This window comes from Sphingomonas sp. 22R3R2A-7 (genome assembly GCF_036856055.1).
In the GTDB taxonomy this organism is placed as follows: domain Bacteria; phylum Pseudomonadota; class Alphaproteobacteria; order Sphingomonadales; family Sphingomonadaceae; genus Sphingomonas.
Window position 1 is genome coordinate 1,513,344 of sequence record NZ_JASPFR010000001.1, and the last position, 57,671, is coordinate 1,571,014.

39 protein-coding genes, 1 tRNA gene and 3 pseudogenes (2 of these 43 cut by a window edge) are annotated in these 57,671 nt (G+C 67.4%); 27 read left to right on the top strand and 16 right to left on the bottom strand.

Annotated elements, in window-relative coordinates; genetic code table 11:
• Together QP165_RS07335 and QP165_RS07340 are read left to right on the top strand one after the other, a co-directional pair.
• Positions 1-1,218, top strand: the 3' portion of a protein-coding gene (locus QP165_RS07335) for a glycoside hydrolase family 15 protein (protein ID WP_333994804.1). Its footprint begins 609 nt before the window's first position; only the last 1,218 of its 1,827 coding nucleotides appear in the window; the start codon falls outside the window, past its left edge; it ends in the stop codon at positions 1,216-1,218.
• Positions 1,215-2,604: pseudogene (locus QP165_RS07340) on the top strand (alpha,alpha-trehalose-phosphate synthase (UDP-forming)). Before QP165_RS07335 ends, QP165_RS07340 begins: the two are co-directional and overlap by 4 nt.
• Before the next feature lie 420 nt (positions 2,605-3,024).
• On the opposite strand, the gene QP165_RS07345 reads toward QP165_RS07340, so the two are convergent.
• Positions 3,025-4,110: a mechanosensitive ion channel family protein gene (locus QP165_RS07345; RefSeq protein WP_333994806.1), complete on the bottom strand. Its 1,086-nt coding sequence runs from the start codon at positions 4,108-4,110 to the stop codon at positions 3,025-3,027.
• A 263-nt stretch (positions 4,111-4,373) separates the two neighbouring features.
• Between QP165_RS07345 and QP165_RS07350 the strand changes: the two genes are divergently transcribed.
• The 14 genes and pseudogenes from QP165_RS07350 (at position 4,374) to QP165_RS07415 (ending at position 18,524) form a co-directional block, all read left to right on the top strand.
• Positions 4,374-6,032, top strand: a complete 1,659-nt coding sequence (locus tag QP165_RS07350; RefSeq protein WP_333994808.1) for an MFS transporter — start codon at positions 4,374-4,376, stop codon at positions 6,030-6,032.
• Positions 6,029-7,236 (top strand): annotated as a pseudogene (locus QP165_RS07355) (HlyD family secretion protein). The gene QP165_RS07350 and the pseudogene QP165_RS07355 overlap by 4 nt, the downstream one beginning before the upstream one ends.
• Positions 7,237-7,511: 275 nt before the next feature.
• Positions 7,512-8,897 carry an efflux transporter outer membrane subunit gene (locus QP165_RS07360; protein ID WP_333996971.1) on the top strand — a complete coding sequence of 462 codons (1,386 nt, stop codon included), beginning with the start codon at positions 7,512-7,514 and terminating at the stop codon, positions 8,895-8,897.
• A 90-nt stretch (positions 8,898-8,987) separates the two neighbouring features.
• On the top strand, positions 8,988-9,785 hold the full coding sequence (locus QP165_RS07365) for a phosphocholine cytidylyltransferase family protein (RefSeq protein ID WP_333994810.1): 798 nt from the start codon (positions 8,988-8,990) through the stop codon (positions 9,783-9,785).
• Positions 9,786-9,939: 154 nt separating this feature from the next.
• Positions 9,940-10,890 carry a hypothetical protein gene (locus QP165_RS07370; RefSeq protein WP_333994811.1) on the top strand — a complete coding sequence of 317 codons (951 nt, stop codon included), beginning with the start codon at positions 9,940-9,942 and terminating at the stop codon, positions 10,888-10,890.
• An 85-nt stretch (positions 10,891-10,975) separates the two neighbouring features.
• Positions 10,976-12,097, top strand: coding sequence for a CDP-alcohol phosphatidyltransferase family protein (locus QP165_RS07375; RefSeq protein ID WP_333994813.1), 1,122 nt, complete (start codon positions 10,976-10,978; stop codon positions 12,095-12,097).
• 82 nt (positions 12,098-12,179) lie between these two features.
• Positions 12,180-13,514 (top strand): lipopolysaccharide biosynthesis protein, encoded by a 1,335-nt coding sequence (locus tag QP165_RS07380; RefSeq protein WP_333994815.1) that lies wholly within the window; start codon positions 12,180-12,182, stop codon positions 13,512-13,514.
• Between the two features lie 109 nt (positions 13,515-13,623).
• Positions 13,624-14,088 carry a DUF2141 domain-containing protein gene (locus tag QP165_RS07385; RefSeq protein ID WP_082445763.1) on the top strand — a complete coding sequence of 155 codons (465 nt, stop codon included), beginning with the start codon at positions 13,624-13,626 and terminating at the stop codon, positions 14,086-14,088.
• A gap of 89 nt (positions 14,089-14,177) precedes the next feature.
• The gene (locus QP165_RS07390; RefSeq protein WP_333994816.1) at positions 14,178-15,215 is read left to right on the top strand and encodes a diacylglycerol/lipid kinase family protein; all 1,038 of its coding nucleotides are present in this window, start codon (positions 14,178-14,180) and stop codon (positions 15,213-15,215) included.
• The gene (locus tag QP165_RS07395; protein ID WP_333994818.1) at positions 15,212-16,114 is read left to right on the top strand and encodes a hypothetical protein; all 903 of its coding nucleotides are present in this window, start codon (positions 15,212-15,214) and stop codon (positions 16,112-16,114) included. Before QP165_RS07390 ends, QP165_RS07395 begins: the two co-directional genes overlap by 4 nt.
• Positions 16,111-16,908, top strand: a complete 798-nt coding sequence (locus QP165_RS07400) for an NTP transferase domain-containing protein (protein ID WP_333994821.1) — start codon at positions 16,111-16,113, stop codon at positions 16,906-16,908. The genes QP165_RS07395 and QP165_RS07400 overlap by 4 nt, the downstream gene beginning before the upstream one ends.
• A gap of 73 nt (positions 16,909-16,981) precedes the next feature.
• Positions 16,982-17,710 (top strand): 4-hydroxy-tetrahydrodipicolinate reductase, encoded by a 729-nt coding sequence (gene dapB / locus QP165_RS07405; RefSeq protein WP_333994822.1) that lies wholly within the window; start codon positions 16,982-16,984, stop codon positions 17,708-17,710.
• A gap of 2 nt (positions 17,711-17,712) precedes the next feature.
• Complete coding sequence (nth, locus tag QP165_RS07410) at positions 17,713-18,378, top strand: endonuclease III (protein ID WP_333994824.1); 666 nt, start codon at positions 17,713-17,715, stop codon at positions 18,376-18,378.
• A gap of 69 nt (positions 18,379-18,447) precedes the next feature.
• Positions 18,448-18,524, top strand: a tRNA-Arg gene (locus QP165_RS07415).
• A gap of 49 nt (positions 18,525-18,573) precedes the next feature.
• On the opposite strand, the gene QP165_RS07420 is transcribed toward QP165_RS07415, so the two are convergent.
• The 5 genes from QP165_RS07420 to QP165_RS07440 all read right to left on the bottom strand — a co-directional run bounded on the left by QP165_RS07420 (position 18,574) and on the right by QP165_RS07440 (position 22,041).
• Positions 18,574-19,254, bottom strand: coding sequence for a P2 family phage major capsid protein (locus tag QP165_RS07420; protein WP_333994826.1), 681 nt, complete (start codon positions 19,252-19,254; stop codon positions 18,574-18,576).
• Positions 19,255-19,363: 109 nt separating this feature from the next.
• Entirely contained in the window at positions 19,364-19,696 is a 333-nt protein-coding gene (locus tag QP165_RS07425; protein ID WP_333994829.1) for a P2 family phage major capsid protein, read from the bottom strand.
• Positions 19,697-19,752: 56 nt separating this feature from the next.
• Complete coding sequence (locus QP165_RS07430) at positions 19,753-20,277, bottom strand: GPO family capsid scaffolding protein (RefSeq protein WP_333996972.1); 525 nt, start codon at positions 20,275-20,277, stop codon at positions 19,753-19,755.
• Positions 20,171-20,563: a GPO family capsid scaffolding protein gene (locus QP165_RS07435; protein WP_333994831.1), complete on the bottom strand. Its 393-nt coding sequence runs from the start codon at positions 20,561-20,563 to the stop codon at positions 20,171-20,173. The genes QP165_RS07430 and QP165_RS07435 overlap by 107 nt, the downstream gene beginning before the upstream one ends.
• Before the next feature lie 191 nt (positions 20,564-20,754).
• Complete coding sequence (locus QP165_RS07440) at positions 20,755-22,041, bottom strand: hypothetical protein (RefSeq protein WP_333994834.1); 1,287 nt, start codon at positions 22,039-22,041, stop codon at positions 20,755-20,757.
• A gap of 287 nt (positions 22,042-22,328) precedes the next feature.
• Here QP165_RS07440 and QP165_RS07445 point away from each other — a divergent pair, with 287 nt between their 5' ends.
• Together QP165_RS07445 and QP165_RS07450 are read left to right on the top strand one after the other, a co-directional pair.
• Positions 22,329-24,134, top strand: a complete 1,806-nt coding sequence (locus QP165_RS07445) for a terminase large subunit domain-containing protein (RefSeq protein WP_333994837.1) — start codon at positions 22,329-22,331, stop codon at positions 24,132-24,134.
• A complete protein-coding gene (locus QP165_RS07450; RefSeq protein WP_333994839.1) occupies positions 24,134-24,664 on the top strand; it encodes a hypothetical protein in 531 nt (176 codons plus the stop codon). Before QP165_RS07445 ends, QP165_RS07450 begins: the two co-directional genes overlap by 1 nt.
• Before the next feature lie 381 nt (positions 24,665-25,045).
• On the opposite strand, the gene QP165_RS07455 is transcribed toward QP165_RS07450, so the two are convergent.
• From QP165_RS07455 to QP165_RS07475, 4 genes and pseudogenes are all read right to left on the bottom strand, one after another.
• Positions 25,046-25,375, bottom strand: coding sequence for a Y-family DNA polymerase (locus tag QP165_RS07455; RefSeq protein WP_333996973.1), 330 nt, complete (start codon positions 25,373-25,375; stop codon positions 25,046-25,048).
• Positions 25,376-25,529: 154 nt separating this feature from the next.
• Entirely contained in the window at positions 25,530-26,495 is a 966-nt protein-coding gene (locus QP165_RS07460; RefSeq protein ID WP_333994841.1) for a COG2958 family protein, read from the bottom strand.
• Between the two features lie 60 nt (positions 26,496-26,555).
• Positions 26,556-29,189, bottom strand: a complete 2,634-nt coding sequence (locus QP165_RS07465) for a class I SAM-dependent DNA methyltransferase (RefSeq protein WP_333994843.1) — start codon at positions 29,187-29,189, stop codon at positions 26,556-26,558.
• Positions 29,190-29,300: 111 nt separating this feature from the next.
• Positions 29,301-29,947 (bottom strand): annotated as a pseudogene (locus QP165_RS07475) (type IIL restriction-modification enzyme MmeI); the annotation flags it as partial.
• Between the two features lie 964 nt (positions 29,948-30,911).
• Here QP165_RS07475 and QP165_RS07480 point away from each other — a divergent pair.
• From QP165_RS07480 to QP165_RS07505, 6 genes are all read left to right on the top strand, one after another.
• Positions 30,912-31,310: a hypothetical protein gene (locus QP165_RS07480; RefSeq protein WP_333994846.1), complete on the top strand. Its 399-nt coding sequence runs from the start codon at positions 30,912-30,914 to the stop codon at positions 31,308-31,310.
• Between the two features lie 40 nt (positions 31,311-31,350).
• Positions 31,351-32,268, top strand: a complete 918-nt coding sequence (locus QP165_RS07485; RefSeq protein WP_333994848.1) for a hypothetical protein — start codon at positions 31,351-31,353, stop codon at positions 32,266-32,268.
• A complete protein-coding gene (locus tag QP165_RS07490; protein ID WP_333994850.1) occupies positions 32,265-36,023 on the top strand; it encodes a hypothetical protein in 3,759 nt (1,252 codons plus the stop codon). Before QP165_RS07485 ends, QP165_RS07490 begins: the two co-directional genes overlap by 4 nt.
• Before the next feature lie 42 nt (positions 36,024-36,065).
• Positions 36,066-46,592, top strand: coding sequence for a LysM domain-containing protein (locus QP165_RS07495; RefSeq protein WP_333994853.1), 10,527 nt, complete (start codon positions 36,066-36,068; stop codon positions 46,590-46,592).
• A gap of 56 nt (positions 46,593-46,648) precedes the next feature.
• Positions 46,649-46,891 (top strand): hypothetical protein, encoded by a 243-nt coding sequence (locus tag QP165_RS07500; RefSeq protein WP_056018863.1) that lies wholly within the window; start codon positions 46,649-46,651, stop codon positions 46,889-46,891.
• A gap of 313 nt (positions 46,892-47,204) precedes the next feature.
• The gene (locus tag QP165_RS07505; RefSeq protein ID WP_333994857.1) at positions 47,205-49,817 is read left to right on the top strand and encodes a glycoside hydrolase family 3 protein; all 2,613 of its coding nucleotides are present in this window, start codon (positions 47,205-47,207) and stop codon (positions 49,815-49,817) included.
• A gap of 66 nt (positions 49,818-49,883) precedes the next feature.
• Here the strand turns inward: QP165_RS07505 and QP165_RS07510 are convergent, their stop codons facing one another.
• Positions 49,884-51,095 (bottom strand): multidrug effflux MFS transporter, encoded by a 1,212-nt coding sequence (locus QP165_RS07510; RefSeq protein WP_333996974.1) that lies wholly within the window; start codon positions 51,093-51,095, stop codon positions 49,884-49,886.
• 208 nt (positions 51,096-51,303) lie between these two features.
• On the opposite strand from QP165_RS07510, the gene QP165_RS07515 reads away from it, so the two are divergent.
• Both QP165_RS07515 and QP165_RS07520 read left to right on the top strand, forming a co-directional pair.
• Entirely contained in the window at positions 51,304-52,344 is a 1,041-nt protein-coding gene (locus tag QP165_RS07515; protein WP_333994859.1) for a glycosyl hydrolase family 43, read from the top strand.
• The gene (locus QP165_RS07520) at positions 52,341-53,378 is read left to right on the top strand and encodes a glycoside hydrolase family 43 protein (RefSeq protein WP_443019270.1); all 1,038 of its coding nucleotides are present in this window, start codon (positions 52,341-52,343) and stop codon (positions 53,376-53,378) included. The genes QP165_RS07515 and QP165_RS07520 overlap by 4 nt, the downstream gene beginning before the upstream one ends.
• Before the next feature lie 21 nt (positions 53,379-53,399).
• Here QP165_RS07520 and QP165_RS07525 read toward each other — a convergent pair whose 3' ends face one another.
• Genes QP165_RS07525 through QP165_RS07540 form a run of 4 tightly spaced genes read right to left on the bottom strand, consistent with a single transcriptional unit; the run spans position 53,400 to position 55,873 of the window.
• Entirely contained in the window at positions 53,400-54,158 is a 759-nt protein-coding gene (locus QP165_RS07525) for a FadR/GntR family transcriptional regulator (RefSeq protein ID WP_056016818.1), read from the bottom strand.
• Positions 54,159-54,207: 49 nt separating this feature from the next.
• Entirely contained in the window at positions 54,208-54,843 is a 636-nt protein-coding gene (locus QP165_RS07530) for a 2-dehydro-3-deoxy-6-phosphogalactonate aldolase (RefSeq protein ID WP_333994862.1), read from the bottom strand.
• Complete coding sequence (locus QP165_RS07535) at positions 54,840-55,739, bottom strand: 2-dehydro-3-deoxygalactonokinase (RefSeq protein ID WP_333994865.1); 900 nt, start codon at positions 55,737-55,739, stop codon at positions 54,840-54,842. Before QP165_RS07535 ends, QP165_RS07530 begins: the two co-directional genes overlap by 4 nt.
• The gene (locus QP165_RS07540; RefSeq protein WP_333994866.1) at positions 55,736-55,873 is read right to left on the bottom strand and encodes a hypothetical protein; all 138 of its coding nucleotides are present in this window, start codon (positions 55,871-55,873) and stop codon (positions 55,736-55,738) included. The genes QP165_RS07535 and QP165_RS07540 overlap by 4 nt, the downstream gene beginning before the upstream one ends.
• 167 nt (positions 55,874-56,040) lie before the next feature.
• On the opposite strand from QP165_RS07540, the gene QP165_RS07545 reads away from it, so the two are divergent.
• Positions 56,041-57,636, top strand: coding sequence for a sodium/sugar symporter (locus QP165_RS07545; protein WP_443019271.1), 1,596 nt, complete (start codon positions 56,041-56,043; stop codon positions 57,634-57,636).
• A 19-nt stretch (positions 57,637-57,655) separates the two neighbouring features.
• On the opposite strand, the gene QP165_RS07550 is transcribed toward QP165_RS07545, so the two are convergent.
• On the bottom strand, positions 57,656-57,671 hold the 3' portion of the coding sequence (locus tag QP165_RS07550; protein WP_333994872.1) for a Gfo/Idh/MocA family protein. 908 nt of this gene lie beyond the right edge of the window; 16 of the gene's 924 nt are visible here — the last part of the coding sequence; the start codon falls outside the window, past its right edge — the gene reads right to left on this strand; the stop codon is at positions 57,656-57,658.

Below are 57,671 nucleotides of genomic sequence, written 5' to 3' on the forward strand. Positions count from 1 at the left end.
CTGCACGAAGCGGCCGAGGCGATGCTCGCGCGCACGCGGGACGAGTGGCGCCACTGGGTCCGCGGGCTCGCGACCCCGGTCGAATGGCAGGACGTCGTTATCCGCGCCGCGATCACGCTGAAACTGTGCCAGCACGAGGAGACCGGCGCGATCGTCGCCGCGCTCACCACCTCGATCCCCGAGCATGAGGGGTCGGAGCGCAACTGGGATTACCGCTACTGCTGGATCCGCGACGCCTATTACACGGTGCAGGCGCTCAACCGCCTAGGCGCGCTCGACGTGCTCGAGGGGTATCTCGAATATCTGCGCAACATCGTCGATGCGTCGAAGGGCGGGCATGTCCAGCCGCTCTACGGCGTCGGCGGCGAGGCGACTTTGGTCGAGCGCGTCGCGCCCGCGTTGCCGGGGTACCGCGGCATGGGGCCAGTGCGCGTCGGCAACCAGGCGTACGAGCAGATCCAGCACGACGCGTACGGCCAGATCATCCTGTCCGACGTTCAGGCGTTCTTCGACCAGCGGCTGTTCCGCATGTCGAGCGCGGAGGACTTCAAGAGCCTCGAGCTGGTCGGCGACCGCGCGTGGGAAACCTATGACAAGCCCGATGCGGGGCTGTGGGAGCTGCGCACGAAGGCGCATGTCCACACCTATTCCGCGGCGATGTGCTGGGCGGCGTGCGACCGGCTCGCCAATGCGGCGGGCGTGCTCGGGCTCGAGGATCGCCGGGCATTCTGGAACGCGCGCGCGGACACGATCCGCGCGACGATCGAGAAGGCGGCGTGGCGCGAGGATACGCAGCGTATCTCCGCGACGTTTGGCGGCGACGATCTCGACGCAAGCCTGATCCAGCTGCTCGACCTGCGGTTCTTCGCGCCCGACGATCCGCGCTTCCAGTCGACGCTCAAGGCGGTCGAGGAGGGTCTGCGGCGCGGCAGCCACATGCTGCGCTATGCGACCGAGGATGATTTCGGCCTTCCGCATACCGCGTTCAACGTCTGCACCTTCTGGTTGATCGAGGCGTTGCACGCGACCGGTCGCACGGCCGACGCGTGCGCGCTGTTCGCCGAGATGGTCGCGCGCCGCACGCCCGCGGGGCTGTTGTCCGAAGATATCGATCCCAACACCGGCGAGCTGTGGGGGAATTATCCGCAAACCTATTCGCTGGTGGGATTGATCAACTGCGCGGTCCTGCTCAGCAAGCCCTGGAGCGCCGTACGATGAGCCGCCTGGTCGTCATTTCCAATCGTGTCCAATCGGTCGATGCCCCCTCGGGCAACCAGGGCGGGCTCGCGGTCGCGCTGCTCGCGGCGCTGCGCGAGAAGGGCGGCGTGTGGTTCGGCTGGTCGGGCGAGACCACCGAGACCTTCACGGGGCATATCAATTTCCAGCAGGGCAAGGGCGTCACCACCGCGACGATCGACCTCGAGGAACAGGATTTCGACGAATATTACAACGGCTATGCGAACCGGACCTTGTGGCCGCTGTTCCATTACCGGATCGACCTGACCGAGTTCGAACGCGATTTCTCGAGCGGCTATGCACGCGTCAACACGCGGTTCGCGGAGACGGTGCTGCCGCTGATCGAACCCGACGATCTGGTCTGGGTGCATGATTATCATCACGTGCCGCTGGGGCGCGAGCTTCGCAAGCTGGGGGTCGAGAACAAGATCGGCTTCTTCCTCCACATCCCGTGGCCGCCGATGGCGATGCTGCTGTCGCTGCCGAGCCACCGCGCGCTCGTCGAATCGATGTTCGCGTACGACGTGGTCGGATTCCAGACTCAGGACTGGCTCGACAGCTTCCTGCATTACGTCACCAGCCAGCTCGACGGCGTCGTCGGCGAGGATGGCTGGGTGACGGTCGGCGACCGCACGATCAAGGCGATCACGACGCCGATCGGGATCGAGACCGCCGATTTCGAGAAGTCCGCGAGCAGCAACGCCGCGCGGCACGCCAAGGAGCGGATGTACATGTCCGCGACCGGGCGCAGCCTGATCGTCGGCGTCGACCGGCTCGATTATTCAAAGGGGCTGGCCGAGCGCTTCTCGGGCTATGAGCGCTTCCTCGCGTTGCACCCCGATCACCGCGGGCTGGTCTATATGCTCCAGATCGCGCCGCCCTCTCGCGAGAAGGTCGACACCTATCAGGAGATCCGCGCGAACCTCGATCTCGATGTCGGGGCGGATCAACGGCGAGTTTTCGGACATCGACTGGACGCCGATCCGCTACGTCAATCAGGGCTTCCCGCGCGACGTGCTGGCGGGGATCTACCGCGCGGCGCGGGTCGGGCTGGTGACGCCGCTTCGCGACGGGATGAACCTCGTCGCGAAGGAATATGTCGCGGCGCAGGATCCCGAGGATCCCGGCGTGCTGATCCTGTCGCAGTTCGCGGGGGCCGCCGCACAGCTGACCGACTCGGTGCTGGTCAATCCGTACAGCCCCGAGGAGATGGCCGACGCGATCGCGCGCGCGCTCAAGATGCCGCTCGCGGAACGCAAGGCGCGGTGGGAAAAGCTGATCGACAATGTCCGCCGCGAGGACGTGATGTGGTGGTGCGAACTGTTCATCACCGCGCTCGAGGATGCACCCGAGCACGCCGAGGCGTAACCCCACTTATACCCCTGCCTAACTCCGTCATCCCCGCGCAGGCGGGGATCCAGACTGGCTACCGCCCGCGAGCCCCCACCACGGCCAGCCAATATGGATCCCCGCCTGCGCGGGGATGACGGCGCAAGTTTAGGATGTCACCGAGCTGTAAGGTGTTCTCCCCAAAACCCGTCATCCTGACGAAAGTCAGGACCTAGGGCCACACAGTGCAGCACCCGTGACCCTGGACCCTGACTTCCGTCAGGGTGACGGACGGGAGGGGTACGGCGACCATGCACATTCGCCGTGGCGGATTATCAGTTGCCTCCACACACTGCCGTCATCCTGACGAAAGTCAGGATCCAGAGCCGCACAGCGCGGCGTTCGTGACCCTGGGCCCTGACTTTCGTCATGGTGACGGGTGCCCGCGCCGCCCCAGCGTCACGACCCGGTGCCCCGCACCGGATCCGGCGCCATCAGCAAACGGCCGCGCGGCATCGCTTCGGGCATCTCCTGCGCGATAAACGCCAGCATCGCCTCGCGCACGTCGCAGCGCAGGTCGAACGCAACCGACGCGTTCTTGGCGGTCATCAGCGCACGGAGCTCGACCGCGTCGGTCTTCACGTCGGTCACCTGGAGGTTGAAGAAGCGACCATCCCAGCGTGGATTGGCCTTGACCACCTCGGCGAGCTTCTCGCGCAGTCGCGGCACGTCGGTCGACGGATCGACATACCAGAACACCGACCCCATCAGCTGGCTCGTCTCGCGCGTCCAGTTCTGGAAACTCTGTTCGAGGAACTTCGAGACGGGAACGACGAGGCGGCGCTCGTCCCAGATCTTGATCACGACGAAGGTCAGGTTGATCTGCTCGACCCGCCCCCATTCGCCGTCGACGATCAGCACGTCGTCGAGCCGGATCGGCTCGGTGAACGCCATCTGCACGCCGGCGATCAGGTTCTTGAGCGCAGGCTGCGCCGCGGCACCGACGACGAGGCCGGCGATACCCGCGGATGCCATCAGCGTCACGCCGATCGAGCGGATGCCCGGCACGCTCAGCAGCATCAGGCAGACGCTGATGAAGATGATGAAGAACGTCCCGATCCGCCCGAGGATCGCCGCGCGCGTCCGCTTGCGCCTGGCGCGGAGATTGTCCTCGACGGTGATGTCCGAGCGGATCTCGATGACGTCCTGGAACGCACGCAGCGCGGCGACCGCGAGCCAGCCGAGCAGCGCGGGGACGAGGAAGCCGAGGATCTGCTTCCACAATTCCTCGATATCGTCGTCCATTGGCAGGATCCGCGCGACGAACGCGACGCTGACCGCGACGAACACCGCGCGCAGCGGCCGGCGAACGCGCGCGAGGACGAGCCCGTCGGTCTTGGCGGTCGACCGCCGCTGCGCATGGCCCGCGATCCGCATCGTCAGCCAGTGCGCGACCAGCGCGAACACGACCGCCGCCGACACGACGGCGACGCTTTCCAGCCAGACCCATTCGGGTGGTATGTGGAGCGATCTGAATATGCGCATCAAGGCGCAACGGTGCGGCTGCGGGGATGTTCCGCTGCGGTGCAGCATGGGGCGACGAGCGCGCTACCGCCATGGCCCCCACCCCGGCGAGGGCCGGGGCCCAATTGGGAGACCAATATGGCGACGCGCGGCCCGCCGTTATCGCCGTTTCCCAATTGGGCCCCGGCCTTCGCCGGGGTGGTGCTGTTTGCTCGGAAATCGCTCGCTCGTTACCCGCGTTCCCGGATGACGTCCTGCCCCGATCATGTCAGAAGACGGCCACCATGATAGCCCGCAGAATCAGACGCTTCCTGAGCGAGGAAGACTGGACGTTCGCGCCGCACGAGCTGCCCGTGCTGCCCGGGTCGCCGGGGTCGCCCGCGCATCCGCGGCACCGCCAGATCGCCTATGCGCTGATCGGCATCCTGCTCGGGCTGACGGTGGGGTTCGGCAACGCGCTGATCAGCGCCAACACCTATACGCTGCAGGGCGCGCTCGGGCTCGATCCGGCGGAGATCGCGTGGCTGCCGACGGTCTATGTGATGACCAACGTCAGCATCAACCTGCTGATGATCAAGTTCCGCGCGCAGTTCGGGCTGAGGCCGTTCGCGCTGATCTTCCTCACGCTCTACGTGCTCGTGACGCTCGCGCATCTGTTCGTCCACGGCTTTGCCACCGCGATCGCGGTGCGCGCGATCAGCGGGATGGCGGGTGCGGCGCTCAGCAGCCTGTGCCTCTATTACGTGATGCAGGCGCTGCCGGCGAAATGGCGGCTGAAGGCGGTGGTGCTGGGGATCGGCATCCCGCAATGCGCGACGCCGCTCGCGCGGCTGTTCTCGCCCGACCTTCTGGCGATGTCGCAGTGGCGGACGCTGTATCTGTTCGAGCTCGGGCTGGCGCTGCTGTCGCTCGCCGCGGTCGCCGCGCTCCGCCTGCCGCCGACGACGCGGAGCAAGGCGTTCGAGCCGCTCGACTTTCTCACCTTCGTGCTGTTCGCTAGCTCGACCGCGCTGTTCGCCGCGGTGCTCGGGCTCGGGCGGATCGTGTGGTGGACCAACGCGCCGTGGATCGGCTGGGCGCTGATCGCCGCGATCCCGTTGTTCCTCGCGGCGATCGCAATCGAGCACCACCGCGTCAACCCGCTGCTCAACACGCGCTGGCTGGGCAGCGCGGACATCGTCCGGTTCACCGTCGTGATCGTGATGGCGCGCATCGTGCTGTCCGAACAGACCTATGCCTCGGTCGGGCTGCTGACACTGCTCGGCCAGAACAACGACCAGCTGGTGCCGTTCTTCCTGATCATCTTCATCGCCTCCGTGGCAGGGGTGATCGCCAGCGCGGTCACGCTCGACGTCGAACGGCTCGGCCATCCGATCATGCTCGCGATCGGGCTGGTCGCGGTCGCCGCGTGGTTCGATTCCTACGCGACCAGCCTGACGCGCGCGCCGCAGATGTACGTGACGCAGGCGATCATCGGGTTCAGCGCGACCTATTTCCTCGGCCCCGCGCTGCTGTTCGGGATGACGCGTGCGCTCAAACAGGGCGCGGGCCACATCATCAGCTTCATCGCGCTGTTCGGGATCATCAATTCGCTCGGCGGGCTCGGCGGCACCGCGCTGCTCGGCAGCTATCAGGTGATTCGCGAGAAGGCGAACAGCGCCGCGCTCGTCCAGCAGATCTCGCCGACCGACCCGATCGTCGCGCAGCGGATCGCCGCGGGCGGCGCCGCGGTCAGCCGCGTGATCGTCGATCCGACGCTGCGCACCGCGGAAGGTACTGCGATTCTGTCCCAAACGACGACGCGCGAAGCAAACGTACTTGCGTATGACGACGTCTTCCGGTTGATCGCGGTGCTTGCCGCCGGGACATTCGGGTACCTCCTGTTCCTGCTCGTGCGGCGTGGACGACGCGAACGACGGGCGCGGCGTGAGGGAACGACATGAGCGATGCGCGCAGCCCGGTCGCGGAAGGACCGGCAACCGAAGCGAAACAGGCGGAGATGGACGCCGCGGCGGCCCAACCGGCGGCGCCAGCGCCCTCCCCGACCCCGACCCCCGCGGCGGCAAGCCCCGCGGTGCCGGTGGGATCGGGCTGGCGTCCGCAGCCCCCAGCGCGAAGGTGATCGTCGTGATCGTCGTGCTGGCGATCGCGGGGATCTGCGCGGTCCTCGCGGCGTGGCGGCTGCCGCCGTTCGCGACGAGCTATCAATCGACCGACAACGCCTATGTCCGCGGACGGACGACGGTGATCAGCCCGCAGGTGAGCGGCTATGTGACGCAGGTGCTCGTGCGCGATTTCGCCGACGTGAAGCAGGGCGATCCGCTGGTGAAGATCGACGACCGCATCTATCGCCAGCGGATCGACCAGGCGCAGGCGCAGGTCGATGCGCAGGCGGCGACGCTGTCGAACAGCCTCCAGACCGCGCGGAGCCGGCAGGCGAGCCTCGCCGCGCAGGACGCCGCGGTCGCCAACGCCGCCGCGCAGCTGATGCGCGCCGAGGCGGACATGGCGCGCGTCAACGACCTCGTGGTCGACGGATCGGTCTCGTTGCGCGAGCGCGACCAGACGCTGGCGGCGCTGCGCCAGGCGCAGGCACAGGTCCAGCAGGCCAAGGCCGCGCGCGAGATCGCCCGGCAGGACATCCGCACCGTCCAGGTCGGACGCGGCGGCCAGCAGGCGGGCGTGTCGGGCGCGGAAGCGGCGCGGCAGCTTGCGCGGATCGACCTCGCCAACACGGTCATCCGCGCGCCCGAGACGGGGCGGCTGAGCGAAGTCGGCGTGCGGCTCGGCCAATATGTGACCGCGGGGTCGCAGCTGATGTTCCTCGTGCCGCCGGAAACCTGGGTGATCGCCAATTTCAAGGAGGCGCAGACCGCGCGGATGGCGGTCGGCCAGCCCGCGTCGTTCACCGTCGACGGGCTCGCGAACGAACGGCTGACCGGGCATGTCGAACAGATCTCGCCCGCCGCGGGCTCCGAATTCGCGGTGCTCAAGGCGGACAATGCGACGGGCAACTTCACCAAGGTCCCGCAGCGGATCGCGGTGCGCATCCGCGTCGATCCGGGCCAGCCGCTGAGCGCGCGGTTGCGGCCGGGGATGTCGGTGCAGGCGCGCGTCGACACCGCGGGCGGACCGGGGCCGCGGTGATGCGGTCGAGACCCAGTGCCCCCCCGCCCCCTGTTCTCCCGCGAAGGCGGGAGCCCAGACTGGGTCCCCGCCTTCGCGGGGAAACATTTTGGGGGAGGATGGTACCCTGGCGAGAACCTCCCCCCGGCGCAGGCCGGGGCCCAATCGGGGGACGATCGTGACGACGCGCGGTCCGTCGTAACCGCGGCCTTCCCACTTGGGCCCCGGCCTTCGCCGGGGTGGTCCCAGGGGATGCGGATGGCGCGCGGCATGGGTGCGTGGCGAACAGTGCATGTGTGGCGGGCCGCCACCGCCCTCCCCCTCGCGCTGCTCGCCACCGCGTGCATCGGCCCCCGCCCCGAGGCGCCGGCAACGACCGCGGTTGTCCCGCCCCCGCGTGGCGGACCGCGCTCGGCGGGGGCGAACCGATCCGCGCGGACTGGTGGAGCGCGTTCGGCGATCCGGCGCTGTCGAGCCTGGTCTCGCGCGCGCTCGCCAACAGCCCCGATCTCGGCGCCGCCGCGGCGCGGATCGACGAGGCGCGCGCCGCCGCGCGGCTCGCACGCGCGCAGCAGACGCCGCTGGTCAGCGGATCGGCCCCCAGCACCACCGGGCAGACGGTCAGCCCGTTCGGGTTGCCGTCCGACGCGATCGGCGCGCAGCCCTCGGTCAGCATCAGCTATGATCTCGACCTGTTCGGCCGCCTTCGCCAGGCAAGCCGTGCCGCGCAGGCGCAGTTGCTCGCGACCGAGGCGGCACGCGACACGGTCAGGCTCGGTCTCGCGAGCAGCGTGGCGAGCGGCTACATCACGCTGCGCGCGCTCGACCAGCGACTCGCGGTCGCGCGCCAGACGCTCGCCGCGCGCGCCGAGGGGCTGCGGATCGCGCGCCGTCGCGCCGAGTCGGGCTATACCTCCAATCTCGAACTGCGGCAGGCGGAAGCGGAATATCACGCCACCGAACAGCTGGTCCCCGCCGCCGAGCTCGCGATCAGCCGGCAGGAAAACGTGCTCAGCCTGCTTGTCGGCGACGTCCCCGGCGCGATCCCGCGCGGCGTCACGCTCGACCAGCTTGCCGCCCCGGCGATCCCCGACGGTCTCCCCGCCGACCTGCTCCGCCGCCGCCCCGATCTCTATCAGGCCGAGCAGACTCTGGTGGCGACCGATCGCTCGCTCGACAGCGCGCGCGCGGCGATGTTGCCCAATCTCGCGCTGACCGGTTCGGCGGGCGTCGTGCTGTCGAGCGCGCTGGCCAATCCGATCGCCGTCTTCTCGATCGGTGCGAGCGTGCTCAGCCCGATCCTCGACGGCGGGCGGCTGGGGGCGCAGGCGGATGCCGCGACCGCGCGGCGCGACCAGGCCGCGTTCGCCTATCGCCGCACCGCGCTGCAGGCGTTCCGCGAGGTCGACGACAGCCTCGCGGGCGTCCGCCGTTCGGGCGAGCAGGCCACAGCGTTCGCGGGGCAGCGCGACGCGCTCGCAGGCGCGCTGCGCAACGCGTCCAACCGCTATCGTGCGGGCTATTCCGCCTATATTGACCAGCTCGACGCGCAGCGCGGGTTGCTGACCGCCGAATTGTCGCTGGTGCAGGCGCGCGCCGACCGGCTGACGGCGTATGTGACGCTGTACCAGGCGATGGGCGGCGGCTGGTCGCGCGCGGAGGCCGACCGCGTTCGACGCTGAACCGGCCCCGCGCGCGCGGGCAAGAAACTCGCGCCGGGTGGCACGGCGCATGCATTTTCCTGCCACACTTCGTGCGTAGAGCCATGCCCCATGAAGGCGATCATCCTTGCTGCCGGCCACGGATCACGGCTCCTGCCGCTGACGCTCACGACGCCCAAATGCCTCGTCGAGGTCGGGGGTCGAGCGATCCTCGATCATCAGCTCGACGCGGTCTCGGCGGCGGGGTTCGACGGCGCGGTGATCGTCGGCGGCTACCGGATCGACCAGATCGACGCGCATCTCGCCGGGCGTGACGGCGGGCGTGACGGCGGGCTGGCGACCACGCTCGTCTTCAACCCGTTCTGGTCGGTCGCGAACTCGATCGGCAGCGTGTGGGCGGCGTCCGCGTATCTCGATACGCCGTTCGCGCTCATGAACGGCGATACGCTGTTCGACGCGGCGATCCTGCGCGGCGCACGGGCGCGATCCGCCGCCGGCGTGACGCTGGTCGTCGAACCGCTCGAGGAGCCCGGGCTCGACGACATGCTCGTCGAGGCGGATGGCGAACGCGTGATCGCGGTCGGCAAGCATCTGGTCGGGCATCAGGCGACCGACCGGTCGCTCGGGTTGATCCTGTCGGCGGGAGGCACCGCCTATGCCGAGGCGCTGCGCGCGGTGATCGGCGAGCCCGACGGGCTGCACGCCTATCACCATGCGGTCGTCCGCCGCGTCGCCGAACGCAGCGGCGTCCGCGCGCTGCGCATCGCGCCCGACCTGCGCTGGCAGGAGATCGACCGGCCCGAGGACATCGCGCAGTGGCAGCGCGAGCATGCGGCCCCGACTCTGGACCCGACTCAAGCTGCAACCACGCCCCGCGACCGGTCCGCGGCGATCGACGCGTCCGCATGAACCGCAAGGTCGCGTTCCTGTTCCTCGGCGAGACGCTGCTGATCCCGCATCTCTATCCGATCGTCGAGGCGCTTGCGACGGCCGAGCCCGACCTGCCGATCGAGCTTTGGGTCAGCACGTCGATGCACGAGGCGTTGCTCGGGGGTGGAGCGAAATGCTGCCAGGTGTCCGGATCCGCCGCGCACCGGGGTTCCGGACGCTCGCCGGCTATGACGACGGGCGCAACCCGCCGGTCCCGGCCAAGCTCCCGACGCTGCTGCGGCTGCTCCCCCATCTGCTGCGGACGCCGGTCGTCGTGTGCGCCGAACAGACGAGCCTGTGGCTGCCCGCGATGGTCCCGCTGCGGACGCGGTTCATCGACACGTTCCACGGCGCGGGGTCGATGATGGCGCGCGGGCACTGGCGACGGCGTGCCGGCTGGCGCACGCTGGTCGCAGCGGAACGCGATCGTCAGGCACTGATCGCGGGCGGCGATGCGCCCGAACGCGTCGTCACCACGGGCTATGTCAAGGCCGCCTTCCGCCAGCGCACCCCCGCGACGCGGCTGTTCGCGGATACGAAGCCGGTGATCCTCTACACCCCGCACTGGCAGGCGCATCGCTCGTCCTGGTGGACCTGGGGCCCCGCGGTGGTCGAGCGGATCCGTGCCGATGGCCGCTACAACCTGATCTTCGCGCCGCACCAGCGCCTCGTCGAGCGCGCGCCCGAGCTGCGCGCGTTCGTGGCGGGGCTCGCCGGCGCGGCGGGTGTCCATGCCGACCTCGACAGCTTTGCGATGGTCGACGGCAGCTATACCGCCGCCGCCGACCTGTATCTCGGCGACACGTCGAGCCAGGTGGTCGAATATATGATGCGGCCGCGCCCCTGCGTGTTCCTCAACGCGCTGGGCGCGGCGTGGCGGTCGGACGCGTCCTACGCGATGTGGGAGGCGGGCGACGTGGTCGAGTCGCTCGACGCGCTGATCCCCGCGATCGACCGCGCGCCGATACGCCACGGCGACTATGAGGCGTTCCAGCGCGCGTTCGTGCAGACGGCGCTTGGCGACGTGTCGGGTCTGGCGCCGGCGCGCGCGGCGGCCATCGTCATCGAGGCGCTTCGCCGCTGACCGCGGCGCGGGGGCCGGACGCGACCGGCTGCGCCGCGAGCGCCGGGGGTCTCGCAATCCGCGCACAATCGGCTATCGGCAGCGCATGCAAGACACGCCAGCACTGACGCCCGTCGGCAGCAACCCGACCCTGTTATGGGGGATGACCAATGTCGAGCGGCTGCGCCGGATCGCGCGCGCGCAGGGGTTTGCCGATCACGCCGCCGCGGATCAGGACGGCCCCGCGATCCTCGCCAACATGGCGTTCGCGTTCGATCCGGTCTGGACCGCGCACCTCAAGACACGGCCGGGGACGGTCGTCACCCGCGCCGGCGTTCCCGTGCTCGCTTATGTCCGCGACCGCGCCGAGCGTGCGGATGTCGAGGCGGCGATGCGCGACGCGGTGCCGTTGCAGGGCACGGGGATGCTGAGCGTGATCGCCGCCGAAGCGGACGAGGGGATCCTCAACGAGGCGCTGCGCAAGCGCGAAAAGCCGTTCGCCGAACGGCTGACTCCCGAAGCGGTGCCCGCGATCGAGCGTGCGAGCTATGTCGGCGCGTACAAGGGCGTCACCGACCTGCTGACCAAATATCTGTGGCCCGAATGGGCGCTGGCGATCACGCGGGTCTGCGCGCGCGCGGGGATCACGCCGAACCAGGTCACCGCGATGGGATCATTGCTGTGCATCGTCGCGACGGTCGCGTTCTGGTATGGCTGGTTCTGGACGGGGCTCGCCACGGGCCTCGTCTTCATGGTGCTCGACACCGTCGACGGGAAGCTCGCGCGCTGCACGATCACCGCGTCGAAGCTCGGCAATGCGTGGGACCACGGCGTCGATCTCGTCCATCCGCCCTTCTGGTGGTGGGCCTGGGCGGCGGGCTGCGCGCCCTATGGCCGCGCACTCGACGACCGGACCTTCTGGATCGTGATCGGCACGATGCTGTTCGGCTATGTCGCGCAGCGGCTGATCGAAGGCGCGTTCATCGTCCGCTTCGGGATGCACATCCATGTCTGGGAACGCTTCGACAGCTGGTTCCGGCTGATCACCGCGCGGCGCAACCCCAACATGGTCATCCTGTTCGCCGGGCTCGTCGTGACGCGGCCCGACTGGGGGATCATCGGCGTCGCTGGCTGGACCGCGATCTCGCTGGTCGTCCATCTCGTCCGGCTGTTCCAGGCGATGGCGCGGCGCGCCAGCGGCGCGACGATCACGAGCTGGCTCGCCTGACGCGGCAGGCGGCCGGGTTGCCGCCTGTCCCGCAACACCGGCTTGCCGCCCCGCGCCGCGCGCTTTAGGGGCCGGAACGCGCATGACACAGGACACCGCACCCTCCCCGGCGCCCGCGGATATCCGCGGGATGCTCCGTTCCGCGGCGCGCAACCTGGGCTGGTTGCTGGCCAGCCGCAGCGTGCTGGCGATCCTGTCGCTCTTCTATCTCGGTTTTGCCACGCGCACGCTCGGCGTCGTCGATTTCGGCCGGTTCGCGCTGATCACCGGCGCGGTGCAGGCGCTGACGACCTTTGTCGGGTTCCAGACATGGCAGATCATCGTCCAGTACGGCGTCCACGCCGCGCATGAAGGCGACACGCCGCGGCTCGCCCGGCTGTTCCGGCTGGCGGCGCGGCTCGACTTGTCGAGCGCGATCGTCGGGGCGCTGCTGACGATCGGCATCCTGCAGATCTGGGCCGACGCGTTCAGCATCCCGCGCGACCTGATGCACTACACATTGGTGTTCGCGGTGATCCAGCTGGTGACGATCCGCTCGACGCCGCTCGGCATCCTCCGGTTGCGCGACAAATTCTCGCTTTCCGCGCTTGCCGACAGCATGACGCCGGTGATGCGGTTTATTGGCGCGGGTGCGGCGATGCTGTTCGACCCGACGATTCGCGGCTTCATGACCGCCTGGGCGGTGGCGGAGATCGTCACCGCCGCGACCTACTGGATCATGGTCTGGCGCAGCGGCGATTTCGCGCTGCTGATGCAGGGGCGAAGCCGGTGGAAGACACTGATCGCCGAGAATCCCGGCGTCGTCCGGTTTGCGCTGAGCACCAACGCCAGCGCGACGCTCGGGCTGTCGAGCAAGCAGATCCCGCTGCTGCTCGTCGGCGCGTCGATCGGCCCCGCCGCCGCGGGCGCGTTCCGGCTTGCCGCGCAGGTCGCGCAGGCGCTCGCGAAACTGTCGCAGCTGCTCTCGCGCGCGGCGTTTCCCGAGATCGTCCGCGCGGTGCGCACCGCCGCGCCCGAACGCCTCCGGCGCATCCTCGTCAAGACGATGCTCGCCAGTAGCGCGGCGGCGCTGGCGATCCTCGCGGTGGTCGCGCTGATCGGCGAACCGATGCTCAAGCTGGTCGGCGGCAAGTCGTTCGGCACCGCCTATCCGGTGCTGCTCTGGCTCGCCGCGGCGGGATGCTTCGATCTCGCGACGGTCAGCCTCGACACGGTGATGACCGCGGTCAACCGCGCGGGGACGGTGTTCGCGATCCGCGTCGTCGCGGTCGTCCTGCTGTTCATCGCGGCATTCGTGCTGATGCCGGTCTATGGATCGACCGGAGTCGCGATGGGGGTGATGATCGGATCGATCGCGGTCGCCATCCTGCTCGGCATCGCCGCCGCCCGCTTCACGCGGCCACGCGCGCGCGACTGACCCCTGCTGCCTACGACGGGCGGCGGATCGGCGGGTCGATAAAGCCCGTGTTCACACACTGCCCGGCATTGGCCACCAAATTGCCTTTATACACTTCCAGGGTCGAACGATGACGAAACTGCCCCTCATGGTCGGTCTGACCGCGGCTGCGCTGGCGGCGTCGGCCCCCGTTGCCGCCGCCGAGACCTGCGTCGGCAAACCCGGTCCCGGTCTTGCGAAGATGACGCTCGAGGCGACGACGCTGCACAATGCCGCGGGCGAGGTCGCGTTCACGGTCTATCCGGACGAAAAGTCGCGATTCCTCGCCAAGGGGGGCAAGCTGGTGCGCGCGCGCGTTCCCGCCAATCAGCCGCGCGCCTGTTTCTGGCTCAAGCCCGGCTATTACGCGATCGCGCAATATCACGACGAGAATGCCGACCATAATTTCAACCGCACGCTGTTCCTGCCCAAGGAAGGCTTCGGCTTTTCGAACGATGCGCCGACCTCGGTCGGGCTGCCGTCCTTCGCCTCGGCGCGCGTCCAGCTTCCCGCAGCGGGGACGACGCTGCGCATGACGATGCGGTATCGCCGCTGAACGGGTGGTGCGGCACCGGCGCCACCCGGCACTGGTCCGCCCCGACATAAAAGTGTAGCGATTATCCGCTGCGACAGGTAGCCAACAGTGTGAACGACGCCGTTTCCAGTTTTCAAGCCTTTGATGGCGTGCCGTTCACCCCGGTACGTCGCGACGCGACGTCCGATCTGGCCGCGCGCACCGCGGCGTCGGAGATCCGCACGGGGATCATCTGCAATCCCAAAAGCCATCGCAACCGCAGCAGCGTCGAGGCGACGCGGCCGTTCGTGTCGGGCACGGTGCTGGCGGTCACGCCGCGCACGCAGGCCGAACTCGCCGAGGTGCTGACCGATTTTGCGCGCCACGGCATCGAACTGCTCGTGATCGATGGCGGCGACGGGACGATCCGCGACGTCCTCACCGCCGCGGCGACGGTCTGGACGGGGACCCAGCCACGCGTCGCGATCGTCCCCTCGGGCAAGACGAACGCGCTCGCGCTCGACCTCGGCATCCCCGACGACTGGACGCTCGACAAGGCGCTCGCGGCGGCGCGCGTCGGCCATGTCGTGGTCCGCCGTCCGGTCGAGGTCGAGCACCGCGACACCGGCAGCACGCGGCGCGGGTTCCTGTTCGGCGCTGGCGCGTTCGTCGAGGCGACCGGGCTCGCCCAGCGCGCGCACCGTGCCGGTGCGTTCAAGGGATTCGCGGTCGGCGTCGCGCTCAGCTGGGCGATCGTCCAGACGCTGTTCGGGCGGTCCTCGGGGACGTGGCGTGTCGGCAACCGGATGCACGTCCGCTACGACGCGAGCGCGCGCGCGGGCGACCTGACCGATACCGACACCAACCGCTATATCCTGCTCGCGTCGACGCTGACGCGGATGCCGCTCGGCGTGCAGCCGTTCGGGCCGGCGCGCGACGGGCTGAAGACGCTTCTGGTCGACGCACCGCCACGCTGGCTCGCCGCCGCCGCGCCGTTGATCGTGGCCGGGTCGCCCGCCAAATGGCTCGATCGCGCGGGCTATCACCGGATCGACCCGGATTCGCTCGACGTGACGATGGACGCGGGCTTCATCCTCGATGGCGAGGTGTATCCCGGTGGCGCGCTGACGATCCGCCAGGCGGCGCCGATCAGCTTCGTCGTGCCGTGACCGATCTCGCCGACGTCGTCCGGCGCCAGCTCGCGGCGCCGACGATCGATGCCGTCCGCACCATTGCCACGCAGCTGGCGCAGACGCCCGACACCCTCGCGATCCTGTTCTACGGCTCGAACCTGCGGACCGGATCGACCGAGGGCGTGCTCGACTTCTACGTGCTGACCGCAGGACCGCGCGAGCGCGGGATCTGGCCGACGGTCAGCTACCGCGAGTTCGACCCGGCCGATGCGCCGAACGGCGAGCGGCTGCGCGCGAAGATCGCGACGATGCGGCTTTCGACCTTCGCCGACGCGGCGGCGGCAGCGACGCTGGACACGACGATCTGGACCCGGTTCGTCCAGCCCTCCGCGCTGGTCTGGTCGCGCGATCCGGCCGCGCGGGACAACGTCGCCGACGCGATCGCCGCCGCGGCGCGGTCCGCCGCGCGCTTCGCCGCCGCGCTGGGGCCGGAGGCGGCGCCCGCGCGCGACTATTGGCGTGCGCTGTTCCGCCAGACCTATGCCGCCGAATTCCGCGTCGAGGCACGCGGGCGCGAGGATCAGATCCTCGCGCATGATCCCGATCGCTATCACCAGCTGCTGCCGCTCGCCTGGCAGGCGGACGGGATCGCGTTCGTGCAGGACGGCGAACGCCTGCGCCCCGCGCTGCCCCCTGTTCAGCGACGTGCGCTGCTGCGCGCGTGGGGCGTGCGGCGCCGCGCGGGCAAGCCGATCAACATCGCGCGGCTGATCCGTGCGGCGTTCACCTTCGAGGGCGCCGCACGTTATGGCGCGTGGAAGATCGAGCGGCACACGAACGTGCCCGTGACGCTGTCGCCCTGGGCGGAGCGTCATCCGATCCTCGCCGCGCCGGGCGTGCTCTGGCGTGTGTGGCGGGCACGGCCCGCGCGATGAGCACCCCGCCTGCCGCCCAGCCTGCTACAGCGTTCAGCGCGCTGATCCTCGCCGGATCGCGCGGCGGCGCCGATCCGGTCGCGGACTATGCCGGGGTCGCGCACAAGGCGCTGATCGAGCTCGACGGCCGGACGCTGCTCGCGCGCGTCGCCGATGCGGTGCGCGCGGCGGGTGCGACTCAGATCGCGGTCTCCGCCTCCGACGACGTGGTGCGCGATCACGCACGCGCGCTCGGCCTCATCGTGCTCGATGCCGCAGCGGGCCCCAGTCTCAGCGTCGCACGCGGGATCGAGGCGCTGGGTACGCCGCTGCTCGTCACGACCGCCGATCATGCGCTGCTGCGCGCCGAATGGGTCACGCGGTTCCGCACCGACGTGCCACCGGGTGCCGACGTCGCGGTGCTGCTCGCCCGCCGTGACGTGGTCGAGGCCGCGGCACCGGGTACGCGTCGCACCTATCTGACCTTTGCCGATGGCGGCTGGTCGGGGTGCAACCTGTTCCAGTTCGCCACGCCGCGCGCGATCGCCGCGGTCGAACTGTGGCGGCGGGTCGAGGCCGATCGCAAGCGTCCCTGGCGGATCGTCCGGCGGCTCGGGATCGGGCTGCTGATCCGCTATGCGCTGGGCAGGCTGACGCTCGGCGAGGCGATCGCGCATCTCGGGCGCAAGGCCGGGCTCGATGCCGCCGCGATCCCCTGCCCCTACGGATTGGCCGCGGTCGATGTCGACAAGCCCGCCGACCTCGATCTGGTCCGCGCGATCGTCGCGGATCCGCGTTACCGCTCCCGGAATTGAAATCCGGCCTATTCGCGCCCCCCGCTTCGTGCCAAAGCGCGCGGATGCATAATCCTACACTCCGCACCCCCGCATGACCGCGATCGGCATCTATGGCAGCGCCGGCCGGATGGGCCGTGCGATCACCGACGCGATCGAGGCGGCGGGCGCGACGCTCGCCGGCGGCGTCGATGCAGGCGACGATCCCGCGCCGCTCGCCGCCGCCGCCGACGTCCTCGTCGACTTCTCCACCCCCTCGGCGGTCGAGGCGCACCTCGCCGCCGCGCGCGCGGCCGGCACGGGTATCGTCATCGGCACGACCGGCCTGTCGCCGCAGCACCAGTCGATGATCGACGCTGCCGCCGCGGACATCGCGATCCTGCAGACCGGCAACACCTCGCTCGGCGTCACGCTGCTCGGCATATTGGTGCGCGAGGCCGCGGCGCGGCTCGGTGCGGACTGGGACGTCGAGATCGTCGAGATGCATCACCGCCACAAGGTCGATGCGCCGTCGGGCACCGCGCTGCTGCTCGGCGATGCCGCGGCAAAGGGACGCGGCTCGTCGCTCGCGGAACTGCGCGTCGACAGCCGTGCGGGCCTCGTCGGCGCGCGGACCGAGGGCACGATCGGCTTTGCCTCGCTGCGCGGCGGATCGGTGATCGGCGACCATAGCGTCGTCTTTGCCGGCGAGGGCGAGCGGATCGAGCTCAACCACCGCGGCGACGACCGCAGCATCTTCGCACGCGGCGCGGTCCGCGCGGCGCTGTGGCTCGCCGACCAGCCCGCCGGGCGCTATCGGATGGGCGACGTGCTGGGTCTCTGACGATGAAGAAGGCCGATGTCGTCGACTTCTATGCGCGGCTCGCGGAGGCCGATCCGCATCCCGAGACCGAGCTCGAATTCGTCAATCCGTTCACGCTGGTCGTCGCGGTCGCGCTGTCCGCGCAGTCGACCGATATCGGCGTGAACAAGGCGACCCGCGCGCTGTTCCGCGAGGTCGACACGCCCGAGAAGATGATCGCGCTCGGGCTCGACGGGCTCAAGCCGTTCATCCGGACGATCGGGCTGTACAACACCAAGGCCAAGAACGTCATCGCGCTGTCGCAGATGCTCGTCGACGACCATGACGGCGTGGTTCCCGACGACCGCGCCGCGCTCGAGCGCCTGCCGGGCGTCGGTCGCAAGACCGCCAACGTCGTGCTCAACGTCGCGTTCGGCGCGGAGACGTTCGCGGTCGACACGCATATCTTCCGCGTCGGCAACCGCACCGGCCTTGCGCGCGGCAAGACCCCGCTCGCGGTCGAACTCAAGCTCGACAAGGCGACGCCGCAGCCGTTCCGCCTGCACGCGCATCACTGGCTGATCCTCCACGGCCGCTATGTCTGCAAGGCGCGCACCCCCGAATGCTGGCGCTGCATCGTCGCGGACCTGTGCGCGTACAAACCCAAGACCCCCGAGCCCGCACGCAAGCCCGCCGCACCGGCTCGCTGACGCCAACACGCGTCGCCCACCGAAAAGGTCTGGCGCACCCCGATCCGCTTTGCTAGGCGAGCGCTTCAGGCACCCGTAGCTCAGCTGGATAGAGCGCTGCCCTCCGAAGGCAGAGGCCACTGGTTCGAATCCAGTCGGGTGCACCAATATTTCATTTATTTTCACCTGATTTCAATGCCATGGTGGCATCCTTGGCTAGCCTTTCCGCAAGGTTAGCCAAAAGCTTGTCCGCGGCGGTGTACCGCGCGACCTCGCTGTCGGTCGTGTGACCGGTCCACGCCTTGATCTCCTGATTCGAGCAGCCAGCCTCGGCGAAGCGGCGCGCAGCCGCCTTGCGTAGTTCTCGATCTGGTCGCGCTTGGCGTTGTCCTCGATCTTGCGCCGCTCGGTGCCGATCTGTTCGTAGACCGACAGGTTGGCGAGCGTGGTGATGAGGATGGCGTTCTTCGGAAATTTCGGCACGCGCACCGCGCTGAGGCCACCGATCTTCTTGTCGGAGAGCAGCACGTCACGCGCGAGCTGTTCGATCGCGCGGTCGCCCGATGCGTTGACGATCGAGAAATACTTGTCGTTGACGAGCTCGCGCCCGACGATCGCGACGAGGTCGGTATCCTCGCGGTAATTCTCGTGCAGCAGCTCGATACTGGCGAACACCAGCGCGTCGATGTTGACGTAATCGACCTCGGTGCCGACCTCGCCTGCGCCGACATAGATCGCGCCGGCTGCGGTCACGACACCGTCCGCATCGCGCGTTTCCGCCTTCAGCTCGCCGCCCGCGGCATGCCGCTCGGGCGCGTCCTCGCGGATATGCTGGAGCCAGCCCTTGTTGACGTCCTGAAGCAGCGGATAGGCGACCGGATCGGTGTCCTTCGCCACGAACAGGCCGTTGAAGCCGATGGTGATGATGTCAACCGCCTTCGCTGACGATCGCGTCGCGCAGCAGCGTCTGGAAATTGGGCTGATGCGCCCAGGCGTCGAGCGTCTCTTAGCGGATCAGCGTGTCGAAGTCGGTCTTCTCACACCGGTAGCGCGTCTCGTCGAGGTCGCCGGGATAACGCGGGCTGCGGTCCTTGGTGCGCGTATCAGTGCGGCTGGCGATCGTGCCCTTCACGCCGACGCCGACCTTGTCGGCCTCCTGCGCCACCACCGGGATGATGTTGATCTTCGACAGGAAGTCGCTCGATCCCGTCAGCTTGGCGCGCAGCGTCTGCGCGATGGCGGGCAGCACCTCGAAGGCGCAGCTGGGGTCGGCGACGTTGTTCAGCTTGCCGATCTGCTGGGTATAGGCGTCGTACTTGGTGCGGGTGGCGTTGAGCATCGGGGCGGTTCCTGTGAAGGCGGACTGGCGGGGCGGTCGGTGTCGGGCGCGGCGGATCAGCAGTCGGTGACGGCGTCGTCCCCTGCCCCCGATGCTGGCGCGCGTGAGAAGCCGGGCTGCTCCGTGGAGGCCAGCTGCGTCTTCAGCGTCGCCAGCTCGCGTTGCAGCGCGGCATGCGCATCCGTGACCGGCTTCAGCGCCGCGGTCAGCGAGCCACTGAATGCGGTCCGCATGTCGGTGGCGAAGTTCGCCGGATCGAAATTGTCGTTGGCGGGCGTCGGCGTGACGGGTTCGGCGGGTTTGAATTTGGCGGCTACGGCCGAGAACAGGCGATCGACGATGCTGTCGACCTTCTCCTGTTCGGCCTGCTTCGCCTCGAATTCGATCGCGACGGGGTCGGATCCCGAGGCGAACACCGTGCCGGGCGCGCGGTGCGAGAATTGCAGGCGCTCGGTGCCGATCGACGCGAGCGCATCAGTGAAGGCCAGGCCGATGATGCCGAACTTGCCGCTGACGGCATAATTGGGGGTGAATTCGACCGACGGGAATGGCTTCTGGTCGGCCCGGGCCAGCGCGACCAGCTGGTCGTTGGCCCTCGACGATCGCGTACAGCGCGTGGCGCTTCTCGCTCTTGCCGGCGATGACGATGTCGTCGGTCTTGGCTTCGAGCGAGACGACGTCGCCATAGCCGTTGAAGGGCGGCTCCGGGCTGTAGCCCGAGACGTGCTCGAGGTTAATCCGCGGGGAATAGGTCGCCGGCGCGAAGGTCGCGACGCATTCGTCGATCATCTCGGGCGTGACCTTCCGGCCATCGCTGATGGTCTCGCCTTCGACGAAGGCGCGGAACGGCTTGCTCTTGGTGCCCATGGCGGCTGATCCTCGGTTCGATTGCGGCGCGCCGGGCGCCGTTTGTTGAATCGAACAGGGACGAAGACAGCCGCAGTCTCAAGCGGCCGGTCTTGTAGAATAACTTTCTACAAGAGACCGCAGCCTATAGCCGTATAATTTTGTCGTGGGCGTCGAACAGCCTCTTTCCAGCCCAGACTGGGGACTCCATCTCAAATATACGTGGTGAAGTTTTTAAAAATAGTTGTATCGAGCCCAAGCGCTGTGGCGGCATCCCTAATCTGGGAATGGTCGAACGAAGCACGCCCGCGACCATAAGTCTGAGGTTTGACGTCGATCTCCTCAAGAAGCTCTCTCATTGTCGCCAAATTGAACCGGGGCAGCGCAGGCTCTATATAAGCACGGAAGCGACGGTCGGCGGCATCGTAGCTCCCGCTCCCGGCGTATATCTTTACTGCGATCCGCACCGCTTCATCACCATGCCCTTCGTTTACAGCAGCATCTAGCAAGTCAATCCACACATCGTCGTCGATCTTAGCAAGCATCACAGATGTTTTTGTCACAAGGTTCGCCAAGTGATCTGCCATGTCCACTGACTTAAACCGCGCCCTGACTAGGTTGTTAATGTCTGCGTCTATACGGCCATCAATAAGGATGTGCGCAGCTGAATCGAGCGATGCGTAGAGTTCTGGATGCTCGCCGAGGAATTGAACCAACGCATCGAGCGCCTCTACTTCCGGGCCCACATTGCTGAAAACGGCACGTTCGCTGTCTATCATCAAGCGGACTGGGACGGGATTGCGGGCGCAGAGAATGGCCAGTGTGTCGAGATTAATCTGCCGATTGGCTTGGGTCTCAGGTTTATCAAGTTTGAAGCAGAATTTCCACAGTGCGCGGATAATTTCGAGTTCGATAGCGGGGGGGATATTGGGAAGGTAGCGTGCCTCAATATAAGCCTTTAGCTTCTCACGCGAGATGAGAAGCGCTTTGTTTGCAGCAATATCTTCAACAAGCGCTTCTACAATCCGCTTCGAAAACATTGGCGGCTTCAGAAGCAGGGCGCCGAGCGCTACGCGGATTTGCGCACGAGTGTCCTCCTTGGTGGGCAGGAACAGGAGATCTGCACCCGATAACACTGGATGAGCAGAGAGGTGTCGGAGCTTTTGAAGATGCTGCAGCTGCACGTGCTCGGAAGTCTCAAGGATCTTTGTTCTCGCAAACACTTGATCGAGGAGATAAATTTCCCAGTCAGGACTGTTAGGGTTAACTGTTCTCTTTGCTTCTACATCTTGCAGAAGTTTCCCAGCCCCGGCGTCCGCGTACAGGTCGCGAAGCGATTGCAACTTGTAGACCATATCACATACAACGACGGTCCAGAGCATCACAATCGCGCTGCGATAACAATCGTTTGAAAAGGATCGGGACACTTCGACGAAATAGGCGCGTGAACGGTGATCGACGATCCGGTCGGCCGCTAGGTCTATCGAGAACCCCGTCATTTCGCGCCTTGCTCCACATGTGATTTGAACCGCGATAGCGTTCATAATGGGAATGGCAACAGCACAGCCGGCGAAGAATTACATCGGCGAACAAAAAATCGGAATTGGACGACATCTTAGATAGCTGGTGCTGAGGCGATCTGTGAAATCCACGCATTGCTGCATCAGGAAGCGGCGATTCCAAAACTGCTTTTATGAACGGCGCCATCCCAGGGCTCTTGTAGAAACATATTCTACAAGAGCCCTGGGAGGCGGCAAGCATTTGGCCGTGGCTAGGCTCGCCGACGATGTCGATCCTTGCCAACCCTCTCACCCTCCCCGTCGAAGAACGGGTGCGCCCGGCGCGCAGCCTGTACTGGCGTGGCTGGAGCCTCGCGCAGATCGCCGAAGAGCTGGCGGTCAAATACGACACGGTGAAAAGCTGGGCGCGGCGCCACGGCTGGGATGACGCGCCGTCGATCCGCAAGCTGGAGGACTGTCTCGAGACGCGGCTGATGGTGCTGATCTGCAAGGAGAAGAAGACCGGCGCCGATTATACCGAGCTGGATGCGCTGCGCCGTCAGGTGGAGAGCCTGGCGAAGGTCCGCCACTACGAGGCGCCCGGCGGACATTCGGGCGATCTGAACGACAAGGTCGCCAACCGCAATGTGGGCGAGAAGAAGAAGAAGGCGAAGAAGAATCACTTCACCGCCGACCAGGCGGCCGAGCTGAAGGCGATCTTCCTCGACCAGCTCTATGGCTATCAGGAGGCATGGTTCGCGGCGCTGACGTTCCGCACGCGGATGATCCTCAAATCGCGGCAGATCGGCGCGACCTATTATTTCGCGTTCGAGGCGCTGATCGACGCGATCGAGACCGGCCGCAACCAGATCTTCCTGTCGGCGTCAAAGGCGCAGGCGCACCAGTTCCGCAGCTACATCGTCAACTTCGCCAAGCTGGTCGGCGTCAGCCTGGCCGGCGATCCGATGCTGATCACCAGCGAACTGCGCCCGGCCGAAGAGGCCGCGGCCGAGCTGCATTTTCTCGGGACCAATTTCCGCACGGCGCAGGGGCGCCACGGCAATTTCTATTTCGACGAGTTCTTCTGGGTCCACAGCTTCGAGGAGCTGAACAAGGTCGCCTCCGGCATGGCGACGCACAGGAAATGGCGGAAGACCTATTTCTCGACGCCGTCGACGATCGCGCATCCGGCCTATCCGTACTGGACCGGCGAGCGCCGCAACAAGCGGCGCCGGAAGGAAAACCGCGTCGAGATCGACGTAAGCCACGCCGCGCTGAAGGACGGCGCGCAGGGGCCCGACCGGGTGTGGCGGCATATCGTCAACATCCGCGACGCGGAGGAGGCCGGTTGCGACCTGTTCGATATCGACGAGCTGGAGGACGAATACGCGCCCGACGAATTCGCCAATTTGTTCCTGTGCGATTTCGTCGACGACAGCCTGTCAGCGTTCCGCTTTAACGACCTGGTCAAATGCGGCGTTGATACCGTCGAGGAATGGACCGACTATAATCCGGACGCCGAGCGACCGTTCGGCAACGGCATCGTCTGGGCGAGCTACGATCCGCAGAACAGCGTCGACGGCGACAATGCCGCGCTGGTGATCGCCGCGCCACCCGCCGAGCAGGGCGCGCCGTTCCGGTTGCTGGAGAAGCACCAGCTCCGCGGGCTCGATTTCGAGGAGCAGGCGACCTTCATCAAGGGCGTGCTGTCGCGCTACACCTGCACCTTCCTCGCGATCGACGCGACCGGCGTCGGCGCCGGCGTCTATCAGCTGCTCGCCAAACCCGAGGCCGGGCTGCGCGGCGTCACCAAGGTCGAATATTCGCTCGAGGTGAAGGCGCAGATGATCATGAAGGCGCAGCACGTCATCGCGCGCGGCCGCATGCTGTTCGATGCCGGCTGGCTCGACGTCGTGTCGTCCTTCGTCTCGATCAAGAAGACGCTCACCACCTCGGGGCGCAACGTCACCTTCAAGGCGGGGCGCGGCGGTGACGAGGGCCACGCCGATCTCGCCTGGGCGACGATGCAGCTGCTCAACAACGAACCGCTCGACGGCAAGGAAAAGCCGAAGGCCACCATGGAGATCCTGTAATGGGCAACGCACGCGCGCGCCGCATGGGTCGCCACGACATTGGCCGGGCGGGTGCGATCGGCATGGCGGGGGCGCCGTCGACCGCGGTTGAAGCGTTTACCTTTGGCGATCCCGAACCGGTCAACAGCCGGCGCGAGGTGCTCGATCTGCTCCAGTGCTGGCATAACGGGCGCTGGTACGAACCGCCGATCAGCGTCGAGGGGCTGGCGCGATCGTTCCGCGCGAGCCCGCATCACAGCTCGGCGATCCTGCTCAAACGCAACCTGCTGGTGCGGTCGTTCATGCCGACCGCCTGGCTGTCGCGCGCGACGTTCGAGAAACTGGTGCAGGATTATCTGATCTTCGGCTTCGGCTTTGTCGAGCAACGCCGCAGCGTGCTGGGCGATTTGCTCCGCCTCGACCATGCGCTCGCCAAGTTCACGCGCCGCGGCGTCGAGGAAGGCCACTATTTCTTTGCGCCAGGCGGCGCGATCGAGACCGAGTCCCGGCCGAACAGCGTCATCCAGATCATGCAGCCCGATATCAATTAGGAGCTGTACGGCGTGCCGGAATATCTCTCGGCGCTTCAGTCCGCGCTGCTGAACGAGGCGGCAACGCTGTTCCGCCGCAAATACTACCTCAGCGGCAGCCATGCGGGCTTCATCCTGCACGCGACCGGAGAATTCTCCGACGGCGACGTGCAGGCGATCCGCACCGCGTTGAAACAGTCGAAGGGGCCCGGAAATTTCAAGAATCTGTTCGTCCACCAGCCAGGCGGCAAGGATGGCGGGATCAAGATCCTGCCGATCGCGCAGGTCGGCGCCAACGACGAGTTCACCGGAATCAAGAACGCGCAGGGCTCCAGCCTCGGCAAGCCGAGCGAGGCGTTCGGAATGTTCTTCGAGCTCAAGATCGAGCCGATCCAGGCGCGGCTACCCGATCGTCGTCCACTGGCGGACCTGGGCGCGCATCGCGTTGACATGCGCGACCAGATCCCGATTCTCGAAGCCGGTCAGGTCGAGGAAGGTCTCGTCGATCGAGTAGATCTCGAAGTCCCGCGCGAAGGCATCGCACGCCGCAACGACCCGGCGCTGCATGTCGCCGTATAGGGTGTAATTCGACGACAGCACGCGGATCCCGTGCGCGCGGATCTTGTCGCGCAGCAGGTGGACGGGCTCGCCCATCTTGATGCCGAGCGCCTTGGCCTCCGCCGAGCGGGCGACTGCGCACCCGTCGTTGTTCGGCAGCACGATCACCGGCACGCCGATCAAGCTGCTGTCGAACGCGCGCTCGCACGATACATAGTAGTGATCGGCCCGCTCACGACCCTATGGCGTGGTGCTTTTTGAGCCGGCTTTCTCACGGTGCAGTTCGGTGCACCTTGAGCATCGAAACGGGATAACGGCGTCAACCAACTTACAGCCAGTCAGACCTGCCATTCCCCGATTTGGCAGTGCCGGTGCGGTGAAACTCCCACAGGCGCCGTATCACGGCTTGAAAGTCTGCATTTTCGGATGCCAAGCGGTCGCAATTCGCCCAATCTACCTCAGCCCTCTCTCGAGCTGGGATGAGCACTTCGCTTTCGGATGGGTTGTCCGGGTCGATCCGGATCAAGCCGACACCATGAAGCGAACTGAGAATTCGTAGCTCCTTGATGGTATCGGCGCCTTCGATCTCCATCGCGGCCAGATAGGCGAAATTTGCCCAGGATGAGTTCGACACCGCCTGAAAATATGCCTCTCTGACGTTCGAGCGATTCAGAAGGAGCTTCACCTCGAGCGACCAGAGCCGAAATTTGCGCGCGCCCACCTCGGAAACGCAATCGCGGATTTCCTTGGTCCAGCCTTGGGACAGGTCCTCCATCGCGACGATGTCGGGATAAAGCCATCTGTTGCCCTGCGGTCCCCGCTTATTGGATGATCTCTTCTCGTCGATCCTCGGGACGTACAGCCTGGACTCGGTCTGGAGAAAATCTCCGAGTTTTGAGTAGAGATCCGCTTCGTAAATGACGGACGTGGCTTCGCTCGTGGTTTCTGCGGCGATGCCTGGTGCTGCTGGCGCAACATGGACGCCACATTCCTCGACGGTAGTGGCCTCCTCGTCCTCGGTGCTGTCGGTCCAGTAAAACAGCCTGGGCCGAATTTCGACGGTTCTGACCTGCGGGTTTGATTTCGTGATCTGAGGACGGTTGCTGCCAATCTCGGCAACCAATTGTTGCAAGAGATCCGCTTCGTTGTGGAGCGCCGCGCTGCGCTCCAGTTTTGCCTGGCACTCGCCGGGATATGTCGCGAAGATCCATTCGGCGATCTCGCGCGCCCTGTATCGCTGGCCTGGGCTGCGTCGAAGGCATTCAGCCACGGCTCGGGCGAGTTTCAACGCCATAATGCTTCCTCCGTCACGCTGCGCGTTCCTATGACCCGATTATCGGCGCAACCAGAGGAATCATGCGGCACGCCGCAGAGTATAGCGGCCATCGTCGACCGCGACATGGCCGAGCCTGACCAGCGCGGCGAGCGTTGCGGCGATGCGCGGTTCGGTTTTCATCCCTTGCGCGTACCGGCGCGCAATGTCCGCGCTGGTGAAGCCGGACGCGCCGCGCAGATCGGCGAGGACGGCCGCGGTCTGGCCGATCGCGTCGCGCGGGAAGGCGGGCTTCCTGGTCGCGGCAACGGGCAGCAGCGCCTCGATCTGCTGGTCCTGCACCTTTGGCGCGAGCAGTGTGACGCCGGCACGGCGCAGCTGATAGTCGGGGCGCAGCCAGCGGACCTTGCCGGCTTTCTCCTCGGCATGGCGCTCGGCGTTGAGTGCGACGAGGCGGGTGACGATCGCGTCGTCGGTCAGGTCGCGCGGCCAGCCATAGGCGTCGGCGACCGCGGCATCGATCCGGTCGTGCAGCTCGGCAATGATGTCGACGCGGCCGCGGCGGCGCTGGTCCTGCTCGACCGCGGTGAAGGGGCCGTGCTGGCGCAGCTTCTCGCGCAGATTGTAGAGGCCGGTGAGCGTCAGGTCGGTATGTTCGGCGAGCACCTCTTTCCGCGTCGCGTCGAGTTCCTCGGCGAGATCGCCGATGATCGTGCGTTGCCCGGGTGTGGCGTCGGGGAAGGGGAACGGGTCGAAGCTGGACGTTTTTACATAGACGGCAGGCTGATCGAAAACGCCAATCATCCCCGCATTTGCTAGATACCAACTAGCGTGGACGCGCGATTGAACAGCTCCTAGGTGAGACGCGTCGCTCACCGCGAGACATACAAGTTTGTTGTCCGGTAGGACGGAGGAGTCTACGAACTGAAAAACACGATGCTTTGAGGTCTCCACGGTTGCAATGTATCGACTAAGCCCCAGCAACGCAGGACGAAGCTCTTTCCGTGGCTCGCCAAATACCCACCAATTGTCACGATAGCTTGGCCTATTATTGACATCACGTTCCGGCTTCACCGTAACCAGAAGATGCTGGTAAACTTCTGGATATTGACGACGTGCTTGTGCTTCGCTCAAACCAAAAAGATCTATAACGAGCTGATTGCGGGAGCGACCCATCAGATCCTTGCCGTTGCGATAAGGTCGAATGTGTCGATCCAGACCGTCTCTAACGCCTAGGCCAAGGAACGCTGCCTGAGGTGGAGATACAATGAAGCCGGCCCCGTGTAGTGAGACGCCGCGCGAGCAGAGCCACTCGTTTGCCAACATGGGTCGGGCTTTTCCCAGGTTGGCACCAATCGTCAGGTCAGCATGAATTGCCCCAAACGACCCGCGCAATTCGATGCGAGGGGCGTCGGTATCTAAGGCGCTTTCGTTCACAATTTTGTACAGGATGCCGTCGTGCGTACCGGCCTCGGCAACCGTCATCGCAATCCTCACCGCAGCAGCGTCCCGTGTTGCCTTAGTCCATGCATGGTCGGGAACTGCCATCAGGAGGCTGATCGGCTGGCGCGCGTCCATCCGCGCCGCCATCACGCGGCGACTGAATTCCATCGTGATCGAATTGGTGGTGACGAAGCCGAAGCGCTTGAGCCGCGTGCCCTTCTCGGTCAGCCGTTCGGCGGCGCGGTCCCACCAGTACATCACGAAATCGGCGGACTTGTTGATCTTCGGGTGCGCCTTCCACAACGCGGTCGCATAGCCGTCGCCGAGCCGGGCGCGGACGTCCTTGCCGCCGATGAAGGGCGGGTTGCCGACGATGTAATCCGCCTCCGGCCAGTCGGGCCGGCGCGGGTTGGGGAATTCGTCGAACGTCCCGTCGTCGCGCAGCCGCCCCGCGTCATGCCTGAGCACCGCGTCGATCGGGGTGATGTTGGTGAGGCGTTCGAGCACCGGGTCGGCGATCTGTCCGCCGTTGCGCATCTGCCATTGCAGATAGCCGAGCCACAGCACGAGCTCGGCAATCGCGGCGGCGCGCGGGTTGAGCTCGAGCCCGAGAAAGTTACGCGGGTGGACGGTCGCGGTCTCGAGCGCGAGCGCCTCCTGCCCGCCGAGATCGGCGAGCACTTCGAGCACATCGCCTTCGAGCCGCTTCATCAGTTCGAGCGCGACATAGAGGAAATTGCCGGTGCCGCACGCGGGATCGAGGATCTTCGTGCCCGCCAGCTTTTCGTGGAAGTCATGCACCGCGCGGATCGCGCCCTGCGGATCGGCGCCGCGCTCGCGCTCGACCGTCCCGAGCACTTCGGTCTCCCATTCGCGCTGGAGCGGCTCGATGATCGTCGCGATCACGAGCCGCTCGACATAGGCGCGCGGCGTGTAATGCGCGCCCAGACGCTTGCGCTCGACGGGATCGAGCGCCTGTTCGAGCAGCGTGCCGAAGATCGCGGGCTCGACCTCGGTCCAGACGTGCCTGGCCGCTTCGTACAGCTCGCCAATCTCCTCCTTGTGGAGCGGGATGGCGGTGCGATCGGCAAACAGGCCGCCGTTAAATTTCCGGATTTCCTTGCGGAGCAGTTCCGAGAACCGAGCGCCTTTGTCCATGTCACGCCACAAGCCTTCGAGCATCGGCGCGAAGCTTGCCGGATTGTCGCGAGCCTCGCCCAACATTTCGGTGAAGCTACCTTCTGGCAGCAGGCCGGTATCCTCGGCGAACATCGTGAACAGGCAGCGCATCAGGAAATGCGCGACGGGTTCGGGCTGATAGCCGCGTTCCTCGAGCATCTTGCTGACATGCGCGAGCCGCTTCGCGATGTCGCGGGTGACGACGGCGGCGTGTCTGGCGGGATCGAGACTGTGCGGATCGAGCCAGATCGCGCGGAGGCGATCGCGGATCTTGGCATCGCGCAGATCGCTCAGATAGATGCGGAACCCGGCGCGATCGGGAAACTGGCGGTAGTTTTTCCCCTGGCCGGAGAAATCGGCGAAAACCTCGATCGCATGGCCGACATCGACGACCAGGATGAAGGGTGGCCAGCCATGGTCGGGGGAAGCGCGCGCGCATATTGTTCGGCCTGCTCGCGGGCGTTGCGCATCAGTACGTCCCAGCCCCGCTGCGCGCTGCGGCGGCCGCGCGCCTGTGGCGCGGCGAAGCCCGGCAGGACGGTCTGTTCGGGGAGTGTGACCTCCTTGGCGCCGCCAAGTTCGCGGCTCTGCTTTGCTTCGAGCACGAAGCTGCCGCGCTTGTAGAGATCGATCCGGCCATGGCCGGATTTCCCGGCCTCGTCGTGGAACGTCACAGCACGCTCGAAGACGTAATCGTTGCGGTGCCGGGTCGCCGCGGCGGGTTCCGGCTGGGGCAGGTCGAGCAGGCTGCAGAGCTCGGTCAGGAAGAGGGGAAAGTTCGCCCGCTCGGCGCCGCCTTCGTTCGATACCCAGCGCGCGATGAACCGTTCAAGTGTTTCGTTTTCCCCCATGATACTTGGTCTAGGGTCAGCGGTTCGCGGGCGGCAAACGAATACTTGTAGATATCAGACAAGTATTTGGCTGCGACGAGGAGAATAGCGTTGTTTTTCAATATAAAAACTTGGGATCTCTATTTGGGCAATCTCTAGTTTTTGTTATTCGCGACGCAATCCCGCAATTAATTGGGCTCGCATAGCCGGCATTTGCCAGCCGACCTCGCTGCACGCGAATCGCGTTATCATCGGACGCTGCCCGAAACCACGCATCCTCCCCAGGATGCACGGGACGGCGCAAGCCGGCACGCTCGCCCGCGGTCGCTGGATGCTGAACCCGTTGGGTTCGGGGCCTCGGGGGCTTGGTGGAGCCGCAAACCTGCGCACGCCAACGGCGTTTCTCCTATATTTAACCTTGCAGGGTTGGGTTCTGACCACCCGGTGAATTCGCGTTACTAAGGTCCACGCGCCGCCCCAGCAAAGCGAGGGCCTTGGCAAGAGGCGACTCGTTACCGGTCCGGAAAGCGGCCGGGTCCTCGGCGGAGACGGTCGCCAGCATCGCCGCCGTCTGAACGGAGACCAGTCGGGTGCACCAGCTTTCCACTTTCATTCGCCCCGTCGCAGACCCACATCCCCGCGTAGGTGCAGGCGCATAGTTGCGTCTGCAGGTTTCCGGGGCCTGCGACAGCGCGCGAGCGGCGCGGCGGTCGAATACACCGTTTTGAAACTAAATTATTTGCGATCGGCCAAGTCGACGGAGAATTATACCTCCCTTATCATCGCCATCGAATGCCCGCTCGGCAATTGAACCCGATGCCTTCCAGAAAGTCTTGGGGTTTACCGCCGTTATGGCGCCAACTCTGATGTTCCGGATTTTACGACGCGCTATCCTTGCCGCTCATTCGACGAACTCCACCATGTCGTCGGATCTGACGGATCTGCGCGTGACAGTGCGTCGCACGCGGTCATTTGGGAGGGCAGCATGAAGACGTCTGACACCGATACGCAGTTCGTGAGCTTGGCAACTGGCGCCAACCTTCCATCTTCCAATCCGCAGTTCGCCAATCTGTCGTTCAACATCACCTCTGCGGCACTCTTCATAGCCGGCACCAACCCGACGGTGCAGGTGCAGATTCTCCTCGGAGCGGAGCCCATGTGGACTGTTCAGGTCAGCCAGAATAGCCCGAGCGTCGCCTGTGCGAGCGATCAGAAACTTGGTTCGGCGACACTCACGGCAGGCTCGTCCGTCTCGCTGCAACTGGTCGGGCCGACCATCATCGTCAGCTTCTCGGGCGCCCTTATCGATGGCGCGAGCGAATCGACCACCACGGGCCAGCAGATCGCGACGTTCCAGACCAGCACGCAAGCAACCGACGCATAAGACCGGCGTGGGCCTGAAGCGCCCCCGATGCGACGTTGCCGTGTCCGGCCCAGGCCATGGCGGGATCGTGTTCCATCTCGTCCTTGGCGTCATGCTGTCGGCGGCGGCAGCGGTGGGAGCAGCGGGAGCAGCGGGAGCGGCGGGAGCAGCGCCGGATATCGCGATCGCACGCTGCGCGACCTGCGTGCCCCCCGGGCCGCCGGTCGATGCGGGCGCGCGCGTCCGGCGCGACATCCTGCCGGCCGTTTTCGAGATCGTTCTCGATCCGGCGGTCGCGCGGGCCACGGTAACCGTGTTCTTGGGGGAGGCGACGATGAACGGGATCATGATCGACTATCGCAACCCGGTCGCACCGTTCAGCGTAGGTGCCGGCGGTTGCAGCATGACCGGGACGATGATGCTGCGGCTCAACGACACGCCGAACGTCTCCGCACTCTATATCGACGGCGTGGTTTCGGGATCCCCGGATCCCGCGAAATGCACGGCGACCGCGCGGCGCGCGGCGTCGGGCCCGACGCGCGCGTTTCGCGGCGACCTCGTGCAATGGCGCACGCCGGTCGCGATCGCGGTGCTGCGCGACCGGCATCTCCTCACCGCCAGCGTTGCGGTCGAGGTCGACGTCATCCAGCAGACCGGCGGTGACCAGGCGATCATACTGTCGCTGTTCAACGGCGCACGGCGAATTTGGAGCACGCCGGTGACAAGCGCGGGTGCGGTAACGCTCACGCAGGATGTCGCGATGGGCGAGATCGTCGTCCGCAAGGGCGCGCGCTTCACGATCACCCTGCCCTCTGCGCTCAGCCAGGGGCAACTCATCGCGCAGGATCTGACGATCGTGACGGGCACGACGATCGTCGACGCGAGCGGCGTCCTGTCGAACTGGCCCGTCGCGCCCGCCCCCGCGCCACCCGGCAACCGCAGCGTCCCGCCGGCGACGGCACCAAGCGGCGTGCAGTGACGATGGCCCCGGCGCAGGCCGTCTTCATCCCCTGTGGACCGGGCGTCTATGCCCTCCAGGCAGAGGGATCCGACGCTGCCTATGGCTGGGTCGGCTATGCGCTTGGCGCTCAGGACCAGCCCCCTGCCAACCAGCCGATCACGCTTTCGGACGCCTTCAACCGCTATCAGGGCAGCTACTTCTTCGCATCTGCGATGCCCTGCACCGCGGGCATGAACGGGCTTCAGGCCAACATCCGGGCATTTCTGCGGCAGATCGACCAGTCGGCGGCCCGCGGCCTGATCTGGCTGCCCGATCCGACGCTGGCAAACCCGCTGCCGGGCGACGCACCGGGCCGCTTCGCCATCACCTTTCTCCGGAGCCTCTCGGGCATCCAGGCGGTCGGAAATTTCAGCCTGTGGCTCGGCCCGAACAACAGCTTCACCTTTTCCGTCGGGCAGAACAGCCAGATCGGCTGGAGCGACGCGAACCAGGCGGTCACGTTCTCGGGAAAGACGGGCTATTCCTACATCGATCCGCCGAGCGGCATTCCCGGCGATGCGGGGCTGCTCGTGCAGTCCAATCCCACCGGCGACGATGTCGACATGATCCTGCCGCTGACCGGCCCGCGTGCCGGCGCGTTCGTGCTGACGACGCGGATGACGCCCTCGACCACCTTTCCCACGCTGCAGCCGGGCGTGGGGTTCTGGGCCAATGCTGCGGGCACCGATATCGCGGCGCGCTTTCCCGTCCTCGATGCCGCAACCGTCGATCCAGCCGCGTCGGTCTCGCTCGCGACCGTGCTCGATCCGCTCGATCCGCTCAACCTCGCGCTGCCGACGACGGGCCCGGTCACGCTCGACGGGGGGCAGTTGCGCACCGGTTTCGCGCTAACCGGCGTCGCGCCCGCGTGGACGAGCTGGTTTCGCACCCTGGACGGACGCGCCATCGCGCTGACCCCGGTTGGTGGCGAAAGCGTCGGCGCCTTTGATGGCCCGCCCGATCACGGCGGCGGGTTCGCGTTCATGGCGCAACACGCCGTGACCGGCACCCCCGCGCCGAACGCCGGGGCGTTCGCGCTGACGCTGGCGGGCGATTACGGGCTCGCGACGGAAGGCATGACGCCGGGCTGTGCGGGACAGACGCTGCTGCCGGGGCTGTTCGGATCGGAGCGGTTCAACTTCACCGGCTGGGATCCGGACCAGCCCGACGCCGGATCGCGGCTCCGCTTCCTTACGGCGCAACCGGCCTATGCCCCAGCCTTCCCGTTTCCGGCGGCGACGATGACCAATCTGGACCACGGCATGGTCGCGGCACAGCGGTTGACGGGCACCTATCGTACCGCCTGGGCGGGTCTAATCGGCCCCTCCCCGCTGTATCAGGCCGAGCCGGACGGCGGCGCCTATTATGGCGGCGCGCCGTTGGGTGGCGCGGGGTCGGATGGTACGGGGTCGGATGGTACGGGGTCGGGCGGCACGCCGCTGCTCGGATCGGCGCCGCCCGCGACATCGGTACCGCAGCAGCCGGGCTATTCCGTGCCGATCGCGCCCTATGCCGCCTATGTCCCCGATCCGACCGGATGGAGCGCTGCGGGCGGCACCGCGAGCGCGGTCGGGGCCCTTGAAAGCCAGATCCTGTCGGCCACGCGCAAGACGATCCTCGGCGGCGCGAGCTCGGCGGCGCGCGCCGCGCGCGCGCTCCGGCGCGAAAGGCGGCTCACCGCGGATGGCGTTGGCGACGCCCCCGCCGGCAGCTGGACCACCACTCGCCAGGGACTGCTCGCGCAGGTTGCCGCGACCGAAGGCGCCACCGATCTGCTCGGTGTGACGCTGGCGCAATACCAGCCGCGTGACGGCGGTTCGCTGACCACCCTGGGCTTCACCGCCCCGACCGCGACGCTCCAGGACGCGCTCCAGACGAGCCAGTTGTTCGCGGTCGCGGTCAACGCGGAGCCGCTCGCCAGCTTCTCGCAGACGCTCGACATCGGCGACTGGCAATTCGACGTCGCGGTCGGCGAGGGCGTGCGGCCGATCGACTACAGCAATATCCTGCTGCTGAAATATTGCGATGGCCCGCTGATCGACTGGGCGCGGAACCCCAACACCTGGGTCGACCCGCTCGAGTTCTCGTTGCTGTCAGGGATGGATCCCGCGTTCGGCTATACCAGCGTGTCGACCTGGCTCGTGACCTATCTCGAGGCTGCGATCGCCTCCAGCAAGACCAGCCCGCTTTACGCCAATATCGCAGCGATCGCGACGCAGGCGGATTGGCGGGGTTTCCTCGCCCTGCGCGCCTCGCTTCCGCCAGCGTCGGCGCTGCCCCCGCAGATTGCCGGGCTGGCCGCGGGGATCGATCCGAGTCGGCTTTATGCGCATCATTTCGGCGCGACGCTCAGCCGTGTGACGCTTGCCCCCGATACGGGCACGGGCGCGCCGCCGACCGCAGCGCTGACGATCGACGGCGTCTCCAGCCTGTTCGGTCTGATCGACTATCAGGACCCGCTCTATCTCGCGTCGATCGCGGCGGGGAACGACCCCGACACGCCGCTCGCGATCGATACCGACGACGCATTCGGGTTCCGCGTCCTCAATCTGCAGGCGCTGTTCGTCAATGCGCGGATGACCAGTTTCGAGAGCCGGATCCAGCTCTCGATCAACGAACTGTTCGGTGCCCCGGTGACCGCGACGCGCCGCGCGGCGCCGGATGCCGGGTATAATCCGGTCGATCCCACCTTCCCCGACGCATGGCAGGCGTCCGAGGGGAACGGCGTCGTGCTGGCCGGCAGCGCAGTCAGTCAGAACGGCAAGACCGCCTATGTCTTCCGGCAGACGCGGCCCGTCCTGTTTACCATCGACACGCCCGCGTTGAACGCGATCACGCTGTCACGCGTGCAGTTCGACACGCTCGGCGTGTCCGACGACATCTGGCCGTCGGGCACGGTGCCGACGATCACCAGCCGCTTCCTGCTATGGGGCACGTTCGATTTCCCGCTGCTCGACGCCCCGGTCAGCACGCCGACGGGCGATCGCAGCATCGGCTACGACATCCTGTCGTTCGGCTCGCAGGTCGAGGCGCCGCCGGGTCCCGGTCTGGCCTATTCCAACCTTCAGCTCACCATGCGCAGCCCGCTGGCAACGCCGACGCAGAGCGCGTTCGCGTTCGATCCCTCCAATATCGCCTTCGATCTCGGCGCGAGCACGCCGCGCGCGTCGAGCCTGTTTTCGAGCATGGCGCTGCAGCTGCAGAGCTTCATTGCCGCGCCCGACGGCGCGACGCCGCTCGACTACGGCTTCCTGACGGTTGCCCCCGAGGGACCGACGCTGGCGGCGCTGAGCGGCGGTTGGTACGGCATCGTCTACAAGGTCAATATGGGCGGCCCGGGCACGTTGGTTGCCGACGCCGGCTTCAGTTCGCAGCTGCTGGTGGCATGGTCGCCGATCGCGGGCACCCCGCCCGCCCTGTTCGTCGGCATCAGCCTCCCCGGCGCGGCACCGGGCGCAAGCATGTTCAGCCTGCAGGGCGTGATCGACGTCACCACCGGCCCGATCACGCTGCTGCAGCCGGTCGCGGGACAGTTCTCGATCAAGCTTGCCGATATCGGCGTGACCTTACTCGGGGTGAAGAAGATTCCCGACGGCACCATCCACTTCTTCCTGTTCGGCGACCCCGGCGGCGGCAGCCTGGGCTGGTACGCCGCCTACAATTCGGCCTCGGGGGCGATTGCGGCAGCCGGCGATGTCGCGGCGATCGCGGCGCGGTCCGAGGTGGTGCGATGAGCCGGGTCGACGCCCTGTGCGGCGCGTTTGGGGTGACCGCCGATGTCTGAGGTTCCGCTTGGCGCGCTGGCGCTGTCGCTCGCCGCCGCCGCGCCCAAGTTCACGCTCGACAGCGCGACCCTCACGACGGCGCTGGCCGGCGGTGCGACCGTCCCCGACGGGATCGACACGGATCTCGCCAAGGCGTTCCAGACGGCCGGCGGCGGCCTGCTCGTGCTGCGCTACGCCGCCGACGCGATCTCGTCCGTCACCGCGGACGGCTTCAGCGTGACGGGCGTCCAGCTCGACTTCATCGGCGTCGCGGTCCCGGGTGCGACGATCATTTTCGGGCTCGATCCCGACCATGCGGCGGTCTTGCGCATCACGGTCGAGATCAGCCCGGACGGCTGGACCTGGACCGACCTCACGCCGGCCGCGACCGGCTGGCCGTTCGACTGCGCGCAGGTCTCCGACGTGTCGTTCACGTTCGATACGCTCGACGCGGGCGCGATCCAGACCATGGCGGCGAAGCTGGTCCCGCCGGTACCGCTGGGGCCGGTCGCGGCGCTGATCGCGGGACTGGTCTTGCCCGGCGGCGTCCTGCCACTCGCCGGCGCGCTCGATTTCGCCGCGGTCGACGGCGCGTCCGTCTGTCTTCCAGCGGGACGATTGACCGCGCCACTCATCACGAGCGCCCCGCTGACACTCTTCGGATTCCTGACCGTCGACACGCCGAGGATCCGTCTCATCCTGCCGGCAGCCGGCGCTGTCGCACAAGACCCGCGAGGATCGGCCGCCGCCGACGATCCCGGCACGGCGGCCGCGCCATCGCTCGACCTGGCGATCGACACCATGGTCGGGGCGACGGGCGAGACCCCGGTCACCTGCGTGCTCAGCGCCACCGTCCCCCCCGATCCCCCGGCGACCACCACGAGCGTCGACTTCGTGCTCGAAGCGGCGGCGGGCGCGGCCCCGCTCAGTCCGGGCGCCATCGCAGGGCTGGTCGGTGGCCGATATTATTTCCAGGACGTACCGGCCGAGCTCCAGGCCTATCTGACCAGCGTCGATCTGATCGACCTTGTGTTCACGGCCCATCTCGATCCGGCGACGCTCACATCGATCGTGGCGACGCTCGGCACGCCGCAGCCGATAGGCTGGAACCCGCTGAACGACAGCACCAACGCGCTGTCGCTGACGTTCGACGCGGTATCGCTCGTCTGGACGATCGACGATCCGGGCACGACGCCGACCTCCTCGGCGGTCTTCACCGCCACCGCCGCGCTGCTCCCCGCGATCTTCCCCGGCAGTTTCGGCTTCACGATCAGCACCGATCTGACGTTTCACGCGAGGTATCGGGGAAGCGTCACGCTCGGCGGATTGGTCGACGGCCTTTCCGCCGGCCAGATCAGCCTGCCATCGGGGACCGACATCGCGCTGTCCGATGTCGTGTTCGACTATAGCCGGAGCGCAGGCACCTATGCGCTTACCGCCCAGTTGCAGGCGGACCTCGATCTCCTCACGATCGCAGGCACGCCGCTGCTCGCCGTCGAAAACGCCTCCTTCGTCCTCGCGGCGAGTCCCCCCGCGCAGACGGGAGCGGGAAATGCCGGCCCCGCGCTGACGATCTACGACGGATCGTTCACGGGCAGTATCGCGATCGGAACCGTCGATGCGGCGGTGACGGTGCAGCATCGAAGCGGCGGCGTCTGGGCCCTGTCGGCGACCCTGGTCGAACCGGTCGCGCTATCGGATCTGGTCGACCAGTTTCTCGGACCGCTCAGCCCTTCGCCGTTTCTGCCGGGTGATATCCTCGTCTCCGCGCTGACCATCGACGCGCAGATCGCGCCCGAGGGCGCGAACGTCGCCACGACCTATACCGTCGCCGGCACGTTCAGCTGGACGCTCACGCTCGGCAATATCGTCGCCAAGCCTGCCCAGGCGCAGGTCAGTCTGCTCTACGACGCGGGTCGGGATGAGGGCGAACGCTATACGAGCACGGCAACCACGACGGTCGTCGTGCTCGGCGCCAGCGTCGTCATCGCGTACAGCTTCGCCGATGCCAACTCGATGCTGCGGCTCAGCTGGGAAGGCGCCACCGCGACGTACACCGCGGGGGACGACACACTCATATTCGCCTTCCCGAGCATCAGCGTCGGCGGGGCGATCACCGCGCTGATGCGGACGATCCACGAACCCTATGTCACGCTCTCGTCGCCATGGGACCTGCTCGATCAGGTCGCGCTCGACGGGCTCGAGATCGGCTTCGCGCTCGCCAAAGACGCGCCGGCGGCGATTTCCGCGACCTACACGCTGCCGAGCGCGATCGATCTGGGGTTCGCCACGATCAGCGGCCTCACCGTCGCAAGGGTTCCCCAAGCGGTCGGCAACCCCCTGATAACGCTGTCGCTCGCGGGCGACTCGCCGTTGCTGTATCTGCCGGGTGTCGATCCGCGTCTGCTGAAACTCTTCGGCCGGCAAGCGAGCGGCCCGGGTCTCGCGGACGCCGCCCCCGCGGGGCAGGACGTGCAGGATCTACCCGGCATAGCCGGCCGCGGCAACGATCTGCTCTCGATCGACCTGTTGATCATGGGACAGCGCGTCGGCGTCACCGGAATGACCGACGCCACCAGCGTCACGCAGGTGATCGGAGCGCTCGCCGCCATTACAAGCAGCGATGGTGATTCCAACCCGGTCGTGCCGGCCGGCGTGACCCCGCCCGTGGTCCAATACGCCCGGTCGAGCGACTGGCTGATCGCGTCGCACATGCAGATGCTCAAGACAGATATCGGCTGGACGGTCGACCTGGGGTTCGTATTCCACGATTCCGATTTCTACGGGCTGCATCTGGAGATGGCGGGTGGCAAGGCGAAGGCGCTCGCCGGGCTGGCAGTCGACATACTCTACAAGAAAGTGACCGACCGGGTCGGGCTGTACCAGATCGACTGGCACTTCCCCGATTCTGTCCGCACGCTCGATTTCGGTGCGGTCTCGGTGGTGCTGCCGGACATCGGCGTGCAGATCTACACCAATGGCGATTTCATGATCGACATCGGCTTTCCGCGGAACATGGATTTCAGCCGGTCCTTTGCGTTCTCCGCGATCATCGCGGGGCTCCCCGTGACGGGTGGCGGCGGGGTATATTTCGGCAAGCTGAGCGGCGCCACGTCGACCGTCACGCCGGCGACCACGCTCGGTACGTTCGACCCGGTCATCGCCTTCGGGATCGGTTTCCAGCTCGGGCTGGGCTACAGCTTTACCGCCGGACCGCTCAGCGCGGGCTTCTCGCTCACCGCCGTCGCCATGATCGAGGGCGTGATCGCGTCCTGGCACCCCTATCTGCCGCCCGCGCAGCCCGGAAACAGCGTCCAGCACGACTATTATTTCAAACTGATCGGCACCGTCGGCCTGATCGGGCTGCTATATGGATCGGTCGATTTTGCGATCGTCCGGGCATCGCTCAGCATCAACATCACGCTCACGCTGACGATCGCGTATGAGTCCTTCCAGCCGATCACGATTTCGGCAGGCGTATCGGTATCGGTGGCGCTCACGGTGCGGATCGATCTCGGCCTGTTCTCGATCAGCTTCGATCTGTCGTTTCACACCGACGTCCATTGCAGCTTCATGATCCAAGTCGACGACGGCACCGCGCCCTGGCTGCCGCCGCCCGGCGCGGGGCTCGCCGGACCGGCGGATCGCACGCTGATCATGCTGCCGACGCCGACCCCGCGCGGCGAGGCACGGCCCCGCCTGCGTAGCGCGGGCGACGTCGGGCCGGTGCTCGATCTGTATGCGACCGTCGCCTACACGGTCGTGGCGGCCGAGGGGGACACCGACCCGGCCGCGCAAACGGGCGCGTTCGTCGTCGTATTGATGATGGATGCGCCATCGCAGTCGGGCGTGCGGGCGGCCGGCGCGACATCGTTCGAGACGCTGTGCGCGAACCTGCTGCCCTGGCTGGTCGGTCATCTCGGCGGCGACGCGGCGCGCCTGACGCCTGCCATCCTCCAGGCCTATATGGACAGGCTTGCCGATCTTGCCGATCCGCCGCTCGATTTCGACGACTATCTGAGCTTTCTGTCGGGGTTCACGATCACTCTGCACGCGCTGACCGCGGCGAACCAGCGTGCGCTCGATCCCGGATCGGTGCCGGTGCCGCCGATCGACGGATTGATCGCGACGCCGAGCCTCAACGGCACGACCGGGCAGAGCGTCGATTTCTCCCGCTACGTCATCGTTCCACCGGGCTACCGCGATGGCGTCGCGGCGCTGTTCGCAAGCCTTGCCGCCGAGCTCGAAACCGCGGGCGCGCAGGCGCCGTCACGCGTCATCCTGCCGCGGCCGTCGCGGGCGGCGGCAGAGATACCCAGATCGATGGCGGCGATGCTGTTCGTCGACATGATGATGCTGACGGGGCGGCAGCTGTTGCAGGCGGCGTGCAACGCGTTCCGCAGGTTCGACTTCGCGCTCGCGACGGCCGACACGCTTGAGGCCATCCTCGACTGGAGCAGGACGAGCGGTACCGCCGACGGGCTCGGCATCACGGTCGACGATATCGTCCTGCCGAATGCGGCGACACCGCTCGCCGCCGGCGTCCTCCTCGTTCCGGCCGCCGCGTACACGATCCGCAACGGCGACAGCCTCGCGACGATCGCGCAGCGTTTCGCGATCGAGGCCGCCGACCTGATCGCCGGCAATCCCGACGCGCGCGTGCTGTCGAGCGGAATTGCCATCCCGGTGAACGGCGGGTCCTTTGTCACGCCGCCCGCGATCAGCTTTGCCGAATTGCTGAACGCGCTGGGTCGGATCGAGCCCGCCACCGCCTGGACGCCCGCGCAACTCGCCACCGCGATCGGCACGATGCCGGCGCTGATCGCGGGGCAGCAGCTGCACGTGCGGCGCGATCCGCTCGATGCCGGACTGAGCCTTGCGGTGGCGGCCGGCGATACGCTCGCGGCGATCGCGGCGCGCTATGGCACGACCGTTTCGGCGATCGGCGCGGTGCCGGCCAACCAGACCATCCCGCTGTTCGATGCCGCGACGACGCCCAGCATCCCGCTCGACAACGTCACGCAGGCAAGCAGCGATGCGCTGTGGACAGCGATCTGCGACGACGACCAGCTCGCCACCATTGCCGGCATCGTCACACGTTTCATGACCGCGGGCGTGCGCTTGCCCGTCACGACCGCGCAGGGCGCGCTATCGCTGTCGGCGGCGTTCACCGCGAACACCAGCCCGCAAGGCGAATATGGCCTTTATCAGCTGACCGGCCAGCAATTCCCGGCAGCGGCGGCGGACCCGGTGCCCGCCGCGGGCGAGTACAGCCTGACCGTCTCGAGCCTCCCCGGACATCTGACGTTCGTCTCCTTCGATACGGCAGCGGGCAGCGTCGTCGACCTCGTCGATCCGCTGGCTCAGCTCGGTCCGGTGCTCGCCTGTGCGCAGGCCGGGGCGTTCGATCCGCCGACCGATTTCCGTATCCTGCCGGCGGTCGCGCGGGCGCCGCGGACCTGGCCGCTCAGCACGGGCGTCGGCTTCGTCGCCGCCGATCCGACGGCGATCGGGCTGCTCACGATCCCTCCGACCGAGCCGCTGCAGCCCGAACGATCGCTGTTGCCGATGCTGTGGAGGGTGCCGCAGACGCTGCTGGCCGACGCGGCGGCGCGCGCGCGGCGGCTGAACGCCGCGGGTGTCCCCTACGCGGCGCAGCTGTCCTATTGCGAGGCGCTCGACCCCGAGGCGCTGACCGTCGATCGGATCAGCAAGGCGCCGGTCCAGACCGTGCTCTCCCAATATTGCTGGGCGACGCGGATCGGGTTCAGCGTTCGGCGATTGCCACCGGCCACCGCCGGCGCGGCGTTCGCGAAGACACGCGGCTTCACCTATGAGGTCATGGCGCCGGACGCGACGCAGGCGTCGCTGCTCGAACAGCTCGTCTCGGCACTGGGGCTGAACGACAGCCACGCCGGCACCGATGCGCTGATATCGGGATTGTACCTGGCGTACGCGCAGGGCAGCGGCAAGGATGCGCAACTGCTTGCACCCGAAGATCCCGCCGCCCCGGCGTTCTTTAGCCGCACGACGCTGTCGACGCAGGCGAACCCGGCGCCGGCGACAGCAGCGCGCGACGCCGATCCGCCCGCCCCCGCCCCGCCAATCGGCAACATCGCCAATCCCCCGGATCAGGTCGCGCAATTGCTGTGGGAACTCTCGACGGTGCGGTCGGGCGGGTATTTCCTGACTTGGGATCGGCTGCCGGCCTCGGCGTTCGACGCGACGGGCAAGGCGGATCTCGTGCTGCTGTTCTGCTATCCTCGCGGCGGCGCGCTTGTCCAGGACCGGCTGACCGCGTTCGTCAACGCGGTGCTGACCGACGATCCGGCAGCCGGGGTGGGCGTACAGGTCGCGCTCGAGTCGCGCAGCGCGGCGACCCCGGCACAGCCTGTCGCCGACGCCTCGCTGGCGCAGATGGCGGCGCTTTATGGCCTCAGCGTTGGTCGGATCGCCGAGCTCAACGCGACGTTCCCGCTCCTGCCCGGGGTCGCGGTGCAGATCGGTGGCGTCACGCATCTCGTGACCCCCGCCGACGCCGGCGCGGCGGACGCGTGGGATGCAATCGCGGCGTCCTATCCCCCGCTCACCGGCACGCAGATATCCGCAGCCAATCCAGGAATTGGCGCCACCGCGGGCACCGCGCTGTACCTTCCGCCCATCCCCTATGGGACCGTGGCGGGCGACACGCTGGCCTCGCTCGCCGGGCGCTATGGCATCAGCGTCGATGACCTCGCGACGGGGGTGGCGGACGCCGCGATGCTCACCTCGCCGGGCACGGGCGGCGCGACGCTGACGATCGATCCGCAGGCGCTCGACGTGCGCCCGGGCGATTCATCGGGCAACGTCACCTTCGAACTGACCCGGCCGGCACCCGATCCCACCGACATTTCACCCGGAGCGACGCTCGCGCAGCTTTTCACATTGCTCGGGACGGGGCTTGTCGGGAATCGCTATTTTACCGCCAGTCGCGGCGCGCCGATCGGTCCGCAGCCGTTGAACGACCCGATGGATGCGACAGCGACGCGGCGGGCGGCGGAACAGCGGCGCGCCATGGCCGACCCCGTCCTGCGGCGTGCGCTGCTCGTCGCCGCGGCCGATACCGCGCCGCGCTGCTATCGCCAGACATTCGGGCTGCTCTCCAGCGCGCAGACCAATGTCGCGCCGACGGGCGGCGGTGCGGGGCAGCCGCTCGGTGCAGACAGCCCCTATCGCGGCGTCGGCACGCTCGCGCAGCTCGAGCTGGGCTGGCGCGACCTGTTCGGCAACCGGCTGATCGACCAGTTCGCGGCACCGTCGCCCCAGTACAGCGGTGCGGTCAACGGGCAGATCGTACCCCTGCTCTACCGCGACACGCTGATCGGCCCCGCGTCATGGCCCAATTTCGCGCTTCATTATGCCTATGCCGCCGGCGAACTCGCGATCACGCTGTCGTTCTCGACCGCGGCCTATCTGGATCCCGCCAGCGGACAGGCCGCGGCCGTGCGCGACACCCTGTGCTACACAAAAGTCTGGTATCAGTTGAACCAGGATTACGGCACGAACACCTCGCCCTGGGCGAGCGGCGAGGCGGTCGGGTTCGCGCTGCATACGGATCTGCTGGCGGTGCCCGATCTGGCGCTCGGCGACGTACAAGCGCAGATTTTTCGCGATTTCGTCGACCAGATACTCGCCTATCTTGCAGCCGTGCAGGCTGGCCAGGCCGGCACCCCGCCCCTGGCTGCGTGCCTGTCGATCCCGGTCAGCGTCGATGCGGTGGCGCCGGGCAATATCCTGCCGCTGACGATGTCACTGACGCTCTGCCGCCAGGGACTGCTCGTCGATTCCGCGCTGGCGGGTCTGGCGGACGGCGAGCGGGCGTCGATCGACATCCTGCCCATGCCCGACGGCGATGCCGATGCCGGAAGCGGCTATTCGCAGTTCGCCGCGCAGTTCGAGGCGATGTTCGTCGCACCCGCAGACGGCTGGTCGCTCAGGGTCGGCACCTCCCCCGCCAGCGGTGCGGCGGCGGACGTCGGCGACCGGCGTACGCAGAGCCTGTGGGCGGTTCGCATGGCCGATGCGCCGCTTTCCGCCACGCCGAGCGGGCTGGGGTTCACGCTCGCCGATCTGCCGCTCTATTACGCGCCGTTGCCGCTGGCGACGCATCTGGTCAGCGACGATTTCGCGCTTTACCCCGCCTATGACGGCACGCAGAATTTCCCGCCCGCCCAGTCGCCGGTGACGCGGAGCTTTACCGGGATCGATCCGAACGTCTGGTTCCAGCTCGTGCTCGACGCCATCGACGCCGCGCTCGCACCCGACCTCGCGGCCGCGCTCTATCTGTTCGACAGGAGCCGGGGGATCGCCGATCCCCTCACCGATGGCGCGCTCGCACAGCTGCTCCTGATCAAGGCCGCGCTGGCGGGCTCGATCGCCGCGTCGGTCCAGCCGATCTTCGCATCCCCGGGCGCCGACAGTCCCTGGCCGACGCCCGACCCCGCCAGCCGGCAAACCGCATGCGAGACGCTGCGCCAGGCGTTGCTCGACCGTCTCGGGCCGGCGTTTTCGACCACCGCGATCACCGTCTTCCAGGCCGATGCCGTGTCTGGCGGAGCCGTGACGCTGTACGGCAAGCCACGCGCGACACTGGCGGAGACCGCCGTCGCGGGCGCCAATGCGACCTTCGCGCTGTCCACGACGCGGCTGCCGCTCGACCCCACAAGCCCGGCGCGGCTGGGGTTCCTGGTGGATTCACGCAATGTCGCGACGAGCAGCGCCGCCTATTTGTCGCTCGAATTCGAATGGGCCATCACGCATGTCGAGCACGCGATCCGAAGCGTCCCGGGCATTGCCGGCTATACGGACAGCGACTGGATCGCCTTTGTCACGCCGTTCGCCCCGCGCACCTTCAATCCGGACAGCACCGGCACCGCACAGGCGATCGACGTTCCCGTCGTGCTGCGCGCGCTGCCGCAGCCGCCGACGATGCAGGCCCAGTCGGGCAACGCCACCTATCCAGCGGCGACCACGCCCGACGAACTGGCGCAATGGGATTACCGCGTCGACTTCGCCTATGATCGTGCAGCGCAGGACTCGATCGCGACCGAGATCGATTTCAACATTCCGCCTGACGACGACGTGCAGGCCGACGACGCCGATCCGGCAAGCACGCTCCAGGCGGCGCTTGCCCAGTTCGTCGAGGTCTATCCGGCCGTCCTGCAGGCGATGACCACCGCGCTCGACGCGATCGCGGACGACGGCGCCGCGCCCGCGGCGGCGACCCCGGTGCAATGGTTCATCGCGCTGCTGACGGCGGTGTCGCAGGCGCATGATGCCTGGGCCAGGTCGGTCGTCGCGTTCGATGCGCCGCCATCGCTGCCGCCCGAAACGAAACTGGCATTCGAGATCGAACTGGTCCCGGCAAACCCGACCGATCCCGCGGCGGTCGCGATAAACGGGCTCACGATCAACGGCTACCCGGCAACGCTCGACGCAAATCGCACGACGATCACGGCACCGGGCGCGGGACTCACGCTGCCCGTGCCCGTCATCGAGATCGAGCCCGTCGTCGATGTCGCGAACGTCGCGGGGACCGGGCCCGATCCGTGGACCGCGACGATCACGTCGGTCGCGGGGCAGGACAGCATCCGGTTCGGCTACACGGCCGGGACAACCCCCGTCACGTACCAGCAGGTCGTCGCGGCCGGCACGCGGTCGATCGTCATGCGCGGGCTCAGCATCTTCGGGTATCGAAACGGACAGACCAGCCTGCAGATCCTGCGCAACGCGCATCTCCTGCCCGACAGCGCGCCATCCGCCACGACCAGCGATGCCTTCGTCTTCCGGACCCCCGTCGTGCGGTTTGCAAGCCCGCTCGCGCCCGATCTCAGCTTTGCCAGCCTCGACATGGACGGGCTCCTGCCGGTGGGATCGAGCTACCAGGCCAATCTCGAAGCGGTGTCCGCCGGGCTCGCGAGCGGCGTGACCGGGACGGTGCCGGTCGAGGCGGCCGCGACGATGACCTATGCATACAGCCTCGTCCCGGGCGCGGGGATGCCGCGAACCGTGGTGCCCATCCTGCTGATGCCGGTGACGTCCGCGGTGATCGAGTCGGGCGCCGCCCCTGATTTCGTTGGCCAGGTCGCGGCCGCGGTCGACGGCTGGCGGACGAGATCATCAGCCGACTACCGACGGCGGCGCCACGATCGACATGGCGCTTGCAATCTACCCCGCCGGCGACGGCGACCGACAGCCGATCCTGCGCGTCGAGCGGATCCACGTCACCGCGGCCGATACGCCGCCCGCCGGACGCTGAGCACGCGTGCGATCCTCGCGAGACCGTGGAAGGACTTACGATTCGATGCGCCCTCGTCACGTGTACGCGACCGGCTTCGACAGATACGCTGCGTTCCCGGATCGTCATGTGGTCGCCTGCATCAGCAATATCACTGTAAATCTGTACTTTATGGTGCCTGCCTAAAGCTGATCGCGAACGTTTCGAGCCCTTTCCCCAGCATTTGCCGCCATGACAGCGACCGAAAATTATTGCTAAATTAAGTCTTTTGCCGAATGACTGCGGCTCGCCAGATATCAACGAGACGGAGTTCTTCATTATGCGTAAGTTCATTACGGCCGCATCGGCCCTTGCTTTCCTCGCACTGCCGGTCGCTGCAAATGCTGCGCCGAACGCCGCGGCAAGCCTGTCGGTCGCGAAGTCGACGCGCGCTGCAACGCCGACCGCGAAGAAGAGCAAGGTTGCCGGTGCCGGCCTCGCGATCGTCGCGGTTGCCGCTGTCGCGGTTGCAGGCGGTCTGTACATGGCGATCGACGGCGGTAACGACTCCGACAGCAACTAAGACTGGTGGGCCGGGGCAAACCCGGCCCATTTCTTCTCCACGCGCGGTACGCTGCCCCGCCGATAGATTTCGCAGATCTACAGACACGGCCGCAGAGATGGCCGCAGACATGGCCGAAATGCGTCGGATGACGACCAGCACGACTCGTCGCATCCCGTCCGGCCGACCGATACGGTCCATCCCCACGCCGCCAGCGACCCCGCTCAGCGCGCTTTCGTACAATCGAGCAAAATCCTTGTCCGCGCCGCGATGCGCGCAGTAACAGGGTGGTAACGGTACCGCTCGCGATGGCGTGCCGATCGGGGAGAATGGGATGTCGACGGGGTTTTCAACGCTCACGCTTGCGCTGCTGCTGCAATCCGCGGCCACGGTGCCCCCTCCCCCGACAGCGACGGCGCCGACCGCAGCCCCGGTGCGCGCCACCCCGTCCGCACCCGGCGTCCGGACACCCGCACAGCCCGGGCCGCTCTCGGCGGTCGCGCATCCTGACCTGTGGCCCGCGGTCGCCGCACGCCCGTCGCGCGACCCCGCTGTCGAGGCGCGGATCGATGCGGTGATCAAGCGGATGAGCATCGCCGACAAGGTCGGGCAGCTGATCCAGGTCGACATCGCCAGCATCACCCCCGACGACCTGCGCACGTACAAGCTCGGCTCGATCCTGAACGGCGGCAATTCGGGGCCCGGCGGGGACGATCTGGCGCCCCCGGCAGCATGGCTGAAGCTCGCCGACGCCTTCTACGACGCGTCGATGGCGCGCAGCGACGCCGGGCCCAGCATCCCGGTGATCTGGGGCACCGATGCGGTCCACGGCAACAACAACATCCCCGGTGCGACGCTGTTTCCGCACAATATCGGGCTCGGCGCGGCGCATGATCGCGAGCTGATGCGCGAGATCGGTCATGTCACCGCGATCGAGACCGCGGCGGCCGGGATCGACTGGACCTTCGCGCCGACGCTCGCGGTGGTCCGCGACGACCGCTGGGGCCGGACGTACGAGAGCTATTCCGAGGAGCCCGCGATCCCCGCTGACTATGCGGGCGCGGTGATCGAGGGCGTACAGGGCATCGTCGGCACGAAGAGCTTTCTCGCGCCCGACCATGTGATCGCGACGACGAAGCATTTCCTCGGCGACGGCGGCACCGGTGGTCGCGACCAGGGCGACACGCGCGTGCCCGAGACGGTGCTGCGCGACGTCCATCTCGGCGGCTATCCCGCCGCGATCGAGGCGGGGACTCAGTCGGTGATGGCGAGCTTCTCGAGCTGGAACGGCGCCAAGATGCACGGCAACCAGAGCCTGTTGACGGGCGTGCTGAAGGACCGGATGCGGTTTGACGGCTTCGTCGTCGGCGACTGGAACGGGCACGGCCAGGTCGACGGCTGCACCAACGAAAGCTGCGCCGCGGCGATCAACGCCGGGCTCGACATGTTCATGTATTCGGGCGACGCGTGGAAGACGCTGTACGCGAACACGCTGAAGCAGGCGCAGTCGGGCGAGATCCCCGCGGCACGGCTCGACGATGCGGTGCGCCGCATCCTGCGCGTGAAATTCCGGGCGGGGACGTTCGATCGCGGCCGCCCGTCGTCGCGCGCGCTGGCGGGCAAGATGACCCTGATCGGTGCCGCCGACCACCGCGCGATCGCACGCCGCGCGGTGCGGGAATCGCTGGTGCTGCTCAAGAACGAGGGCGGGCTGCTGCCGCTGAAGCCCTCTGCCACGATCCTCGTCGCGGGCGGGGGTGCGGACAATATCCCGCAACAGGCGGGCGGCTGGTCGCTGACCTGGCAGGGCACCGGCACGACCAAGGCCAATTTCCCCAATGCGGAGTCGATCTGGTCGGGGATCGACACCGCGGTCAGGGCGGCGGGCGGCACCGCGACGCTGTCGGCGGACGGCAGCTTCACCAAGAAGCCCGATGCGGCGATCGTCGTGTTCGGCGAGGAGCCCTATGCCGAGTTCAAGGGCGATCGCCCGACGCTGGAATACAGCCCCGAGGACAAGTCCGACCTCGCGCTGCTGCGCAAGCTGAAGGCGGCGGGCGTTCCCGTCGTCGCCGTCTTCCTGTCGGGGCGGCCGATGTGGGTGAATGCCGAGCTCAACGCGTCGGATGCGTTCGTCGCCGCGTTCCTGCCGGGCAGCGAGGGCGGCGGGGTCGCCGACCTGTTGCTGCGCAAGCCCGATGGCGCGGTCGCGAACGACTTTCGCGGTACGCTCAGCTTCTCCTGGCCGCGCCGCCCCGACCAATATGTGCTGAACCGCAGCGATCCCGGGTACGACCCGCTGTTCGCGCTCGGCTATGGCCTGCGCTACGCCAAGCCGGGGTCGGTCCCCAGGCTCGACGAGACGCGCCCGGCCGGGCTCGCGGCGTCCGCCAACGGCACGGTGTTCGGCAAGGGCCGCGTGCCCGAGGGCTGGTCGCTGACGCTGGTCGAGCCGGGCCAGGCGAAGGTGCGGATGTCGGGTGCGACCGCGACGACGGTCGCCAAGCGGCTGACGGTGACCGCGGTCGATCGCCGCCGGCAGGAGGATGCGCGCCGGTTTAGCTGGACCGGCGGCCCCGCGACGACGCGGACCGATGCGCGGATCGAGTCGGATCGTCCGCTCGACCTGACGCGCGAGAGCAATGGCGAGCTCAGCCTCGTCGTCGATGTCCGCGTCGATCGTCCCGCCACCGGCGCCGTCAGCCTGGGCATGGCGAGCGGCGACGCCGCGCCCGTCACCGTGCCGACCACGAAGATGCTCGCGGGTGCCAAGCCCGGCGCGTGGCAGCAGGTCATCGTCCCGCTGCAATGTTTCGCCGGTCGCGGCGTCGACATGGCGCACGTCACGGCACCGTTCGTGATCGCAGCCGATGCGACGCTCGATCTCGCGGTGTCCGACGTGAAGATCGACTCCGCCCCCGTCCCGATGACGCGCTGCGGCGACTGACGGGCTTCGACTAACAGGCGGCGGCGGGCGGGGTTGGCTACCCCGCCCGCCGCAGAGCTCTGGCGATCATTCGCCCGCGTCGGGCACCTTGTTGTGCGCGTGAAACAGCTTGCCGCCCTCGACCGCATAGACGACCGCGAGCACGCCCAGCCCGATCAGCAGATACCCGATCGCCAGCGGATAGGTCGTCCCGTTGTACGACTGCCCGATCAGCGACCCGACGATCACCGCGCCGACGCTGGTGATGAAGCCCTGGATCGACGAGGCGGTGCCCGCGATATGCCCGACGGGCTCCATCGCCATCGCACCGAAGTTCGAACCGCACAGGCCGATGCACGTCATGCTCAGCGCCTGGAACACCATATAGGTCCACAGCGTCTCGATCCCGCCCGCGATCACCGCGATATGCGCCAGCGACAGCGCGATCAGCGCGAGCACCGCGGTCTGCGAGATCAGCCGCGTGCCGAGCCGCTCGACCAGCCGGCTGTTGGCGAACGACGCGCAGCCCATCGAAAAGGCGCAGACCGCAAACAGGATGGTGAACCGCGAGCCGGCATGGAACTCGTCGACAAATATCTGCTGCGCCGACGACACGAACGCGATGATCCCGCCGAACGTCATCGACGCGGCGACCGCATAGCCCGCCGAATAGCGGTTGGTCAGCGTCAGCGTGTAGCCGCGCCGGAGCGAGGCGATCGACAGCGGCGTGCGCCGTGCGAGCGTCAGCGTCTCGGGAAGCCGTACGAACGACCAGGCGAGCACGAACGCCGCGAACGCCGCCAGCGCATAGAAGATGAACCGCCACGGCCCGAACGCGAGCAGGATCTGGCCGAGGCTCGGTGCCATGATCGGCACGAGGAAGAAGATCATCTGCGCCACCGACAGCGTCCGCGCCATCTGGCGCCCCGAGAAGCGGTCGCGGACGATCGCCACCGCGAGCACGCGCGTCGAGGCCGACATCAGCCCCTGGAGGATGCGAGCCCCGATCAGCGCACCGAACGTCTGCGAGCTTGCGGCAAAGACGCTTGCGGCGACAAATCCGACCAGCGTGCCGAGCAGGATCGGCTTGCGCCCGAACCGGTCGGCAAGCGGCCCGTAGACGAGCTGTCCGGCGCCGAAGCCGAGCATATAGGCGGTGATGATCCACTGCCGATGGTTCGCGGTGGCGATCCCGAGCTGGTGCCCGATATCCGCGAGCGCGGGCAGCATCAGGTCGACGCCCAGCGCATTGACCGCCATGAGCGCGGCCACGAACGCGACGAATTCGCGCTGCGGCATCGCGGGGGCAGGAATCGAGGGGGCAGCAACTGTATCGGTCATCGCCGCGACCTAGGGTGCCCGACGCGCGAACGCCACCGCTGATCCGTCTTGTCCCCTCGCTCGCAACGCCAGCGCACCCGCGTCGCGCGCCCATCCTTGCCCCGCTTCGCAATGGACAGCGACAATTTGTCTTATCTATAGTATCGATCCCTGAAGGGAGAGTGATATGAGGCGGATATCGTCCATCGTCATGCGTGCGCTTGCGGCATCGGTCGGGGTGTTTGCCGGGACGGGCAGCGCACAGGTCGCACCGGGCGGGCCGGTGACCCCCTATGTCGATCCCGCAAAGGCCTATCTGTTCGCGCACATGACGAAGGAGCAGTACGGCGTCCTGTATTATTCGGTCAGCCTCGATGGCCTGCATTGGCGCCGCATCAATAGGGGGCGGCCGGTATCGGCGGACTATCACGGCCATGCCTCGATCGCGCGCGGCGGTGATGGCCGCTATTATCTGGTCGGCAACACGGGCGACGACGACCCGCTGATCCGCTTCTGGGTCTCGGACGACCTGATCCGCTGGACGTCCTTCGGCACCTATCGCCCTGCGCTGAAGACGATTGCGGGTCACCCGCACGCGCTGCAACGCATCGGCGCGCCCAAGCTGTTCTACGATACGCCATCGGGGCAGTTCCTGCTGACATGGCATACGCCAAACCTCGACGGCTCGCCGCAGGATCCGGAACGCTATTGGGGAAGCCAGCGCACGCTGTATGTCCAGTCGAAGGACCTCCGGACCTTCGCCGCGCCGCCGCGTCGCCTGTTCGCATGGGACATGGCGACGATCGACACGATCGTTCAACCCGACGGCACCAGCGGCTATTGCGCGATCGTCAAGGACGAGCGCTATCCCTCGACCGCGTGGACGACGGGCAAGACCGTGCGGATCAGCTGCGCCGCCGCGTTGCTCGGCCCGTACCCCGAGCCGGGTCCGCCGGTCAGCCCCAATTTCCGCGAGGCCCCGACGATCGTCCGCGCACCGAACGGCGCCGACTGGCTGCTCTATTACGAGCAATATGCCGGCACGAGCTACGGGCTGTCCACCGCGCCGCGCCTCGAAGGGCCATGGTATCAGGTCTCGGGGAACAGCGGCGTGCTCGAATGGAACCGCTACGAAATGCCCGCGGGAACGCGCCACGGCTCGATGATCGGCATTTCGCGCGCGCAATATGACGCGATCCTCGCCGCCTTTCCCGGAGACAGCCCATGATCGCAGAACGCCTCGCCTGTGCCGCACTGGCCGCAGCGGCGATCGCGGGCGCGGCGGGCGCCATGCCCGCGACCCCGGCGCGCGTGCCGGCACCGGCCGCGCGCACGTTCGCCAACCCGCTGCTCGCCTCGGGTGCCGACCCGTGGATCGTCCGCGAGGGTTCGACCTATTACTACATGAACACGCTCGGCAACCGGCTCGCGATCCGCAAGACCACCGATCTCGCGCGGCTCGCCGACGCGCCCGAGGTGACGATCTGGACGCCCCCGGCGACCGGGCCGAACGCGCAGTCGATCTGGGCGCCCGAACTCCACCGTATCGATGGTCGCTGGTACATCTATTATACCGCCGCCGAGGACGGGCATGACGACGACGCGCATCGCGGGATCTTCGTCCTCGAGAACGCGACTGCCGATCCGACCCGCGGACGCTGGACCGATCGCGGCCGGTTGCAGACCGAGCATAGCGGGATCGACGGCACGACCTTTGCCCATGCGGGCAAGCGGTATTTCGTCTATTCGCCCTATGTCGGCGCCGACAGCGTGCTCGCGATCGTCGCGATGGCCAACCCCTGGACGCTGGCGGGCCGCGAGACGATCATCGCCCGCCCCGACCGCGCCTGGGAGCGCCAGGGCGGACGACAGATTCTCGAGGGTCCCGAATTCCTGCTCGGTCCGAAGGGCGGCCTGTTCCTGACCTATTCGGCAAGCGCATGCTGGTCGGACGACTATGCGATCGGCTTGCTCAGCGCGCGCGCGGGCAGCGATCCACTCGACGCGACCGCCTGGACCAAGTCGCCACGCCCCGTCGTCGCGAAGGCGCCCGACGAGAATGTCTACGCCCCCGGGCATAACGGGTTCTTCACGTCGCCCGGCGGTCGCGAAACCTGGATCGTCTATCACGCCAATCCGGGCCCCGACATGAAGTGCACCGCGAAGCGTTCGCCGCGTATCCAGCGCGTGACATGGAGCACCGACGGACGCCCGGTCTTCGCGGCGCCGGTCGGGTCGGGGACGCGGCTGCCCGCACCCTGACTACCCGCGCCCCGACCCGGATCAGCCGCGCAGCGATCCGTCGCGATCGGCCACCGCGCCTTCGCTCTCGGCCTGGCGGATCAGGACCATGACGTCCTCGATGATCGACCGGATCGTAGCGCCGGCGAGCATGTCGTCGCCCGCCTCGATCGCCTCGAGCACCGCACGGTGCGCGGGCAGGCTGGCGCTCCGCCCCTTGAACCGGTTGGTGAACCGGATCGAGGTCCGCAGCGCGGTCCCGACCAGTTCCTCGAACTGCGCGAAGAACGGGTTGCCCGACGCACGCAGGATCGCGACGTGGAATGCGATGTCGGCATCCAGCGCGTCGTCGTCGCCGCGCTCGGCCGCCTCCATCCGGGCGAATCCGGCCGCGATCATCGCCTTGTCCGCAGGAGTGGCATAGCGCGCGGCAAGCTGCGCCGCCATCGGCTCCACCGCCAGGCGCAACTCGTTGAAGCTGCGCAGCAACGGCAGCGTGAATTTGCGTTCGAGCAACCAGTGCAGCACGTCGGTATCGAACAGGTTCCAGGCCGAGGTCGGCTGGACGATCGTTCCCTGCCGCGGTCGCGCGGACAGCAGCCCCTTGGCGGTGAGCATCTTGACCGCCTCGCGCGTGACGGACCGGCTGACGCCGTGCTCGATGGTCAGTTCGGCCTCGGTCGGGAACCGCTTGCCGTCATATTGCCCGGTGACGATCGCGCGGCCGACCACCGCCAGCATGCCATGCGTGAGGTTGCGGCCGAGCGACGGACGGACTTGGTTGGGGGCGGGGTCGTTCATGCGGTTTGGTTGCCCAATTCCGCCGCGACGACAAGCGCTTTGCGCGGCATCACGCGGTCCGTGCCGCCTGCCACGCCGCGACGAGCGCGCGCGCACGCTCGCCAACGACCGCGGCACCGTCGCCGGGCTTGTAGAGCGCGCCGCCGACGCCGATCCCCTCGACCCCCGCCGCGAGCCATTCGGCCAGATTGTCCGCCCCCGTGCCGCCGACCGCCCAGACGCGGACGTGCTTCGGCAGGACCTCGCGCACCGCCTTCAGATAGGCGGGTCCGAGCGCGACCGCGGGGAACAGCTTCAGGCGTCGCGCACCCGCGGCGATCGCCTGGAACGCCTCGCTCGGCGTGACGAACCCGGGCATCGGCTCGAGCCCGAGTTCGACCCCGCGCGCGATGACCGCGGGGTGGGTGTTCGGCGTGACCATGATCGTCCCGCCGGTCGCTGCCAGCGCCTCGACCGCCGCGACGTCGAGCACCGTCCCGCCACCGATCGCGGCGCGGTCGCCCAGCCTGTCCTGCAGCATGCGAATGCTCGTGGTCGGGTCGGGCGAGTTGAACGGCACCTCGATCAGGCGGATTCCAGCCTCGACCAGCGCGTCGCCGATCGCGACGACCGCGTCGGGGGCCACGCCGCGCAGGATGGCAACGATGGGTGCGGTGCCCGATGCGAGCAGATCATCGACGGTCATGGGGTCTCCAGCAAGGCAAGACCGGCGAGCGAACAGGCTTCGCCGGTATGGACGGTGGCGCTCAGCCCGCGCGCCGCGAGCGCCCGGACATAGCGATCGGCGAGCGCCGGATCACCGATCAAGGTGATGTCGCCGGTGGCGGCAGGCAAGATCTCCGCAATCTCCGCGCCGATGACGAGCCCCGACAGGAACCCCCGCGCCCAGCGGCCGCTCGCCGCAGTGCGCAATTGCGCCGCACGCGCCTCGAACAGCGCGCCGAGCAGCTGCCCGCCATCGGCGATGCGCGCGAGCCCCGCGTCGAACCCGGTCGCTTCATCCTCGGCGGCGCCATCATCGGACGCCGCGCGCGTCAGCGTCGAATGCGTCCGCAGCAGCGCGAACAGTTCGCCGGTGACGAACGTCTGGAACCCCGTCACCCGGCCGTCGTCGACGCTCGCCCATTTGCTGTGCGTGCCGGGCAGCGCGATCAGGTGCCGCCCGGCCGCAAGCCCGGGCACGCGCGCCATCGCACCGAAGATCTGCGTCTCCTCGCCGCGCATCACATCGGGCGCGCCCGACGCGCGGGTGCAGGCGAGACCCGCGCCGATCGTGACGGGAATCCGGTCGATCAGCGCGTGCGCCGACCCCGCCGCCCAGATCGCCGCATCGGCGGGGCAGTCGACATAGGGGATCTCGATCCAGCCGTTGCGCGATCCCACCATGCCGCACAGATGGATCGCGCGCGGGTCCGCCTCCGTACGCCAGCCTTCGAGCGCGTGGCGCAGCACCTGTTCAGGCGTCTTGCCGCCCAGATCGCCGATGCCGGGACCGGCTGCGCGATCGGTGACCGCGCCGTTCTCGATTCTGTAGAGCCGCAGATTGCTCGTGCCCCAGTCGCCCGCCACGCTATAGCTCATTGCGAGAGCCCGGTGGTGAAGCCGACGCACGGCGAACCCGCCGCCACGTCCGCACGGGCGGCGGCGGGCGCGTCGTCGGGGATCGTCCGGTCGGACCAGATCAAACGCTCTTCCAGAACACGACTCCCGTTCATCGCCGATGCTTTCCTGCTCGACACGTATCACTAATCATATAATTAGAAGCACAGAAGAGGCAATCGCCTCGTCGTCAATGCCAAGCGCTGCCGACGCGAATTCGCGAGCCCCGATCCTTCGGCGGCATCCGAACGGTGCGGCGCCGAGAGGAGCCTGTCCGTTGCCCATGAATCCCATCGATATCGGCGTGATCATCGTCTACGCGATCTTCATCTTCGGCCTCGCCCAATGGGTCAGCCGCGACAAGAAGGGCGCCGGCCCGAAGACCACCACCGATTATTTCCTCGCGTCGAAGGCTTTGCCCTGGTGGGCGATCGGTGCATCGCTGATCGCGGCGAACATCTCCGCCGAACAGATCGTCGGGATGTCGGGCTCGGGTTATGCGATCGGCCTCGCGATCGCGTCGTATGAATGGATGGCGGCGCTGACGCTGCTGATCGTCGGCAAGTTCTTCCTGCCGATCTTCCTGCGCAACGAGATCTACACGATGCCGCAGTTCCTCGAGCGGCGCTACGGCACGCGAATCCGCACGCTGATGGCGGTATTCTGGCTCGCGCTCTACGTCTTCGTGAACCTCACCTCGATCATCTGGCTGGGCTCGATCGCGGTGACCAAGGTGGCGGGCGTCGACCAGAACATCGCGCTCGTCGGGCTCGGCGCGTTCGCGCTCCTCTACCAGATCCGCGGCGGGCTGAAGGCGGTGGCGCTGACCGACATCGTCCAGGTGACGCTGCTCGTGCTCGGCGGGCTCATCATCGCGTGGCTGACGCTCGGCAAGCTCGGCGAGGGCGCGGGCGTGATGGCGGGCTGGAGCCGCCTTGCCGCGAGCATCCCCGACCATTTCCACATGATCCTGAAAAAGGGCGATCCGCATTATGCCGACCTGCCCGGCCTGTCGGTGCTGATCGGCGGGATGTGGATCGCGAACCTGAGCTATTGGGGTTTCAACCAGTATATCATCCAGCGCGCGCTGGCCGCGAAGGATCTCGGCGAGGCGCAGAAGGGAATCATCTTCGCCGCCTTCCTCAAGCTGCTGATGCCGCTAATCATCGTGCTGCCGGGGATCGCGGCGGTGCTGCTCGCGCCGGGGCTTGCCAAACCCGACGAGGCCTATCCGACGATGATGCGGCTGTTGCCGACCGGACTGCTCGGGCTGGTCTTCGCGGCGTTGATCGCGGCGATCATCGCGTCGACCGCATCGAAGATCAATTCGATCGCGACGATCTTCACGCTCGACATCTATGCGAAATATCGCGGCGTGCGCACCGATACGGAGAACGGCGCGGGCGCGCATGCCGCCAACGAACAGCATCTGGTGAAGGCCGGGCGGATCGCCGCGACGGTCGCGATCGTCATCGCGGTGCTGACCGCGCGCCCGCTCGTCGGCGCGTCCGAACAGGCGTTCCAGTTTATCCAGGAGTTCACCGGCTTCTTCACGCCGGGGATCACCGTCATCTTCCTGCTCGGGCTGTTCTGGAAGCGCGCGAACGAGGCGGGCGCGATCAGCGCCGCGGTCGCGTCGGTCGTGCTGTCCTGGGTGCTGAAGGAAGTCTGGGGCACGCTGCCGTTCATGGACCGGATGGGCGTGGTGTTCCTCGCGTCGCTGGCGCTCGCGGTCATCGTCTCGCTCGTCACGCCGCAGCGCGCGGGCGCCGACACGATCACCACCGCGGATGTCGACTACCGCACGCGCGCGAGCTTCAATATCGGCGCCGGCGCGGTGATCCTGATCCTGATCGCGCTCTACGCGACCTGGTGGTGAGCGGGGGTACGCGGCGGGACTATTCGACGAACGCC

Bases quoted from the DNA above. Each gene is read 5' to 3' on its own strand.
- QP165_RS07345 (WP_333994806.1), bottom strand. From the start codon at position 4,110: ATGCGCATATTCAGATCGCTCCACATACCACCCGAATGGGTCTGGCTG.
- QP165_RS07350 (WP_333994808.1), top strand. From the start codon at position 4,374: ATGATAGCCCGCAGAATCAGACGCTTCCTGAGCGAGGAAGACTGGACG.
- QP165_RS07365 (WP_333994810.1), top strand. From the start codon at position 8,988: ATGAAGGCGATCATCCTTGCTGCCGGCCACGGATCACGGCTCCTGCCG.
- QP165_RS07370 (WP_333994811.1), top strand. From the start codon at position 9,940: ATGCTGCCAGGTGTCCGGATCCGCCGCGCACCGGGGTTCCGGACGCTC.
- QP165_RS07375 (WP_333994813.1), top strand. From the start codon at position 10,976: ATGCAAGACACGCCAGCACTGACGCCCGTCGGCAGCAACCCGACCCTG.
- QP165_RS07380 (WP_333994815.1), top strand. From the start codon at position 12,180: ATGACACAGGACACCGCACCCTCCCCGGCGCCCGCGGATATCCGCGGG.
- QP165_RS07385 (WP_082445763.1), top strand. From the start codon at position 13,624: ATGACGAAACTGCCCCTCATGGTCGGTCTGACCGCGGCTGCGCTGGCG.
- QP165_RS07400 (WP_333994821.1), top strand. From the start codon at position 16,111: ATGAGCACCCCGCCTGCCGCCCAGCCTGCTACAGCGTTCAGCGCGCTG.
- dapB (WP_333994822.1), top strand. From the start codon at position 16,982: ATGACCGCGATCGGCATCTATGGCAGCGCCGGCCGGATGGGCCGTGCG.
- nth (WP_333994824.1), top strand. From the start codon at position 17,713: ATGAAGAAGGCCGATGTCGTCGACTTCTATGCGCGGCTCGCGGAGGCC.
- QP165_RS07425 (WP_333994829.1), bottom strand. From the start codon at position 19,696: ATGCTCAACGCCACCCGCACCAAGTACGACGCCTATACCCAGCAGATC.
- QP165_RS07435 (WP_333994831.1), bottom strand. From the start codon at position 20,563: ATGGGCACCAAGAGCAAGCCGTTCCGCGCCTTCGTCGAAGGCGAGACC.
- QP165_RS07440 (WP_333994834.1), bottom strand. From the start codon at position 22,041: ATGACGGGGTTCTCGATAGACCTAGCGGCCGACCGGATCGTCGATCAC.
- QP165_RS07445 (WP_333994837.1), top strand. From the start codon at position 22,329: ATGTCGATCCTTGCCAACCCTCTCACCCTCCCCGTCGAAGAACGGGTG.
- QP165_RS07450 (WP_333994839.1), top strand. From the start codon at position 24,134: ATGGGCAACGCACGCGCGCGCCGCATGGGTCGCCACGACATTGGCCGG.
- QP165_RS07460 (WP_333994841.1), bottom strand. From the start codon at position 26,495: ATGGCGTTGAAACTCGCCCGAGCCGTGGCTGAATGCCTTCGACGCAGC.
- QP165_RS07465 (WP_333994843.1), bottom strand. From the start codon at position 29,189: ATGTTCGCCGAGGATACCGGCCTGCTGCCAGAAGGTAGCTTCACCGAA.
- QP165_RS07480 (WP_333994846.1), top strand. From the start codon at position 30,912: ATGAAGACGTCTGACACCGATACGCAGTTCGTGAGCTTGGCAACTGGC.
- QP165_RS07495 (WP_333994853.1), top strand. From the start codon at position 36,066: ATGTCTGAGGTTCCGCTTGGCGCGCTGGCGCTGTCGCTCGCCGCCGCC.
- QP165_RS07500 (WP_056018863.1), top strand. From the start codon at position 46,649: ATGCGTAAGTTCATTACGGCCGCATCGGCCCTTGCTTTCCTCGCACTG.
- QP165_RS07505 (WP_333994857.1), top strand. From the start codon at position 47,205: ATGTCGACGGGGTTTTCAACGCTCACGCTTGCGCTGCTGCTGCAATCC.
- QP165_RS07510 (WP_333996974.1), bottom strand. From the start codon at position 51,095: ATGCCGCAGCGCGAATTCGTCGCGTTCGTGGCCGCGCTCATGGCGGTC.
- QP165_RS07515 (WP_333994859.1), top strand. From the start codon at position 51,304: ATGAGGCGGATATCGTCCATCGTCATGCGTGCGCTTGCGGCATCGGTC.
- QP165_RS07520 (WP_443019270.1), top strand. From the start codon at position 52,341: ATGATCGCAGAACGCCTCGCCTGTGCCGCACTGGCCGCAGCGGCGATC.
- QP165_RS07525 (WP_056016818.1), bottom strand. From the start codon at position 54,158: ATGAACGACCCCGCCCCCAACCAAGTCCGTCCGTCGCTCGGCCGCAAC.
- QP165_RS07530 (WP_333994862.1), bottom strand. From the start codon at position 54,843: ATGACCGTCGATGATCTGCTCGCATCGGGCACCGCACCCATCGTTGCC.
- QP165_RS07535 (WP_333994865.1), bottom strand. From the start codon at position 55,739: ATGAGCTATAGCGTGGCGGGCGACTGGGGCACGAGCAATCTGCGGCTC.
- QP165_RS07540 (WP_333994866.1), bottom strand. From the start codon at position 55,873: ATGAACGGGAGTCGTGTTCTGGAAGAGCGTTTGATCTGGTCCGACCGG.
- QP165_RS07545 (WP_443019271.1), top strand. From the start codon at position 56,041: ATGAATCCCATCGATATCGGCGTGATCATCGTCTACGCGATCTTCATC.